General features: G+C 72.2%; 51 protein-coding genes and 1 pseudogene (1 of these 52 running past the window's edge). 31 read left to right on the top strand and 21 right to left on the bottom strand.

Annotation, left to right across the window (positions count from 1 at the left end; translation table 11 throughout):
- Positions 1–264, top strand: a pseudogene (locus FLX08_RS22595) (NDP-hexose 4-ketoreductase); the annotation flags it as partial.
- A gap of 373 nt (positions 265–637) precedes the next feature.
- On the top strand, positions 638–1573 hold the full coding sequence (locus tag FLX08_RS22600) for a sugar phosphate isomerase/epimerase family protein (protein ID WP_142621051.1): 936 nt from the start codon (positions 638–640) through the stop codon (positions 1571–1573).
- Between the two features lie 68 nt (positions 1574–1641).
- Here the strand turns inward: FLX08_RS22600 and FLX08_RS22605 are convergent, their stop codons facing one another.
- The 3 genes from FLX08_RS22605 to FLX08_RS22615 form a co-directional block, all read right to left on the bottom strand.
- Positions 1642–2304 (bottom strand): hypothetical protein, encoded by a 663-nt coding sequence (locus FLX08_RS22605; protein WP_142621053.1) that lies wholly within the window; start codon positions 2302–2304, stop codon positions 1642–1644.
- Complete coding sequence (locus FLX08_RS22610; RefSeq protein WP_142621213.1) at positions 2301–2909, bottom strand: RNA polymerase sigma factor; 609 nt, start codon at positions 2907–2909, stop codon at positions 2301–2303. Before FLX08_RS22610 ends, FLX08_RS22605 begins: the two co-directional genes overlap by 4 nt.
- Before the next feature lie 131 nt (positions 2910–3040).
- Positions 3041–3928 (bottom strand): HhH-GPD family protein, encoded by an 888-nt coding sequence (locus tag FLX08_RS22615; RefSeq protein ID WP_142621055.1) that lies wholly within the window; start codon positions 3926–3928, stop codon positions 3041–3043.
- 106 nt (positions 3929–4034) lie between these two features.
- Here FLX08_RS22615 and FLX08_RS22620 point away from each other — a divergent pair, with 106 nt between their 5' ends.
- The 3 genes from FLX08_RS22620 (at position 4035) to FLX08_RS22630 (ending at position 5788) form a co-directional block, all read left to right on the top strand.
- Positions 4035–4733 (top strand): hypothetical protein, encoded by a 699-nt coding sequence (locus FLX08_RS22620; RefSeq protein WP_142621057.1) that lies wholly within the window; start codon positions 4035–4037, stop codon positions 4731–4733.
- Positions 4734–4869: 136 nt separating this feature from the next.
- Positions 4870–5010 (top strand): hypothetical protein, encoded by a 141-nt coding sequence (locus FLX08_RS40770; RefSeq protein WP_167530534.1) that lies wholly within the window; start codon positions 4870–4872, stop codon positions 5008–5010.
- A 109-nt stretch (positions 5011–5119) separates the two neighbouring features.
- Positions 5120–5788 (top strand): Type 1 glutamine amidotransferase-like domain-containing protein, encoded by a 669-nt coding sequence (locus FLX08_RS22630; protein WP_142621059.1) that lies wholly within the window; start codon positions 5120–5122, stop codon positions 5786–5788.
- Positions 5789–5891: 103 nt separating this feature from the next.
- On the opposite strand, the gene disA is transcribed toward FLX08_RS22630, so the two are convergent.
- From disA to FLX08_RS22665, 6 genes are all read right to left on the bottom strand, one after another.
- Complete coding sequence (gene disA, locus FLX08_RS22635; RefSeq protein ID WP_244312814.1) at positions 5892–6980, bottom strand: DNA integrity scanning diadenylate cyclase DisA; 1089 nt, start codon at positions 6978–6980, stop codon at positions 5892–5894.
- A gap of 195 nt (positions 6981–7175) precedes the next feature.
- Entirely contained in the window at positions 7176–8609 is a 1434-nt protein-coding gene (radA, locus tag FLX08_RS22640) for a DNA repair protein RadA (RefSeq protein ID WP_142621060.1), read from the bottom strand.
- A 146-nt stretch (positions 8610–8755) separates the two neighbouring features.
- Complete coding sequence (locus FLX08_RS43420) at positions 8756–9913, bottom strand: metalloregulator ArsR/SmtB family transcription factor (protein ID WP_425280635.1); 1158 nt, start codon at positions 9911–9913, stop codon at positions 8756–8758.
- A gap of 71 nt (positions 9914–9984) precedes the next feature.
- On the bottom strand, positions 9985–10299 hold the full coding sequence (gene trxA / locus FLX08_RS22655; RefSeq protein WP_142621062.1) for a thioredoxin: 315 nt from the start codon (positions 10297–10299) through the stop codon (positions 9985–9987).
- A 56-nt stretch (positions 10300–10355) separates the two neighbouring features.
- Positions 10356–10724, bottom strand: a complete 369-nt coding sequence (locus FLX08_RS22660) for a MerR family transcriptional regulator (protein WP_142621064.1) — start codon at positions 10722–10724, stop codon at positions 10356–10358.
- A 67-nt stretch (positions 10725–10791) separates the two neighbouring features.
- Positions 10792–11490 (bottom strand): class I SAM-dependent methyltransferase, encoded by a 699-nt coding sequence (locus FLX08_RS22665; RefSeq protein ID WP_142621066.1) that lies wholly within the window; start codon positions 11488–11490, stop codon positions 10792–10794.
- A gap of 163 nt (positions 11491–11653) precedes the next feature.
- Between FLX08_RS22665 and FLX08_RS22670 the strand changes: the two genes are divergently transcribed.
- From FLX08_RS22670 to FLX08_RS22700, 6 genes are all read left to right on the top strand, one after another.
- A complete protein-coding gene (locus FLX08_RS22670) occupies positions 11654–12469 on the top strand; it encodes a sugar phosphate isomerase/epimerase family protein (protein WP_142621068.1) in 816 nt (271 codons plus the stop codon).
- Positions 12466–13236: a class I SAM-dependent methyltransferase gene (locus tag FLX08_RS22675; RefSeq protein WP_142621070.1), complete on the top strand. Its 771-nt coding sequence runs from the start codon at positions 12466–12468 to the stop codon at positions 13234–13236. Before FLX08_RS22670 ends, FLX08_RS22675 begins: the two co-directional genes overlap by 4 nt.
- Positions 13237–13254: 18 nt before the next feature.
- Positions 13255–13872, top strand: coding sequence for a TetR/AcrR family transcriptional regulator (locus FLX08_RS22680; protein ID WP_244312815.1), 618 nt, complete (start codon positions 13255–13257; stop codon positions 13870–13872).
- A gap of 225 nt (positions 13873–14097) precedes the next feature.
- Entirely contained in the window at positions 14098–16221 is a 2124-nt protein-coding gene (locus FLX08_RS22685) for a (Fe-S)-binding protein (protein WP_142621072.1), read from the top strand.
- Positions 16222–16380: 159 nt separating this feature from the next.
- The gene (locus FLX08_RS42225; protein WP_244312816.1) at positions 16381–17328 is read left to right on the top strand and encodes a hypothetical protein; all 948 of its coding nucleotides are present in this window, start codon (positions 16381–16383) and stop codon (positions 17326–17328) included.
- Positions 17325–18404 carry a glycosyltransferase gene (locus FLX08_RS22700; protein ID WP_142621074.1) on the top strand — a complete coding sequence of 360 codons (1080 nt, stop codon included), beginning with the start codon at positions 17325–17327 and terminating at the stop codon, positions 18402–18404. The genes FLX08_RS42225 and FLX08_RS22700 overlap by 4 nt, the downstream gene beginning before the upstream one ends.
- Positions 18405–18410: 6 nt before the next feature.
- On the opposite strand, the gene FLX08_RS22705 is transcribed toward FLX08_RS22700, so the two are convergent.
- Entirely contained in the window at positions 18411–20966 is a 2556-nt protein-coding gene (locus FLX08_RS22705) for a helix-turn-helix transcriptional regulator (RefSeq protein WP_142621076.1), read from the bottom strand.
- Between the two features lie 65 nt (positions 20967–21031).
- Between FLX08_RS22705 and FLX08_RS22710 the strand changes: the two genes are divergently transcribed.
- Positions 21032–22129 carry a phosphotransferase gene (locus FLX08_RS22710; RefSeq protein WP_142621078.1) on the top strand — a complete coding sequence of 366 codons (1098 nt, stop codon included), beginning with the start codon at positions 21032–21034 and terminating at the stop codon, positions 22127–22129.
- A gap of 45 nt (positions 22130–22174) precedes the next feature.
- On the opposite strand, the gene FLX08_RS22715 is transcribed toward FLX08_RS22710, so the two are convergent.
- Positions 22175–22558 (bottom strand): STAS domain-containing protein, encoded by a 384-nt coding sequence (locus FLX08_RS22715; RefSeq protein ID WP_142621080.1) that lies wholly within the window; start codon positions 22556–22558, stop codon positions 22175–22177.
- Between the two features lie 108 nt (positions 22559–22666).
- Positions 22667–23743, bottom strand: a complete 1077-nt coding sequence (locus tag FLX08_RS22720; protein ID WP_208761600.1) for a PP2C family protein-serine/threonine phosphatase — start codon at positions 23741–23743, stop codon at positions 22667–22669.
- Positions 23744–23824: 81 nt separating this feature from the next.
- Between FLX08_RS22720 and FLX08_RS22725 the strand changes: the two genes are divergently transcribed.
- Entirely contained in the window at positions 23825–24106 is a 282-nt protein-coding gene (locus FLX08_RS22725; RefSeq protein ID WP_142621082.1) for a metal-sensitive transcriptional regulator, read from the top strand.
- A 482-nt stretch (positions 24107–24588) separates the two neighbouring features.
- On the opposite strand, the gene FLX08_RS22730 is transcribed toward FLX08_RS22725, so the two are convergent.
- Positions 24589–26037, bottom strand: coding sequence for a hypothetical protein (locus FLX08_RS22730; RefSeq protein ID WP_208761601.1), 1449 nt, complete (start codon positions 26035–26037; stop codon positions 24589–24591).
- A 336-nt stretch (positions 26038–26373) separates the two neighbouring features.
- Between FLX08_RS22730 and FLX08_RS22735 the strand changes: the two genes are divergently transcribed.
- Together FLX08_RS22735 and FLX08_RS22740 are read left to right on the top strand one after the other, a co-directional pair.
- Complete coding sequence (locus FLX08_RS22735; RefSeq protein ID WP_142621084.1) at positions 26374–27618, top strand: mannosyltransferase family protein; 1245 nt, start codon at positions 26374–26376, stop codon at positions 27616–27618.
- 86 nt (positions 27619–27704) lie between these two features.
- Entirely contained in the window at positions 27705–28625 is a 921-nt protein-coding gene (locus tag FLX08_RS22740; RefSeq protein ID WP_167530536.1) for an endonuclease/exonuclease/phosphatase family protein, read from the top strand.
- On the opposite strand, the gene FLX08_RS22745 is transcribed toward FLX08_RS22740, so the two are convergent.
- Positions 28531–29061, bottom strand: coding sequence for a gamma carbonic anhydrase family protein (locus FLX08_RS22745; RefSeq protein ID WP_076442609.1), 531 nt, complete (start codon positions 29059–29061; stop codon positions 28531–28533). The genes FLX08_RS22740 and FLX08_RS22745 overlap by 95 nt on opposite strands.
- A 153-nt stretch (positions 29062–29214) precedes the next feature.
- On the opposite strand from FLX08_RS22745, the gene FLX08_RS22750 reads away from it, so the two are divergent.
- Entirely contained in the window at positions 29215–30414 is a 1200-nt protein-coding gene (locus FLX08_RS22750) for a hypothetical protein (RefSeq protein ID WP_208761602.1), read from the top strand.
- Between the two features lie 136 nt (positions 30415–30550).
- On the opposite strand, the gene FLX08_RS22755 is transcribed toward FLX08_RS22750, so the two are convergent.
- Together FLX08_RS22755 and FLX08_RS22760 are read right to left on the bottom strand one after the other, a co-directional pair.
- On the bottom strand, positions 30551–30763 hold the full coding sequence (locus FLX08_RS22755; RefSeq protein ID WP_142621088.1) for a hypothetical protein: 213 nt from the start codon (positions 30761–30763) through the stop codon (positions 30551–30553).
- Positions 30764–30887: 124 nt separating this feature from the next.
- A complete protein-coding gene (locus FLX08_RS22760; protein WP_142621090.1) occupies positions 30888–31643 on the bottom strand; it encodes a GntR family transcriptional regulator in 756 nt (251 codons plus the stop codon).
- Positions 31644–31905: 262 nt separating this feature from the next.
- On the opposite strand from FLX08_RS22760, the gene kynU reads away from it, so the two are divergent.
- Positions 31906–33144 carry a kynureninase gene (gene kynU / locus FLX08_RS22765; protein WP_142621092.1) on the top strand — a complete coding sequence of 413 codons (1239 nt, stop codon included), beginning with the start codon at positions 31906–31908 and terminating at the stop codon, positions 33142–33144.
- A 6-nt stretch (positions 33145–33150) separates the two neighbouring features.
- Here the strand turns inward: kynU and FLX08_RS22770 are convergent, their stop codons facing one another.
- A complete protein-coding gene (locus tag FLX08_RS22770) occupies positions 33151–33570 on the bottom strand; it encodes a ClpX C4-type zinc finger protein (protein WP_167530537.1) in 420 nt (139 codons plus the stop codon).
- A 77-nt stretch (positions 33571–33647) separates the two neighbouring features.
- On the opposite strand from FLX08_RS22770, the gene FLX08_RS22775 reads away from it, so the two are divergent.
- Positions 33648–34076 (top strand): TIGR03668 family PPOX class F420-dependent oxidoreductase, encoded by a 429-nt coding sequence (locus tag FLX08_RS22775; RefSeq protein ID WP_208761606.1) that lies wholly within the window; start codon positions 33648–33650, stop codon positions 34074–34076.
- A 14-nt stretch (positions 34077–34090) separates the two neighbouring features.
- Here FLX08_RS22775 and FLX08_RS22780 read toward each other — a convergent pair whose 3' ends face one another.
- Positions 34091–34867 carry an isocitrate lyase/PEP mutase family protein gene (locus tag FLX08_RS22780; protein WP_142621097.1) on the bottom strand — a complete coding sequence of 259 codons (777 nt, stop codon included), beginning with the start codon at positions 34865–34867 and terminating at the stop codon, positions 34091–34093.
- Positions 34868–35030: 163 nt separating this feature from the next.
- On the opposite strand from FLX08_RS22780, the gene FLX08_RS22785 reads away from it, so the two are divergent.
- Positions 35031–35678: a mycothiol-dependent nitroreductase Rv2466c family protein gene (locus tag FLX08_RS22785; protein ID WP_142621099.1), complete on the top strand. Its 648-nt coding sequence runs from the start codon at positions 35031–35033 to the stop codon at positions 35676–35678.
- A gap of 15 nt (positions 35679–35693) precedes the next feature.
- On the opposite strand, the gene FLX08_RS22790 is transcribed toward FLX08_RS22785, so the two are convergent.
- Positions 35694–36632 (bottom strand): LysR family transcriptional regulator, encoded by a 939-nt coding sequence (locus FLX08_RS22790; RefSeq protein ID WP_142621101.1) that lies wholly within the window; start codon positions 36630–36632, stop codon positions 35694–35696.
- A gap of 113 nt (positions 36633–36745) precedes the next feature.
- On the opposite strand from FLX08_RS22790, the gene FLX08_RS22795 reads away from it, so the two are divergent.
- Genes FLX08_RS22795 through FLX08_RS22805 form a run of 3 tightly spaced genes read left to right on the top strand, consistent with a single transcriptional unit; the run spans position 36746 to position 41229 of the window.
- On the top strand, positions 36746–38767 hold the full coding sequence (locus tag FLX08_RS22795; RefSeq protein ID WP_142621103.1) for an FAD/NAD(P)-binding protein: 2022 nt from the start codon (positions 36746–36748) through the stop codon (positions 38765–38767).
- Positions 38764–40143, top strand: coding sequence for a nitrosuccinate lyase (locus FLX08_RS22800; RefSeq protein ID WP_142621105.1), 1380 nt, complete (start codon positions 38764–38766; stop codon positions 40141–40143). Before FLX08_RS22795 ends, FLX08_RS22800 begins: the two co-directional genes overlap by 4 nt.
- Before the next feature lie 9 nt (positions 40144–40152).
- Positions 40153–41229: a nitronate monooxygenase gene (locus FLX08_RS22805; RefSeq protein WP_280117125.1), complete on the top strand. Its 1077-nt coding sequence runs from the start codon at positions 40153–40155 to the stop codon at positions 41227–41229.
- 9 nt (positions 41230–41238) lie between these two features.
- On the opposite strand, the gene FLX08_RS22810 is transcribed toward FLX08_RS22805, so the two are convergent.
- Entirely contained in the window at positions 41239–42162 is a 924-nt protein-coding gene (locus FLX08_RS22810) for an NADP-dependent oxidoreductase (RefSeq protein ID WP_142621107.1), read from the bottom strand.
- 81 nt (positions 42163–42243) lie between these two features.
- Here FLX08_RS22810 and FLX08_RS22815 point away from each other — a divergent pair, with 81 nt between their 5' ends.
- The 3 genes from FLX08_RS22815 to FLX08_RS22825 all read left to right on the top strand — a co-directional run bounded on the left by FLX08_RS22815 (position 42244) and on the right by FLX08_RS22825 (position 47233).
- Complete coding sequence (locus FLX08_RS22815) at positions 42244–42813, top strand: TetR/AcrR family transcriptional regulator (protein ID WP_142621109.1); 570 nt, start codon at positions 42244–42246, stop codon at positions 42811–42813.
- A gap of 225 nt (positions 42814–43038) precedes the next feature.
- Positions 43039–44223, top strand: a complete 1185-nt coding sequence (locus tag FLX08_RS22820; RefSeq protein WP_142621111.1) for an ROK family transcriptional regulator — start codon at positions 43039–43041, stop codon at positions 44221–44223.
- A gap of 373 nt (positions 44224–44596) precedes the next feature.
- Positions 44597–47233, top strand: a complete 2637-nt coding sequence (locus FLX08_RS22825; RefSeq protein ID WP_142621113.1) for a discoidin domain-containing protein — start codon at positions 44597–44599, stop codon at positions 47231–47233.
- 75 nt (positions 47234–47308) lie between these two features.
- On the opposite strand, the gene FLX08_RS22830 is transcribed toward FLX08_RS22825, so the two are convergent.
- Positions 47309–48628 (bottom strand): ATP-grasp domain-containing protein, encoded by a 1320-nt coding sequence (locus FLX08_RS22830; protein ID WP_142621115.1) that lies wholly within the window; start codon positions 48626–48628, stop codon positions 47309–47311.
- A gap of 311 nt (positions 48629–48939) precedes the next feature.
- Between FLX08_RS22830 and FLX08_RS22835 the strand changes: the two genes are divergently transcribed.
- The 6 genes from FLX08_RS22835 to FLX08_RS22865 all read left to right on the top strand — a co-directional run.
- Positions 48940–49248 (top strand): chorismate mutase family protein, encoded by a 309-nt coding sequence (locus FLX08_RS22835; protein WP_142621117.1) that lies wholly within the window; start codon positions 48940–48942, stop codon positions 49246–49248.
- Positions 49249–49303: 55 nt separating this feature from the next.
- Complete coding sequence (gene pabB, locus FLX08_RS22840; RefSeq protein WP_142621120.1) at positions 49304–51379, top strand: aminodeoxychorismate synthase component I; 2076 nt, start codon at positions 49304–49306, stop codon at positions 51377–51379.
- Positions 51380–51381: 2 nt separating this feature from the next.
- The gene (locus tag FLX08_RS22850; RefSeq protein ID WP_208761603.1) at positions 51382–52593 is read left to right on the top strand and encodes a prephenate dehydrogenase/arogenate dehydrogenase family protein; all 1212 of its coding nucleotides are present in this window, start codon (positions 51382–51384) and stop codon (positions 52591–52593) included.
- 5 nt (positions 52594–52598) lie between these two features.
- Positions 52599–54290, top strand: a complete 1692-nt coding sequence (locus tag FLX08_RS22855; protein WP_167530538.1) for a class I adenylate-forming enzyme family protein — start codon at positions 52599–52601, stop codon at positions 54288–54290.
- A gap of 226 nt (positions 54291–54516) precedes the next feature.
- Positions 54517–55599, top strand: coding sequence for a 3-deoxy-7-phosphoheptulonate synthase (aroF, locus tag FLX08_RS22860; RefSeq protein WP_142621125.1), 1083 nt, complete (start codon positions 54517–54519; stop codon positions 55597–55599).
- A 33-nt stretch (positions 55600–55632) separates the two neighbouring features.
- Positions 55633–57671 carry the 5' portion of a molybdopterin oxidoreductase family protein gene (locus FLX08_RS22865; protein ID WP_142621127.1) on the top strand. The gene runs 166 nt beyond the window's last position, so 2039 of the gene's 2205 nt are visible here — the first part of the coding sequence; the start codon lies at positions 55633–55635; its stop codon lies off the right edge, out of view.

Raw genomic sequence — 57671 nt, forward strand, 5'->3', positions numbered from 1 at the left:
CTGACCCCGGCCGCCAAGCAGCTGCTGGCCGACCGCGGGTACGACCCGGTGATGGGCGCCCGTCCGCTGCGGCGGACGATCCAGCGCGAGCTGGAGGACACGCTGTCGGAGAAGATTCTCTACGGCGAGCTGCGGCCGGGCCAGGTCGTCAAGATCGACATCGAGGGCGAAGGCGACGCCGCGAAGTTCACCTTCGTCGGCGAGACGAAGAGCCCGGCGGTCCCGGACTCGGCGGCCTCCATCGCGGAGGCGGTCCAGCGCTGACCCGCCTGCGATAATCCGTTCCACCCGAGGGGCGCTCCGTGAGGGGCGCCCCTCGGCGTTTTCCGGCCTACCTGGGTCACGGTGCGATCACCTTCCCGCCGAGAGGGTGAGAACAGGTATCGCACCACCGCACGTAGTACTACACTTTGTAGAGCCGCCTCCGGTATGTCTGGGCGCGGGCGGATGGAATGTCATCCCTGCGGCGTACCGGACAATCCGCTGCGGGGCGGACGCGGAGGACCGGGCGTACGGGGGAAGCTCGGTCAGCCCGGGAGAGATCCCGGCGGTAGGAGGACCGGAGTCCCAACGCGGTCGGGACACGCCCTGTGGGCGAATTGGCGGTCCGGAAGTGCACAAGCCTTGGAGGCACCTGATGCGCCTGCTGCACGACGACGGGACGCTGGTTCACCTGGCCTACAACGCGGGCGTCCATCCCGCGGAGGATCTGGAGAACCTGATCGCCCACCTCACGCGCTACGCCGTGCCGGTGCGCAGGAAGCTGGGAGTCGACCGGCTGGGCGTCGGCCTGTGGCTCGCTCCCGCCGTTGCGGACCACCTCGTCGCCGATCGCATCGAGCTCGTACGGCTGCGCCGGTCGCTGGAGGAGCGCGGCCTGGAGTGCGTCAGCCTGAACGGCACCGGCGGGCGCAACCAGGAGGTTCCCGGACCCGACTGGGCCAAGCCCGAGCGCTACCGCTACACCATGGCGCTGGCCAAGATCCTCGCGTTCCTGCTGCCGGACGACGTTCAGTCGGGCAGTATCTCCACGATCCCCATCGGCTGGCGCCGCGACTGGCCGGCCGACCTGCACACCATCGCCTCCCGCCGCCTCGAACGGCTCTCGCGTGAGCTGCGCGGCCTCTACAGCGTCACCGGCAAGATCATCAGGGTCGGCTTCGAGCCCTGGCCCGGCTGCGTGCTGGAGACCACCGAGCAGGCTCTTGAGCGGGTCTGCGACATCGACTCCGATCACCTCGGCGTCTGCCTGGACGCCTGCCACCTGTCGTGCGGCGCCGAGGAGCCCGACGCGGCGCTGCGCGGGCTGGCCCTCGCCGGGGCCCCCGTGGTCAAGCTCAGCCACGTGCACAACCACAGCCAGGAGATCCCCAGCACCCAGCCGGTGATCGCCGACACGCTCACCGCGATCCTGTCCGGCGCGGTGAACGGCACCGCGCACGTCGAGGTGGAGGCCCACGACGGGACCTCGCCGAAGGCGAAGGGGCCCGCGGCCCTGGTGGCCAAGCTCGCCGACGAGCTCGACTGGACGCGCCGCAACCTCACCGCGCTCGGCCTCAAGCTCGCCGCCTGACAAGCATCCGAGGCGGGAGCGCCCGGGCAGGCCGCCATCGACTGCCACCCGGGCGCCCGCTCGGACGGTCAGTCGTCCCAGCCCGCCGGGGGGCCGAGCGGGGCCTCGTCGCTGTCCACGAGTGTGCAGGGCGCGACGGGCCCGTTGGAGATGTTCGCCCAGATGCCCGCGGTTTTCCCGATCCCGTCGTCGGAGACGCTGAACTCCAGCACCGCCGTCTGCCCCGGCTTGACCGCGGCCGGGTCGATGCGGAACGCCGGCTCGTCCGTGTTGGGCGGCCAGATCAGGAACGGCCTGCCGTCGGCGGGGTGCTCCGACTCCTTCCGGGACAGGAAGCTCGTGCTGCGGGGCTGAGGCGAGCATCGCTTCCCCGAGGGGATGTAGTCGACGACCGCGTTCACTCCCATGCTGCGGAGTGTGGCCTCCAGCGGCTCGGGGTCCTTGGCCTGATTGATGGTGATCGTGAGCGTCCCGTCCGGGTTCCTCGACACGGCGTACGCCGGCGTGCCGCTGCCGAGAAGCACCGGGACGCTCACGGCCGCCGCGACCCCCAGGGCCAGCGCCGAGGCCAGGAGGGCGGGGCGCGGCGGGCGCCGCCGGGGGTGCCCGGCCGGCCTACGGATTTCCGACATGACAAACTCCTTGAGCAGGCGACGCCGGCCGTCCGGGAGTCGTGGTTCCGCCTCGAACGGCAGCAACCCGGCCAGCGCCTCGCGCTCGCCTTTGTTCATCGTTTCGCCTCCCTCACGGACCGGACCACGCTGTCGTGGTCACCCTTTACCTGTCGCCACCCGCCGGCCTGTTGCCGTTCCGCGGCGAGTTTCTCCAGCTTCCTGCGCGCCCTGGACAGGCGGGACCTGACGGTCCCGACCGCGACGCCCAGCGCCTCGGCCGCCTCGGCGTGGTCGAGCCCGGACCACACGCAGAGCGCGAACACCTCCTGCTCCTCGCGGCGCAGCGAGCCGAACGCCTGCCGGATCGCGGCCAACTTCTCGGCGGCGTCGATGCGTCCGGCGATCTCGTCGCTGAAGTCGGGGACGGGATGGCCTCTGGGCATCCTGGCCAGCGCGTCGTGATATCGCCTCGACGCCCGGCGCAGATTCCGCGCCACGTTGGTCGCGATCCCGAGCACCCAGGGCCGCAGGGACCCGCCGTCGGCGTCGATCCGGTGCCGCAGCCGCCAGGCCTCCAGAAAGGTCAGCGACAGCACGTCCTCGGCGGCCGACCAGTCCCCGGTCAATCGGAAGGCGTGGCTGAATACCGGCCGTTCCATCTCCTCGAAGAGCGCCCCGAACGCCTCGGCATCCCCGTCACGTATCCGGGCGCGCAGTGACATGTCCACACACAAGCACTGTCCGGCCGGCCGTCCTCATTCCCGCCGGCTTCTCCGGAGCGCCGGACGGGACGCCGCTGTGCCCGTCCCGGGCGGGGTCAGGAGGGCGGCCGAGGTCAGGAAGGCGGCCGGGGTCAGGAGGGCAACTGGTAGGTGCCGTCGGGGAGGACCTCGGCCAGACCGTCGTCCAGGAGGCCGTCCAGTGCGCGTTCGCGCTGCACGTGGTCGGCCCAGACGGCGTCCAGCGCCTCCTTGGGCACCGGTCCGTGCGCCTCGCGGAGCACGGCGAGCAGGCGTCCCCGGCACTGCCGGTCGGTCCCCGCGTACGTCTGGCCCTGCCGCGCCGGGCCGTCGTGGGCCGGACGTCCGGCCAGCCGCCACGCGCACTGCGCGGTGACCGGGCAGCGCTCGCAGCGGGGCGCCCTGGCCGTGCACACCAGTGCGCCCAGCTCCATCACGGCCACGGCCCAGCGGGGCGCGCCCACCGGGGGCACCAGCGACTCCGCGAGCCGCCGCTCGGCCGCCGTGGTCGCCTTCGGCGGATACTCCTCGCCGCGCACCGCTCGCGCCAGCACCCGCCGCACGTTGGTGTCGAGCACCGCGTGGCTGCCGCCGTACGCGAAGCTGGCGACGGCCGCCGCCGTGTAGTCGCCGATCCCGGGCAGGGCCCGCAGTTCGTCGTAGGTGGACGGCACGCGGCCGTCATGGCCGGCCGTGATGGCCCGCGCGCACGCGTGCAGGTTGAGTGCCCTGCGTGGGTAGCCGAGCCGCCCCCAGTGGCGTACGGCCTCGCCGGGCGACTCCTTCGCGAGCGCCTCGGGAGTCGGCCAGCGCTCCATCCACTCGGTCCAGATCGGCAGCACCCGGGCGACGGGCGTCTGCTGGAGCATGATCTCGCTCACCAGGATGCCCCACGGGGTCGCGTCGGGACGCCGCCAGGGCAGGTCGCGGTTGTGCTCGGCGTACCAGTCGAGGATGGGCTCACGCAAGGAGGCGGACACGCTCCCGACTGTACCGAGCATGTGCGGCGCCCGATTGCGCAAAGACCCGGCGAGGCTGTGATCTGGGAACGGGCAAGGATCAGCGAGGCGTTCCCGCCGGGCCCCCAGGGCTCCCCATACTGTCCGTATGGATCCGGACACTTTCCGTGGTGACGTGGGCGTCGAGGGGGCGGACGTCTACTGGCGCCGCCGGGTGTCGGTGCTCACGGGGATGCTCGTCGTGGTGGCGGTCGTGGCATGGGCGTGCAGCAGCGCCTCCGGACGGCCTGACGAGACCGCCGCCGCCGTCAAGACGACGCCCTCCGACCGGCTGGTCGTCTCGCTGCCCGCCGGGCTGGCCCCGAAGACGCCCGCCGTCACCGGCGCGGTCGCGGGACAGCCGTCGCCGTCCGCCTCCGCGGGCGTCTCGCCCTCGCCCGGCAAGCCGCGGCGCCCCGGCGACCCGTGTGACGAGAAGGACCTCGTGCTCGCGCTGCAGACCGGCCAGGACGTGTACGGCAAAGGAGTCACGCCGTCCTTCCTGCTGACGGTGGTGAGCACGAGCAAGGTCGAATGCACGGTGGACGTCGGGCCGCGCACCCTGGAGATGCGGGTGCTGTCGGGCGGCGATCGCGTGTGGTCGACGGCCGACTGCGTCGCGGGCGACGGCGTGGACAGGCAGTTGCTGGAGCGCGGCATCCCCTACGTCCGCTCGATCAAATGGGACCGCCACCGCTCGGGCAGCACGTGCGCCGGCAAGCGGCCGGCCGCCGACCCCGGCACGTACATCGCGACCGCCCACTCGGGCCGGCTGAAGAGCCCGAAGATCGTTTTTCATCTGCGCTGAGAGAGGGCGTTGGTCATCCGGCCCCTCGATCGCCGGCTGACCGGGCATCCCGGCCGGCAAATCTGGTAGCACTTCGCAACTGGTCGTGTTAGTGTCACGTCAACCGATTTCATTCTGCAACCAGTTTTTCGGAAGCGTGGTGGTCTACTCCCACACCGGCGGCACCGAGGTGAAGCACGACAACCTCCAGGCCGATCCGCACGTGCTCGTGCTTGCCGGCGACACCACCCGGGACCGCGGGCTCGCCGTCGTCGTGGAGGGATCGCCGTGCCGGTGACCGGCGCTTCTGACACAGGCGCTTCTGACATAGGCGCTTCTGACACAGGCGCTTCTGACACGGGCGCTTCTGACACAGGGCAGCGACAGAGCGCTCAGGAAAGGGCATCATGCGGCTCCTTCTCACATCTGCCGGCATCGCGAACACGAGCATCCACGACGCGCTGGTCGACCTCCTGGGCAAGCCGATCGCCGAGTCTCACGCCCTCTGCATCCCCACCGCGGCATATGGGCACCCCCAGAGCAATCCCGTCCGCGCATGGCGTTTCATCAGTGGACAGTCCGGCCTACCCATGTGCGAGCTGGGGTGGAAGTCCGTGGGAGTGCTGGAGCTCACCGCGCTGCCCAGCATCGGTGCGGAGCGCTGGGTCCCCTGGGTCCGGGAGGCGGACGTCCTGCTGGTGAACGGCGGCGATGCGCTGTACCTGTGTCACTGGATGCGGCAGTCGGGGCTGGCGGATCTGTTGCCATCGCTGAGCGAGACGGTCTGGGCGGGACTGAGCGCCGGGAGCATGGTGATGACTCCCCATATCGGGGAGACCTTCGTCCAGTGGAAGCCGCCGTCCGGTGACGACAGCGCCCTGGGTGTCGTCGACTTCTCGATCTTCCCGCACCTGGATCACGAACTCCTGCCCGAGAACACCATGGCCGAGGCGGAAAGGTGGGCGGCCGGCGTCCCGAATCAGGCGTACGCGATCGACGATGAGACCGCCATCAAGGTGATCGACGGGCATGTCGAGGTCGTCTCCGAGGGGCACTGGAAGCTGTTCACCCCCTAGATCATGAGCGTCGGCGACCTCTCCGTCCTCGTGCTCGCACCGCCGTGACCGAGCGCTCCCCAGCCGCTCCGGCAGGTCATCGAGTCGACCAGCCGCGCACCGATCAGAGGTAGCGCTCCAGGATGGACGACTCGGCGAGCCGCGACAGGCCCTCGCGGACGCTGCGTGCCCGGGTCTCGCCCACCCCGCCGACCGCCTGGAGATCGTCGGTGCTGGCCGCGAGCAGCTTCTGCAGGCCGCCGAAGTGGCTCACGAGCCGGTCGACGATCGCCCCGGGAAGGCGGGGGACCTTGGTGAGCAGCCGGAAGCCGCGTGGGCTGACCGGCGTGTCGAGCGCCTCGCCGCCGTGGTGACCCAAGATCTGCGCCACCTTCGACAGGTCGAGCAGGTCGCTCGACGACAGCTCGTCCAGCTCCCGCATGGCGTCGGCGTCCCCGTAGGGCCGCGCGCCCAGCCAACCGGGCGCGTAGTCGCGGATGATCTGCACCCGGTCGGTCTCCACGCCCGCGAACAGCTCGTCGAGCTGGAGGGACAGCAGCCGCCCGTCGGTGCCGAGCTCGACGACGTATCCCTCGATCTCGCGGGCGATGCGGCGGACCATCTCCAGGCGCTGGACGACGACGGCCACGTCGCGGACCGTGACGAGGTCCTCGATCTCCAGGGCCGACAGATTGCCGGAGACCTCGTCGAGCCGCTTCTTGTAGCGTTCGAGCGTCGCCAGGGCCTGGTTGGCCTTGGACAGGATCGCGGCCGACTCCTCCAGCACATAGCGGATGCCGTCGAGGTAGAGCGCGATGATCCGCATCGACTTGCTGATCGCGATGACCGGGAGCGAGGTCTGCCTGGCCACCCGCTGCGCCGTACGGTGCCGGGTGCCGGACTCGTCGGTGGGGATGGCCGGGTCGGGCACGAGGTGGACGGCGGCCCGCACGATCCTCTGGTGGGCCGTGTCGAGCACGATCGCGCCGTCCATCTTGGCCAGCTCCCGCAGCCGGGTGGCGGAGAACTCGACGTCGAGCGTGAACCCGCCGGTGCAGATGTCCTCGACCGTGCGGTCGTACCCGAGGACGATCAGGCCGCCGGTGTGGCCGCGCAGGATGCGCTCCAGCCCGTCACGCAGCGCCGTCCCCGGGGCGACCGCGGCGAGCACGGCCCTTCTGCGGTCGTCGATCGCCTTGTCGTTGTCCAGCACATGCACCCCAGTGGGCTCGCCCGGTCGTTATCCGTCAGATCGTCTTCCCACCGATCCCGTGTCGCGGCGAGATCCGCGAGGCGCTCCGCAGGCGCCCTGTGAAGCCCGTCGGGGGCGCGGGGGCGAGGCCACGGCCGACCGGGCAGGCAACAGAGTTTACCGGCGTGTTGCCGTGCTTACCGGTGTGACGAGGGATCACCTCGCGGATCCCATGAGGTTGAGGGCGTCCCACACGTTCTCCACCTCCGTGACCTCGAACCCCGGCGCGAACGGCGTCGTGCGGCCGGCCGGCGAGCGCAGTGCCACGAGCCGGCCGCGGCCCGCCGACGTCTCCGGGCGCGGCTCCTCCTCCAGCGAGCCGGTGGGCACCAGCGCCCTGGTGAAGCCGAGCCGGGCCGCCTCGGCCAGCCGCCGCCGGACGTCCCGCACGGGCCGCAGCTCGCCGGCCAGGCCGACCTCGCCCAGCGCGACGAGCCCGGGGGGCAGGGCCTGGTCGCCGGCCGCGCTGACCACCGACAGCATCAGCGCGAGGTCCACGGCGGGATCGGTCAGGCGGATGCCGCCCACGGTGGCCGTGAAGACGTCGCACTTGCCGATCTTGGCGCGGAGTCGCCGCTCGATGACGGCGAGCACCATCGCCACCCGGTAGGAGTCGAGCCCGGAGGACGTGCGGCGGGGCTGGGGAGCCTCGGTCGGGCCGACCAGGGCCTGCAACTCGGCCGGGATCGGCCGGGTGCCCTCGATGGTCACGGTGATGCAGGTGCCCGGCATCGGCTCGGGATGGCGGGAGACGAACAGCCCGCTGGGGTCGGCGATCCCCGTGATGCCGCGCTCGTGCAGGTCGAAGCAGCCCACCTCGTCGATCGGGCCGAACCGGTTCTTCACCGCGCGCACCAGGCGCAGCCGCGAGTTGCGGTCGCCCTCGAAGTGGAGCACGACGTCGACCAGGTGCTCCAGCACCCGGGGGCCGGCGATCGTGCCGTCCTTGGTCACGTGGCCGACGAGCACGGTGGACATGGCCCGATCCTTGGCCAGGCGGACCAGGTTGCCGGCGACCTCCCTGACCTGGGTCACGCCGCCGGGCACTCCGGTCGCGTCGGCCGAGCCGATCGTCTGGACCGAGTCGACGATGAGCAGGGTCGGCTGCACCTTCTCGACGTGCGCCACCAACGCCGACAGGTCGGTCTCCGCGGCCAGGTAGAGCCTGTCTTCGATCGCGCCGATGCGGTCGGCGCGCATGCGCACCTGGGCGGCCGACTCCTCGCCGGTCACGTAGAGGACGGTCTCGCCCCGCGCGGTGCGGGCGGCGGCCTCCAGCAGCAGCGTCGACTTGCCGATGCCCGGCTCTCCCGCCAGGAGCACGACCGCGCCGGGGACGAGACCGCCGCCGAGCACGCGGTCGAGCTCGGGGACTCCGGTCGTCCGTGCGCTGACGACCTCGGCCTTCACCTGGCCGATCGGGACGGCGGGGGCGGAGACGGCGCCCGGCTTGACCACGTGGACGCCCTGCCGGGCGCCGGCCTCCTCGACCGTGCCCCACGCCTGGCACTCCCCGCACCTGCCGACCCACTTGACCGTGGTCCAGCCGCACTCGCCGCACCGGTACGCCGGTTTCGCTGCCTTGCTCACGTGCGGGAGGTTACCGGCCGCCGCCGACAATCCCGCCGGAAACCGCGGCGGCCCTTCCGGGAGACGGCGGTCCTGCCGTGGAACGGCGCCCCTTCCGGGAAGCGGTGAGCCTTCCGGAAGCGGCGAGCCTTGCGGGGGACCGGGAACTAGCCTTGCGGCTTCTCCGGCACGTAGAAGGCGGTGGTGCCGGCCACGGCCGCGTTCACCACGTCGTCGGGCGCGCCGGAGGCCCGGTATGCCTCGCCCCACAGGCTGCTGCTGAGCCTCATGAGCTCGCGCGCCTCCTCCGACTGCTCCCACGCGGAGGGGTCGTCGAGCATCTCGCCGCGCAGGTGCAGCCCGAGCCCGAGCAGCGCCAGGTCCCAGCCGACGCCCGTGGCCCCCGGACCGAACTGGTCCCAGAACTCGGGCGGGACGACGGCGACGTGCTCCAGCTCGAACACGGTGCGCCCCTCGCCCTCCGGGCTCAGCCGCACCTCGACCTCGCTGAAGCCGGGGTTCTCGCCGAACAGCCAGCTCACCCGCAGCAGCCGCGGCGGCTCGCAGCGCAGGATCTCCCCGCCCGCGTTGCCCTGGAGCTGGTAGTGCCCGCCGAGCTTCAGCTCGCCGCTCACCGGGAGGAACCAGCGGCTGATCCGCTCGGGGTCGGTGCAGGCGTCCCACACGTCCTCGATGCCGGCGTCGTAGGTGCGCCGCAGCAGCACCGTGCGGGCGTCGCCTTCCGGCAGGTCGCGCGTGCCGACCGCGCGGTGGACTTGGTTGATCATGTCGATGAAGTCGCTCATTTGGCCGTTCTTCCTCGTCGGTCCGTCCGTCGTGGGCTGCGTGCTGGGCAGCGTGACGGCTGTGTCAGCGGCCGCGTTGATGGCCGCGTTGATGGCCGCGTTGATGGCCGCGGTGATGGCCGCGGTGATGGCCGCGTTGGTTGCCGCGTCATGGGCTGCGTCATGGGCATCGCCGCCGGCGTGCCGCCGTCCGAGCCGCAGCTCCCGTCTGCCCCGCGCCAGTTCGGTGCCGAGCGCGTCGCTCCGCTGCCCCCAGAAGCCGCGGAACCGCTCCAGCCAGGCGTCGGCCTCCCGCAGCGGCGCGGTTTCGAGGGCGTACAGCCGCCGCGTGCCCTCGGCGCGTACGGACGCGAGTCCGCACTCGCGGAGCACCCGCAGATGCTGGGAGATGGCCGGCTGTGAGATCCCGAACTCGGCACGGATGGCCGAGGTGAGCGCGCCCGACGTCTGCTCGCCATCGGAGAGCAGCTCCAGGATCCGGCGTCGCACCGGATCCCCCAGCGCGTCGAATGCGTGCACGCGCCCACTATGCCGGGAGCCGCTTATAAAAGTCAACGCTTATATAAGCGACTCCCGGCGGACGGACGTGTCTAGAAGTGGCCCGCGAGGTCGGCGAGCAGCAGGCGCTTGGGCTTGGCGCCCCTGATCTGCTGGACGATCTCGCCGTCTCGGTAGAGGTTCAGCGTGGGAAAGCCCAGGACGTTGTAGCGCTGGGCGATCTCGGGGTGCTCGTCGGCATTGATCTTGGCGACCGTGAGGCGGTCGCCGTACTCGGCGGCGATCTCCTCCAGGATCGGGGCGATCATCTTGCACGGCGGGCACCAGTCGGTCCAGAAGTCCACCAGCACGGGCTTGTCGCTGTGCAGCACCTGCTCGTCGAAATTCTCCGCGGTCAGCGTGATCATGACTCTCCTCGTCGGGTGAGAAAGGAGTGCCGGACAAATGCTGCCTGCTTGATTTGTCAGGCACGACTAAGGCAGCCGGGGCAGGCGTCGGCGAATTGGGCGGCGACCTCCGCGCGGCGGGCGAGCAGGTCGCGGATCTCCCGGTCGATCTCCGCGAGCTTGCGCCGATAGACGGCCACAGACTCCGGGCAGGAGCCTCCGGACGGGTGTCCGGACCGCAGGCAGTCCACGAACGGGCGGGCGTCCTCCAGCGTGAAGCCGACCGACATCAGCTCCCGGATCTCGGTGACGATCCGGACGTCCGACTCGTCGTACTCGCGATATCCGTTTGCCGAGCGGCGCGACCGGATGAGCCCCCGCTGCTCGTAGTAGCGCAGCGCGCGGGTGCTCACTCCCACGCGCCGGGCCAGCTCGCCGATCCGCATCGGCCCCTCCTCGGCTGTCCTGGCACGACGCTAAAGCTTGACGCCGGTGACAAGGTCAAGCCCCGATTCAGAATTCCCGCCAGCGGAGGACGTTCGGATAGCCGATCTCCAGGCCCTCGATCTCCCGCAGCGCCTCGCCGGCCACCTCGGGCGTGAACTCGATGCGCAGCACCGCCTCCAGGTCGGCCCGGGAGCGGAACGTCATCCGCAGGTCCAGCTCCTCGCGCCGCCAGCCGTGCCGGGACCAGAAGCGTTCCACGGTCTCCGGGGAGTACGACGGCAGCGAGCGGCGGAACCAGCGGCCGAACGCCCCGCGCGCGGCGTCCACGTCCACGACGAAGGCCGCGCCGCCCCGGCGCAGCACCCGCCCCAGCTCGCGCAGGCCGGGCTCGCAGCCGGGCCCGAAGAAGTACGCCCAGCGCGCGATCGCCACGTCGGCCGACGCGTCGGGAAGGGGCAGCGCCTGCGCGGTGCCCGTACGCACGGAGACGTTGGGCAGCGACGCGCAGCGGGCGTCGGCCTGCGCGGCCAGGCCGACGTGCGGCTCGACGCCCACGACGCGCCCGGCGGACGCGGCGAGCGCGGGCAGGTGGAAGCCGCTGCCACAGCCGATCTCGACCACGGTCGCGCCGTCCCAGGGCCGTACGGCCCGCATCGCCGCCTCGGTCGCGCCCGCGGGCCCGACGGCGAGGTTCTCCAGCTCGTAGATCTGGGGAGTGTTCCAGATGTTCGGACTGGGTACGGCCCCGCTCACGATCCGTGCCATGCGCCCCACATTAGTTGGCGACCTTGGGTAGTTGATTGTGGCGAAGCGGCGCAGGGCGCGGGTGCGGCTTAGGCTGGATCCGTGAACGGGCGCATGGAGCGAACGGACGGCCACGGCCACGGCACTGGAACGTGCCCGCGGGCCGCCAGGGGAGGCTGGCCTCATGAGTGACATCCGCGTGCCCAGCGGCAAGGTGGCGCTGTCGACGGCGTCGGTGTACCCGGAGCGGACGCCGGACGCCTTCGAACTGGCCGCCCGGCTCGGGTACGACGGCGTAGAGATCATGGTGGGACAGGACCCGGTCAGCCAGGACATCGAGGTCCTCGAACGGCTGCGTGACCACTATGAGATCCCCATCCTGGCAGTGCACGCGCCCTGTCTGCTGGTGACCCAGCGGGTGTGGGGCCGCGACCCGTGGCTGAAGCTGCGCAGGGCCCGCGAGGCGGCCGAGCGGCTGGGCGCGCAGACGGTCGTCGTGCATCCGCCCTTCCGGTGGCAGCGCGACTACGCCAGGGATTTCGAGAAGGGGCTGGCCCGGATGCGCGAGGAGACGGACGTCGTCTTCGCGGTGGAGAACATGTTCCCGCTGCGGGCCAGGGGCAACGAGGTCGTGCCGTACGCGCCGGACTGGAACCCCGTCGACTTCGACTTCCCCCAGGTGACGCTCGACCTGTCCCATACGGCGGTGTCCGGGTCCGACGCGATGGAGATGGCGACCAAGCTGGGCGACCGGCTGGCCCACCTGCACCTGGCCGACGGTGTGGGCACCACCAACAAGGACGAGCACCTGGTGCCCGGCCGGGGGACGCAGCCCTGCGGGCCGATCCTGGAACGCCTGGCCGGCAACGATTATCAGGGCCTTGTCGTTCTGGAGATCAACACGCGCAAGGCCACCAGCCGCAGCGAGCGGATCGAGGACCTGACCGAGGCCCTCGCCTTCGCGCGGCTCCACTTCGCCGCCTCATCGACGGCCTCATGAACGAGCGGATCGCGGACAGCCACCGGGTCTTCGACCGCGTCTCGGAGGAGTACGACGCGGCGAGGCCGCACTACCCCGAGGCCCTCTACGTCGCGCTGGAGACCCTGTCGGGGGTCCGGCTCGCGGGGGCGACCGTGATCGACGTCGGGGCCGGCACGGGCATCTCGACGCGGGGGCTGCTCGACCGCGGCGCCCGGGTCGTCGCCGTCGACCGCGGCGAGCGGATGCTGGCCCGGCTGCGCGCCCGCACGGCCTGCCCCGCCCTGCTCGCCGACGGGAACGACCTGCCCTTCCGCGCGGGCGCGGCCGACCTTGTGACGTACGCGCAGTCGTGGCACTGGCTCGACCCGGCCCTGTCGGTGGCCGAGGCCGTACGCGTGATCGCGGACGGCGGCGCGATCTCGGGCTGGTGGAACAGCGTGGATCCCGGCAAGGCCGACTGGCTGGCGGCCAACCAGGTGCGGCTCGCCGAGTCGTGCCCCGGTTACATCGGGCCCGTGCTGCCCGGGTGGAGCATGCCGCCGATCGCCGCGGCCATGTCCGACGCCGGTCTCGCCGTCGCCGACACCTGGGTCGGCTGGACCAGGTCGGTGCGGCTGGAGGACTTCCTGACCGACCTGCGCTCCCACTCGTACATGGCGAGTATGGACGGCGACGTGGTGACGGAGCTGCTCGCCAGGGAGCGTGCCGAGCTCGGCCGGGTGTTTCCCGACGGGCGGCTGACCGTTCCGATGCGCGTGTATCTTGCGGTGGGTCGCAGGGGCTGAACTGGAGCGGGGATCGATGTGACGACGGAGGTGCCGGAGGTCTCGGGCGGCAGGCGGCGGCCGGGGCGCCGGCCCGGCCGGCGTCCGGGCTCGGCGGATACCCGGGGCGAGATCCTCGCCGCGGCGCGCAAGGTCTTCGCGGAGAAGGGGTTCGACAAGGCGACGATCCGCGGCATCGCCCGGGAGGCCGGTGTCGATCCGGCCCTCGTCCACCACTATTTCGACACCAAGGAGGGCGTGTTCGTCGCGGCCATGCGGCTGCCGCTGGACCCTTCGACGGTGCTTCCCCCCATCCTGGCGGGGCCGCGTGAGCAGGTCGGCGAGCGTGTCGTCCGCTTCGTCCTGACGATGACGGCGGACCCGGCGGCCAGGGAGCCGATGCTGGGGCTGGTGCGGTCGGCGATGGTGAACGAGCAGGCCGTCGGCATGGTCAGGGAGTTCTTCGCGACGGCCGTCCTCGGGCGGGTGGCCAAGGCGCTGGACGTTCCGCCGCTGCGGATGGAGGCCGCCTTCGGGCAGTTGTTCGGCCTGGTGATGACGCGGTACATCCTCAGGTTCGAGCCGCTGGCCTCCGCCGACATCGAGGAGATCGTCGCGCTGGTCGGCCCCACCGTGCAGCGCTACCTGGCCGGATAGATTACGGCCGCCCCGCGCATACCCTCTTATAGAGCTTTGTTCTAGTATCGTGCCGTCGGCGGGAAACGCAGTGACGAGCGCCACTCGCCGAGCGTGACGCAGGATAAGTTACTCGCCGGTACCATTCGGGAAGCGCAGGCGTTATCCACAGGGCGGGGCACAACCGCCCTCGCGAGGGCGCCGCGCCCCTACGCTGGCCGCCGACGTTCGATATTGGAGGGACTCGTGCTCTGGGTAGCGATTGCAGGCCTCATCGCGACCGCCGTGGCGGTCGGGTTGGCGGGCCGTCGCGTGCTGTTCCTCTATCGGCTGGCCACCAGCGGCCAGCCGGCCCCGGAGCGGATCGAGTACGCCAAACAGCACGCCGGCGCCGAGATCAAGGCCCAGCTGGTGGAGGTCTTCGGCCAGCGCAAGCTGCTGAAGTGGACGCCGTCCGGCACCGCCCACTTCTTCGTCATGTGGGCGTTCTTCATCCTGCTGACCGTCTACATCGAGGCGTACGGCGCGATCATCCAGGGAGCGATCACCGGGCACTCGGACTTCCACATCCCGCTCATCGGGACCTGGCCGGTGCTGGGCTTCCTGCAGGACTTCATCGCGGTCGCCTGTCTGCTCGGGCTGGTCGCGTTCACGGCCATCCGGATCAAGAACTCGCCGAAGAAGCTCGGACGCGGCTCCCGGTTCTCCGGTTCGCACCTGGGCGGGGCCTGGCTGGTCCTGTTCATGATCTTCAACATCATCTGGACGCTGTTCCTCGCCCGGGGGGCGGCGGCGGCCAACGGCAACTTCCCCTATGAGTCCGGCGCCTTCGTCAGCCTGGCCATCGGGAAGGTGTTGCCGCACAGCGAGCTGCTGGAGCAGATCGCCCTGCTGCTGCACATCGGCCTCATGCTGGTGTTCCTGGTCATCGTGGTGAACAGCAAGCACCTGCACATCTTCACCGCGCCGCTGAACGTGTTGTTCTCCCGCCGTCCGGACGGGCTGGGCCCCGCCCAGCCGATGCGCAGCGGCGGCAAGGTGCTCGACTTCGAGGAGGCCGACCCCGAGGTCGACGTGTTCGGCCGCGGCAAGATCACCGACACGACCTGGAAGGGCTTCCTCGACTTCTACACCTGCACCGAGTGCGGCCGCTGCCAGTCCCAGTGCCCGGCCTGGAACACCGACAAGCCGCTGTCGCCCAAGATGCTCATCCTCGACCAGCGCGACCACGCCTTCGCGGTCGCGCCCTACCTGCTGGCCGGGGAGAAGGAGAAGGAGAGCTTCTCCGAGGACGTGCTGGCCCTGCTCGACAAGCCGCTGGTGGGCGAGGACGGGGTCATCCACCCCGACGTGTTGTGGTCGTGCACCAACTGCGGCGCCTGCGTCGAGCAGTGCCCGGTCGACATCGAGCACATCGACCACATCCTCGACATGCGCCGCTACCAGGTGATGATCGAGTCGTCGTTCCCGTCCGAGGCGGGCGTGATGCTCAAGAACCTGGAGAACAAGGGCAACCCGTGGGGCATGTCCGAGATGAAGCGGGCCGAGTGGATCGAGGAACTTGCCACCTCCGTGGACGGACAACACTTCGAGGTCCCGATCATCGACGGGAAGATGCCCGAGGACGTCGAGTATCTGTTCTGGGTCGGCTGCGCCGGCGCGCTGGAGGACCGGGCCAAGAAGACCACCAAGGCGGTGGCGGAGCTGCTGCACATCGCCGGGGTCAAGTTCGGCGTGCTCGGCCCGATGGAGGCGTGCACGGGCGACCCGGCCCGCCGCCTGGGCATGGAGTTCCTGTTCAACATGCTCGCCCAGCAGAACATCGAGACGCTCAACGAGGCCGGGGTCAAGAAGATCGTGGCCACCTGCCCTCACTGCTTCAACACCCTCGCCAACGAATACCCCCAGCTCGGTGGCACGTACGAGGTCGTGCACCACACCCAGCTGCTGGCGCATCTGGTGGAGGAGGGCAGGCTCACCCCGATCACGCCGATCGAGGAGAAGATCACCTATCACGACCCGTGCTTCCTCGGCCGGCACAACAAGGTGTACGCCCAGCCGCGCGACATCATGGCCAAGGTGCCGGGTGTCCAGACTCAGGAGATGCACCGCTGCAAGGAGCGCGGATTCTGCTGCGGCGCCGGCGGCGCGCGCATGTGGATGGAGGAGCGAATCGGAAAGCGCATCAACACCGAGCGCGTCGACGAGGCGCTGACCACCGATCCCGACACCGTCTCCACCGCCTGCCCGTTCTGCCTGGTGATGCTCGGCGACGCGATCAACGAGAAGAAGAACGCCGGTCAGGCCAAGGAGTCGCTGGAGGTCGTGGACGTCGCCCAGCTCCTCATCAAATCCATCAAGCAGGGGTAAAGCAATCCTTGCCGTGATCGTGAACTATTTGTGGAAAACATCGGTCAAGGCGATGGAATGAATCGTGTTTCACGGAACAGTGACAAAGGCTTTCTCCACATAACAGGAAAATCACGGTAACCTCAACGTTGGCTCAATCGACGGGGAGGGGGCTGGACGGTGGGCGTGGTCGTCATCGACGCGGAGGTCACCCTGGCGGACGTCCTCTCCCTGCGTCTGTCCATCGCCGAGCCGCTGGCGGACGGCACCCGCCTGGTCCTGCGGCAACGCGGCACGGGTGAGGAACGGCAGGTGCCGCTCGGCGCATCGGGCGGGCGGACGAGGGACGCCGGCGTCGCGGTCTCCCTGGCGCCCCTCGACCTCGGCCCCGGCCGCTGGGACACCTACCTCGAACAGGGCGGCGCCCGCACCCGCATCCAGAGCGCCGATCCCGGGTTCTCGCTCGACCGTCTCGACGCGTACGCGCTGGGCCGGCGGACGCTGGCCTACCGGGCCTACCGCACGCGCAACGGATTCCTGGCCCTCAAGATAGATCCGGCGGAGCCGGTCGCCGACGTCCGCGCGGTGTGGTTCCGCGAGGGACGCTTCGAGGTGACCGGGCTGCTGGCCTACACCGGCCTGGACGACGACGACCGGCACCGCCACGCCACGCTCGCGCTGCGTCACAGCAACCCGGGCCTCAACAACCCGGGCAACAGCAACTCGGGCCACAGCCACCCCGGCCACGACGACCCGGGTGTCGGCGCCGCGGTGCCCGGTGACAGCGGTGACAGCGGTGACAGCGGTGACAACGAGCCGGGGCACGGCGATCCGGGGCGCGATGATCCGGCCGCCACCGTGCGGGTCGCCGCCACCGTCCAGGGGGTCCGGTTCCACGCCGCGCTCTCACTGTGCGACGTGCTGGCCGCCACCCCGGACTCGCAGGGCTCCTGGGAGCCCTATCTGGAGGTGGACGGCGTCGACCGCGCGCTGCCGCTGGGCGCCAGGCTCGACGACGTCGAGGGCAAGCGCCGCCGCGTCCACTATCCCCACGCGCTCGTGGACGGCGTGCCGATCCGGCCCAGCTTCACGCCCGCCGACGAGCTGCTGCTGGAGGTGGGGGCGTGAGGATCGCGTTCCTGCTCCCGTCGGCGTACGGCATGCGGGGCGACGTGCGGGCGATGCTCAACCTCGCGGGCGGGCTGGCCGCGCGGCACGAGGTGGAGGTCGTGAGCGTCCGGCGCACCCGGGAGACGCCGTTCTTCCCGGTCGACCGCCGGGTGACGCTGCGCTGGCTCGTGGACGCCCGGCCCGGTGTCCACCGCCTGCTGCCCCGGGGACAGGTGCGCACGGAGGTCGCGCTCTGGCGGACGCTGCGGGGACTGCAGGCCGACGTCCTGGTCACCACCCGGCCGTCGCTGAGCGTCCAGGCCGCCCGGTATGCGCCGCGAGACGTCGTCCGCATCGCGCGGGAGTGGAGCAGACCGTCGGTGCCCGGCCCGGTGCGCCGGTTCTATCCCCGCCTCGACGCGGTGGTGGCGAGCACGGCCGGCCGGCGGGACGAATGGGTGCGGCTGCTCGACGACGACCTGTCGGTCCACGTCATCCCCGACGCCCTGCCCGCGACGCCCTGGCCGCGCTCCCGCATGGACAACCGGATCGTCAGCGCCGGGGGCAGGCTGGTGCCCGGCAAGTCGTACGACCAGCTCGTGCGGGCCTTCGCGATCGTCGCCGACAAACGGCCCGACTGGCGGCTGCGGTTGTACGGCGGGGGCCCGGAGGAGCGGCGGCTGCGCGCCCTCGTCCGCGACCTCGACCTGCACAACCACGTCTACTTCATGGGCACCACTCCCGACCTGCCCGGCGAGTTCGCCAAGGCGTCCATCGTCGCGGTGCCGGCGCGCCACGAGGTGCTGGGCATGACCGTGATCGAGGCGCTGAGCTGCGGGGTGCCGATCGTGGGCTTCGCCGGATCGCGCGGGCCCGCCGAGTTTCTCCGGCCGGGGCACGACAGTGTGCTGGTCCAGGAGGGGGAGAGCGGTGACGCCGAGCCGCTGGCCTGTGCGCTGCTCGCCCTCGTCGACGACGAACGCCGCCGCATGAAGCTGGCGGCCGGGGCGCTGGAGAGCGCGTCCGCCCACGCCGCGACGGCCGTCGCGGTCCGCTGGGAGGAGCTCATGTACGGCCTGCGCTCCCGCCCCTGACCGGCGTCAGCGGACGGATGCCCCCGTGCTGTCCCCCGGCCCGTCCAGGAGGGCGGCGAGGGCGGTGCGGTCGCTGACGCCTGTCTTGTCGTAGACGGCGTACAGCGTGTTGGCCACGGTGCGGACGGACACGACGAGCCGCTCGGCGATCTCGCGGTTCGTCAGCCCTTGGGCGGCCAGCACGGCGATCTCGCGCTGCCTCGGCGTCAGACCGGGGACGTCGAGGTCCATCAGCGCGAGCGTGCGGGCACCCTGGCAGCGCTGGGAGAGCCGCCAGGCCCGCGTTTCCGCGGTCCGCGCGCCGCGCCGCAGCCCGGACTCGCGGTGGCGGACGGCCGCCTGCGCCGCCGCCTCGGCCGCGTAGAGCAGCAGGCCGAGCCGTTCGAAGCCTTCCGAGACCGCGTCGAGCTCCCCGCCGTCGCGGGCGGCGGCGTGCCGCGCGAAGAGGGCGACCAACGGACTGTCCACGTCGAGCGTGGCGAGCCGTGCGGAAACGAGGTCGGGACGGCCCAGTCTGACGACGTCGTGCAGCGCGAACGGCACGTCGCACGGCAACGCGCTCTCGGCGGTCTCCAGGCAGATCTCGACAGCCCCGGCGACGTCGCCGCGCGCGGCCAGGGTCCATGCCGTGGCGAAGCGGAGGGGCAGGACGACGTACGGGCCGATGGGCACGCCTGTGGCCTCCGCGCGCGCCTGGGCCTCCTCGGCCGCTGCGGCGTCACCGAGCAGCGCGTACGCGTGCGCGAGCTCGCCCAGGCAGGCTCCGGCCAGCACGCTGCGGGCGGGCAGCCGCACGACGGTGTCGCGGGCACAGGCGAGGGCGTCGGCGAGCCGGCCGCGCAGCCGCAGCACGCGGGCCTTCGCCGCGCCGAACTCCAGGATCGCCCGCGTCCAGCTGCCGAACCGGCCTCCCAGGCCGTATCCCTCGTCGGCGAGCCGCTCGGCGGTGTCCAGGTCACCGAGCAGCAGCGCGGCGTTCGTGGCATTGCCGGTCAGAGCGGCGGACAGGCTGCGCATGGCGTCGGGTTCCCGCGCGAGCCGGGCGCCGGCCTCCTCCACCCGGGCCAGGCATTCCACGGCCCGGCCCCGCGCCAGCAGGACGGCCGCCTCGGCCCCGCCGATCATGCGTTCGCCGTGCGGGCTGAGCGGGCCCATGTCGCGCGTGCGCGCCAGCAGGTCCTCGGCGGCGGCGACGTCGCCGGTGAGGGCGGCCAGGACGGCGCGCATGATGAAGACGCCCTGCCGTCCGTCGACACCGCGGGCCAGCCGGGTGGTCTCCTCCAGGACGGCTCGTGCCCGCGTAACGTCCCCGAGCCCGACGGTCAGGTTGAGCGCGCGCTGCACCCCGAGGTCGATCCGGGCCGTCTCGCCCATCTCCACCGCCCAGGCGGTGGCGTACGTCTCCTCGGCCTCGGCGTGCCGGTCGGTGTAGAACAGCACGGTGCCGAGCGCGGCCAGCGCGGGGCCTCCGCCGCCGGCCGCCACGGCCGCGCGGCCAAGCCGTACGGCCAGCTCCAGGTCGCGGATGACCGTGGCGCGCTCGCACCCGGCCAGTAAGAGCCCGGGGTCACCGGTCATGCCGCCGTCCAGCCGCCAGACCGCCACCCTGAGCACGTCCTCGCGCCGTCGCAGCCCGGCCGCGGTGACCGCCTGAGCCAGCCGGCGCGTCACCGCGCGGGTGCGCAGCACCCCACAACCGTCCCTGATGACCTCGCCGTAGAGGGGGTGCGCGAGCCGCACCTGGAGCCGCCGGCCGTCCTGCTGCACGGTGACGAGCTGCCGGTCCTCCAGATGCCGGACGGCGTCGAGGGACCCGAGGACGGCCAGCAGGTCGGCGCCGAGCGGCTCGCCGTAGGCCAGGAGCTCCAGCGCCTCCCGCTCGTGCACGGTCAGTTCGCCGATGCGGCCGGCGACGGTCTCACGCAGCGTGGGCGTGATCGTCAGCGGCCCGCGCCAGCGCCACACGTCCCCGTCCTCGGTGAGGATCCCGGACAGCACGAGCTCGTGCAGGTAGAGCGCGTTGCCCTGGCTGGCGTGCCACAGCCTGGCCACGGTCGCGGCCTCCACCCGGCCGCCCACGGCGGCCTCCAGGACGGCCGCGGTCTCCTCCGGGGAGAACGGCTCCAGCTCCAGCCGCGGCACCAGGCCGTCCTTCCACAGCGCGTGCACCGCGTCGGGCGCCCGTGTCCGGCTGCGCAGCGTCGCGATCACGCGGGTGCCGCCGCTCGTCACGAGGTGGTGGACGAGCGCGGCCGAGGCCGGGTCGAGCAGGTGGGCGTCGTCCACCACCAGCACCGGCGCGCGCAGCGCGGCGGCGGCCCAGCCCAGCGGGTTGCCGGCGGGCGGTGTGGCGGGCAGCAGCGGGGCGAAGGCGCCGAGGGGGAGCTCTCCCGCGGCCGCGGTGGCCCGCACCCACGCGACCGGTTCGAGATCGTGGACGGCCTGCGCCACCAGGCGGCTCTTGCCCGTCCCCGGCGGGCCGGCGACGACCATGCCGCGCCCGGCCGACCTGATCGCCGCCAGTTGCGCCGCACGACCGACGAACGGCCAGGAGGCTGCCACGGCGCGAGCGTATTCGAGTAGCCCATGCTCATGCGAGGACGATTTCCGGGCGGCAGGCTGGGCCCATGATCCTGACACCGGCCACCGATCTGACGGACCTGGTCCGCGAGAGCCTCGGCGATCCCCTGGCCGAGATCGCGGAGCAGCAGGTCGAGCCCTTTCACTTCGGCTTCGGGGCGCTGTCGACGGCCTCGCTCCATCGCGTGCGCGGCACGACGACGACCGGTGTGACCTGGTCGTTCTTCGTCAAGTCGATCCACTCGATCAAGCACTCGGCCTGGTTCGAGAAGATGCCCGAGCAGATGCGGGCCGTCGCGCCGGCGCGGTTCCCCTGGCGGGCCGACGCGGACGTCTACCTCGCCCGCCCCCCGCTTCCCGGCGGGCTGCGGCTGCCCCGCATGTATCGGCTGGACGACCTGGGAGACGACCGGCTCGTCATGTGGCTGGAGGACGTGCCGGTCGCGCCCGCCACGTGGGACCTGGACCGCTACCGCGCCGCCGCCCGCCTGCTCGGCGCTCTGGCCGCCGCACGGCCCGTGGCGGGCCGGTCCTCGGCGCCGCGCGAGCCGCTGAACCGTGGACTCCACTGGTTCTGCACGGGTCCGGTCGCCGACCTGTTCCTGCCGGTCCTGCGGGACCCGGCGACGTGGCGCCACCCTCTCGTCGCCCGGCACGCCGACCCCCTGCTCAAGGCCGACCTGCTCGCGCTCACCGAGCGGATCGGCCCGCTGCTCGACGCGCTCGACCGCCTCCCGCACACCCTCGTGCACGGCGACGCCGGCCCGGCGAACCTGTTGATCCCCTCCGACGGCTCGGCCGAGTTCGTGGCCGTCGACTGGAGCTGGCCATATCCGGCGGCCGTGGGCTTCGATCTCGGCCAGCTCCTGGTCGGCCGGGCGCACACCGGCGAACTCGACCCCGCCGATCTGCCCGCCGTCCACGAGGCGATCGAGGCCGCGTACGCCGCCGCGGCGGCCGGGATCGCGGACCCCTGCGAGATCTCCCGCGGCTACGTCGCCGCGCTCGTGCTGCGCAGCGCGTGGACCGCGATCCCCATCGAGCTCCTCGACCGGGAGCCCACCCCCGAGCTGCACGACCTGTTCCGCAAACGGGTCGCGCTCGCCCGGTTCATCGTGGACCTGGGGCGGTCGTTCCGCCCCTGAGACGGACGGCGGGCCCAGGTCAGTCGGCGGGGTCAGTCGGCGGGGTCAGTCGGCGGGTTTGTCGAGGTGTGCGGTGGCGGCGGCGACGGAGTCGTGGATCGGCAACTCCGTGTCGAGGCCGGTGATCCGGAGCATCCGGGCGAAGCGCCCGTGGGCGCCGCTGAGCGCCAGGCGCCCGCCGGCCGCCCTGACGGCGGCCAGGCCTCCCATGAGGACGCTCAGCCCGGTCGAGTCGCAGAACTTGAGCCCTTCGGCGTCGACCACGATCCGGGGCGGTGTCCGCAGCCCGACCGCCTCGGCCAGGCAGGTACGCAGGGAAGCGGCGGAGCCCAGGTCAAGGTCGCCGAACAGCCGGATGACGACGACGTCCTGGTCCAGGACGGTGAGCATGGAGAAGATGTCGGGCTGTCCGTGCCTTTCCGGTTCCACCGTGCTCGCCCCTGCCACTGGCCCTGCCGCCGGGCCGTCGCCTCACGGCCCGCCGGAGCTGCTGTCCGTCCATGATTGCATATGGCAAATGATGCCGGGGCCGCACAGTCAGGGTCGTTCCCTGCGGACGAGCAGCATGGCGGCGTCGTCCGGAACGGGCCCGCCGACGTGCTCGACCAGGTCGCGTTCGAGCAGGTCGAGAGCGTCCTGCGGCTCGCGGTCGCGCAGCAGGCGAGGCGCCCGGTCGCCCAGGGGATAGAAGCTCCCGCCCCGATCGCGCGCCTCGCACACGCCGTCGGTGTAGAAGAGGATCTCGTCGCCCTCGCGGAACTCGCATCCGTACGGCTCGGGGGCGGCGCGGGCGAGCCCGGCCAGGCCGAGCGGCGGCGCATCCCGAGGCGGTTCGAGCCACTGGACGCGGCCGTCGCGGCCGAGCAGGAGCGGCGGCGGGTGGCCGTAGTTGAGCAGCTCGATCTCGTGCTCGCGCACCTCCGCGAGCACGGCGGTGACGAACTCCTCCCCGCCCAGCCCGCGCGCGAGGTGCTCCTCCAGATGCCGGCCGACGTCGGCCAGCGTCGGCTCGTCGTAGGCGGCCTCCCGGAAGGCGCCGACCACCGAGGCGGCCGTCTCCACCGCGTCCAGCCCCTTGCCCTGCACGTCGGCGACGATCAGCCGGATGCCGCCCGGCCCTCTGGCGATGTCGTACAGGTCCCCGCCGATGCGGGCGTCCAGCGTGGCGGAGGTGTACGAGAGGGCGATGCGCAGGTCGCCCGCACGGCGGGGCACCGGGTGGAGCAGCACGCGCTGGGCCGCCTCGGCGACGAGGCGGACGTCCGCCAGCTTGCGCTGCCCCTCGGCCCGGAGCCGGCTGGCCAGCATGGCGGCCGCGGTGACCCCGACGATCGCGACCAGCGTCACGGTGATCCGCGGATGACTGAGCAGGTGGTCGTGGTAGGCCAGCGGCGCGGACAGGACGAGCGCGACCAGCCCGGCCAGCGCGGTGTGGCGCGGGCCGCCCGTCACCGCGGCGAACGCGGGCCCGAGGGTCAGCAACGGCAGCAGGCCCAGGGACGGTCCGACGAGCAGGTCGAACACCACCACCGCCGCCATGGCGGCGAACGGCAGCGTACGGAGGACAGCCTGGGTTCCCATCCGCGACTCCAGCGTCGCCACGAGCCGGTTCATGGATGCATTCCCGCGCCCGCCCGCCCTACCCCCCGTATCGGGACGGCGACGCGCGATACCGGTTCTGGGTATCGTTGGAGGATGCACGGGTACAGCGGGGACAAGCAGGCCTACCTCACCCGCCTGCGCCGGATCGAGGGACAGATCCGGGGACTGCAGCGAATGGTCGACGAGGAGGTCTACTGCATCGACATCCTCACTCAGGTCTCGGCGGCCACCCGCGCTCTCCAGGCGGTGGCGCTCGGGCTGCTGGAGGACCACATCGCCCACTGCGTGGCCGACGCCGTCAAGACCGGAGGCCCGGAGGCGAACGAGAAGGTGAAGGAGGCCTCGGCGGCCATCGCCCGGCTCGTCAGGTCGTGATTCCGGCTCGTCGCCGTCGGTCCGCCACCGTGTGTGCGTGACCGCTTTGTCGCCAGTCGCCCGTACGGGCGAGTGGACGGATCATTTCGGTGAGCAACCGTCCCGGGCCCACCAGATGCCCGGGACGGTCCGTGCCCTCAGTGCCTTCAGCGGCTCGCCGAAGTCCGCAATCCGAGCGCGTTGTCGAGCTCTTCCAAGGTCAGTCGGTTCTCCGTGATGTTCACGGCCTCCAGCACCTCGGCGTAGAGCGCGATTTCGTCCAACGCGACACGGTCGTGGACCCGAGAGTCCAGGTCATCGTGCCCCACCGCGTCGTCCTTCCTTCCGCAGCCCACACCCATCACGAGGTTACGTCCGGGTACCCTGCCGCGACATGGCCCATCGTGACCATTCCGACCCGCACCCCTCGTCCCTCCGGGACCATTTCCCCGATACTGAGATCACAATTCGATGAAAAAGGCGGTGATGGGGGGAAGGGATTGCTAAAGCGGAGGTAACGACGAAATATCCGAATTGGAGGTTTCGAACAGCCAACTGCCCGACTCGTCCAGGTCGGGTTTGCGCCGATCCGCCGCCTCCTGCGGACGCGGGTCGTCCCGCTGGTGGATCAGGCACTTCACGACCGCGGAGCATACCGCGAAGCCCTCGGACGGCGCGGGCGTGCCGGTCAGGGCGCACCAGGCCAGGCCGGTCGCGTACGCGGAGCCGAGCAGGGCGGCGGCCGTCCCCCGATCGGGCGGGACCAGCCCCGGCGGCAGCTCGCCGCCGGCCGGCCAGCAGCCCCGCAGCGGATGGGCGGGGTCGGCGAGCGCGAGATAGAGGGCCTGCCGGAGTTCGTCGTCCATCCACGGATAGAGCGCGGTGACCACCTGCGCGGTGTACGAGCTGCCCGGCACCGCCCAGGCGGGCTCGGACACGCCGCACACGCCGGCCACGTCGGCGGCGAGCAGCGAGGCCGCCACGGCCCGCGGATCCATCCCGCGCGCGGCCGTGTAGCCCAGGGCCTCGACCAGGTCGTACAGCGTGTGGCGGAAGTGCTCGCCCGGCGCCCATTCGGGGAGCGTGGCCGGCACGAGGTGCGGCGGGCAGCGCGTCAGCCAAACCTGCCGTACGGCGCCGCCGGGCATGGCGTGCTGGTCCAGCCAGGGGCTGCCGAGCAGCGGCTCGGCCATCGCGATCAGCGCGTCGGCGCGCGGGCGGAACCGGGGGTCGGCGCGCAGCACGGTGGCGGTCTCGGCCATCAGCCCGGCCAGCCGCAGGCCCGCCTCCCGCGCGCCGGAGCGCATCCGCTCGGCGTAGAGGGCCACGAGCGCGTCGAGCGAGCCCATGGGCAGCCAGCGCACCCAGTCGTCCCCGGGCAGCGGGCGGGCCAGGAACTCGCCGAACATCGACAGCATGACCTCGTTGCCGTCGAAGGCGGGCGCGTAGGCGCACCACATGATCGTGCCCCACACGGCGGCCACGGTCGAGGCCACGTCGCGGGCGAAGACCTGCTGGTAGACACTGCCGTTGAGAGGGAAGTCCTCCCGGCGCAGCCCGCGGTGGGCGAGCAGCAGCGCGCGGAGCCGTTCGGTGATCTCGTGCGGGACGTCCGGGCCGACGAACCCCTGGGTGGACCCGCGGTCGTACGCGAAGTCGGGACCGGTGGGGATCAGCGCGGGCGGGATCGCCACGCCCGGCGGGCTCGGCCGCGCGCCGGAGCGGAGGGCGGGATGCACCGGGGGAGCGGACAGGTGCCAGCGGCCGTCGACGCGGTCGAGGCGATACCAGCGGGCGTGCGCGCCGAACAGCCATCGGGCGCCGTCGGGAGTGACCAGAGCCCGCTGGGCCAGGGTGTGCGCCCGGGTGACCGGGGGGAGCAGCGTCCACCGGGGGTCGCCGACGACGGCGCGCACGTCGCGCTCCATCGTGGTGAACCCGTCCCAGTGCACGCGGCAGTGTCCTCCGTCCTCGGAGAGGACGACCTTCGCTTATCCCGGATGAGGCGGCCGGAGCAGGCGGCGGCCAGGCCCTGACCGATGCCCTCCGGGGCACACGATGCCGGGACGAACCCGGCGGTCCCCTCGCTGGATCCGATGGTAGCCCCCCGGTCAGGGAGGCGGCGGGAGCGCGGTGGGGTGGAGGAGGGGCCGGCGGAGGCCGTTGGTGAAAGTTTCACGCGCCGGGAGGCGTTGAGCAGCACATATGCGTATTTCTCAGGGTTGGGGGTATCTCGGGGAGCGCCCGCCACTTGGCATGGGCAGCCGTGACGGGTTCCATAGGTGCTCGTGACGGAGATCCAGGAGGCCGGGGCAGCCCGAGAGCGGGACGCGGACGAGGCATCGGAGAAGATGACGCCCGTGGACACCTCTGGCGGCACGGCGACCGGCGAGCAGACGGGGCCGCACGCGCGCAGGGAACGCTGGGCGGTGTGGTGGCTCATGCGGTCGTCCGACCGCACGGCCCTGCTCATCTGGTTCTTCTGGCAGGTCGCGTCGTACATCTACCTGATCCTCGCGGCGCCGGGCCGTACGGAGGACGCGATCCTCGACCGGTTCAACCGGTACGACTCCTACAACTTCATGGACATCGCGCAGTACGGCTACGACGGCCGGCCGGAGGACCAGGACTCGCCGCGGCTCGTCGCGTTCTTCCCCGGCCTGCCGCTGCTGCTGCGCGCCCTGCACCTGGTCATCCCGGACATGAGGCTCGCCCTCGTCCTGATCTCGTTCGTCGCGAGCGCCGTCGTGGCGGTGGCGCTGTCGCGGCTGAGCGAGTCCTACCGGGAGGGCAGCGGTCACTGGACCGTGCTGGCGTTCTTCCTCAGCCCGTTCGCGGTGTTCCTGATGGCCGGCTACACGGAGGCGCCGTTCCTCGCGCTGGCGATCCCCGCGTGGCTGCTGGCCCGTCGCGGCCGGTGGGAGGCCGCCGCCGTGTGCGCCGCCTTCGCGGCGTCGATGCGCATCTCCGGGCTCTTCCTCGCCCTCGGCCTGGTCGTGATGTTCCTCGTCTCGCGCGACGGCCTGCGCGCCCCGCGGGGATGGCGGAAGGCGCCGTGGCTGGTGCTGCCGGGTGTGCCGGTGCTGGCCTACATGATCTACCTCTGGAACCGTACGGGCGACCTCATGGCCTGGAAGTCGGCGGAGGCGCAGTATTGGGGCCGTTATCCCGAGCTGCCGTGGAACGTCTTCATCGACACCTGGCACAGGTCGCTCAACGAGCCCATCCTGGCGACGTCGTATCGCGAGGAGATCCTGTCGGCGCTCGTGCTGGTTTTGCTGATCATCGCGCGGCTGGTGCGGCGCAACTGGCCCGACCTCGCCTATCTGGCGCCGCAGGCGGTGGCGCTGCTGGCGATGTCGTCGTTCTACATGTCGGTGGGCCGGGCCTCGTTGCTGTGGTGGCCGCTCTACATCTCGGTGGGCGTCGTCGGCAGCCGAAGGCCCTGGGTCATGATGGCCTACCTCGCGGTGGCCGCGCCGATCTGGGCAATCAATGTCGGAAATTTCACCACAGGCGCCTGGGTGGGTTGATCCACCTCTGACTAGCTTCTCCGTGTATGGGGGTATTTATCGCAGGAGTGGCGGTTGTTGCGGTTGTGGTGGCCGGTCTTCCATCGGTGGCGGTCACCTACCGGGTGAACGTCCTCACCTACAACGTCTGCGCGGCGGGCAACAGCGCCGGCACCTGCGTACGCGACCTCACCCCCGAGCGCCGGAAGACCTGGGCGGGTCAGGTCTCCACGTTGATCCGGTCGCGAGACGTGGACGTCGCCTCGTTCACCGAGATGTGCTACGCCCAGGTGGGCCTGCTCCGGAATGCTCTGCCCGGCTATCGGCTGGTCTGGTACGGCTACGCGAAGGGCGGCGGGCCGGGCCGCGAAGACCGGTGCCGCACGCTGTGGAGCGACCTCACCCCGGACACGGTCCCGCCGGACGGCAAGACCTTCGGCATGGCACTGGCGCTGAAGAACGGCGTCGAGGGCCCGCCGCCGCTGCGGCGGCTGCTGCGCGCCGACCACGCCCCGTCGGCACCGGGTGAGACGATCCACCCGCGCGGCCTGCTGTGCGCCACCGGCCGGGTCGGCCCGCGCCGCTCGGTCTGCTGCGTGACCCACATCTCCGACACCGAGACCCCGCGCCAGGTCGTCGATCTGGTGTCGGCGTACGCCGGGGACGCCCCGGTGATCCTCACCGGCGACTTCAACCGGGAGCCCGGCCACAACCAGCTCACCGACGTGTACGGCATGGGCCTGGGCCAGGGCGGCTACACCGAGGTCGACGCCGAGCCGTGCGGGGTCGCGCGCCGGGGCGGCGAGCACACCACACGCGGCGGCCGGAAGATCGACTACATCTTCGCGAGCGAGGCCGACTACCGTCCGGGCGGCGCCGAGGTCGTCAGAACCGACCCGGAGCTGTCGGACCACCTGGCGCTGGCCGGCACGCTCATCGGGACCGAACCGAGGCCGCGGCGTGACGGCGCGCCTTGGCGAGGTAGTTATCCGGCGTACGCGCGAAGGAGGCGCGGTCGTCGTCGGTGAGCTCGCGGACGACCTTCCCCGGCACGCCCGCGACCAGCACGCCGGCCGGGATGCGGCGGCCGGGCGGCACGACGGCCCCGGCCGCGATCAGGGACCCGGCCCCGACTACCGCCCCGCCGAGCACGACCGCCCCGATGCCCACCAGCGCGCCGGTCTCGACGTGCGCGCCGTGCACCATCGCCCGGTGACCGAGGCTCACCCGGTCTTCCAGGATCGCGGGCTCCCCGGGATCGGCGTGCAGGCAGCACAGGTCCTGGATGTTGACCTCGTCGCCGACCTCGATGCGTTCGTCGTCGCCGCGCAGCACCGAGCCGTACCAGACGTTCGCGCCGCGACCGAGCCGCACCCTGCCGACGACCACCGCCCCCGGGGCCACCCACGCCTCGGGGTGGATGATCGGCGTGGCGTCGTCGTCCAGGTCGGCGATGTACGGCATGCGCCCATGATCCCACGAGGCTCCGCACCGGGTTCGGCGTGGCGCCCGGTTTCGCCGGCCGCTCGGGGCGGTCAGGTTGCGATGTGCGACGGATAGCAGGAAAGTCGTGTCCTGGCTGCGTTACCGTCGTTATCTCCAACCCCAGGGTTTCTCATGACGAATCAGACCGACAACTTCCCCGACCTGATGAGTGACGACTCCTTCGAAGTCGTGATGCGCGGCTACAGCCGCAGGCAGGTCCACGACTACATGGTCCGGACCCGCAACCAGATCCGGGACCTGGAGGAACGGCTCGCCCGCACGATCGACCAGGCGGAGCAGACCCGCCTGGAGCTGGCCGAGGCGCGGCGGAGGATGGCGGAGTCGCCGCAGAACCCCGACGAGCTGGGGGAGCGCCTGAGCCAGATACTCAAGCTGGCGCAGGAGGAGGCGGCGGCCAACAAGGAGGCGTCCGAGGCGGAGGCCAGGCGGGTGCGCGAGACCTCGATGGCCGAGGCCGAGCGGCTGGTGACGTCGGCGCGTGAGCAGGCCGACGCGATCAGGGCCGCCGCGCAGGAGGAGGCCGAGCGCCGCGTCGCCGACGCAAGCGCCACGTCCGAGCGGCTGCTGGCGCAGGCGGGCGCGGAGGCGGAGCAGACGCTGGGCACGGCCCGCGCGGAGGCGGAGGAGACCCTGCGCACCGCCCGCGCGGAGGGGGAGCGGCAGCTCACCGCCGCCCGGATGGAGGCGGAGCGGCTGCTCGTCGAGGCGCGCGGGCAGGCCGAGGCCATGCTGGCGGCGGCGCAGCAGCGGGTGAACGCGCTGGACGAGCACACCGGCCGCCGGGTGGCCTACCTCACCGACACCCACGCGGAGGTCGTGCGCCGGCTCAACGAGATCGGCTCGGTGCTCGGCGACCTGATGCACCGTGAGAGCGCGGCGGGCCCGCTTATCGACGAGGCCGCCGTGCTGCCGCCCCCGCAGCAGGTGCACGCCATCGCCGCGGGCGCGCCCGACCAGCGGCACGACCAGCGGCCCGACCAGCACCGGCCCGACCAGTCGCACGAGCAGCAGCCGCACGACCACGCGCACGGGCAGCAGCCGCACGGGCCGGTCGAGGACCCGCAGCAGGCCCTGGAGGCCGCGCCGTCCGGGCCCGAGGCGCATGACGCCGCCGCAGGTCAGGGGCACATGGACGGCGACGAGGACGACGCGGTCCTGATCGTGGACGACGGACGCCACGCCAACGGTCACAACGGACATCACGAGAACGAGAACGGTCACGGTGTGCCGTCGTCGCCCGAGGACACCGACGTCAACCTCGGCCGGGTGCGGCGCGCCTTGCCGAACGGAGAGCCGGTCACCGGCCAGTGAGCCGGATGTGAGCCGGCAAGTGAGCCGGACCTGAGCCCACCAGTGAGCCCGGCCCGGCCGTGGCGACGCAGGTGAGGACTCGTAGCGAACTGGTAGCGGAAGCCCCCGCCCCCGATCGGGTCGGGGGCTTCCGCGCTCATGGATCGGCGGCGTGCGCCTCCTGCCGGCGCAGCAGCTCACGCAGCCCGTCGGGCTCGTCGGCGTCGATGGTCATCGCGCATCCCGCCGCGCGCTGCGCCGAGGTGAGCGGGTGGTGCCGGGTCGCCCACCACCGGCCCGCGTCGCTCCGCCAGATCGTCCACTCCGGAAACTCCCGGGCTATCTCGGCGAGGCGTCGGTCCAAGGACATCCGTACACCTTCCCTCGCCTCATGCCCGGGTGCTCTTAGTGCTCTTGACCTCTCCACCTCAAGGTGCGGGACATCTCTAGAGAAATCAATGATCGGGACAGTCAGGTCAACGTTGCCTCTTGACCTAGGCGTCGAAGTCGTATTGGAGTACATACGACGCCGCGTCCAGGATCATCTCGTTGACCTCGACAGGCACGCCTCCCTCCGCGAAGGCGACCCGGGTGACGGAGATCACCGGCGTCCCGGCCGGGAGGTTCAGCGACTCGGCCTCCCCGGGCAGGGGCATCCGGGCCCGCACCTCCTCACTGAAGTGGACGGGAGGCCGGCCGAGCTCGCCAAGCCGGGCGTACACGCCGCCCGGACCCGTGTCGGGCAGGACGACCGCCGTGCCCTCCACGAGGTCGGCGGGAAAATGGGAGGCCGCGAGCTGCACCGGACGGCCGTCCACCGAGTAGCGGCGGCGGCGCACCCACACCTCGCCGGTGCCGAGCACGCGGGCGACCTGCTCGTTCGCCGGCTCGCGCAGGATGGTCACCTCGTCCACGACGTACGAGCGGCCCCGGGTGTCGGAGTCCCAGATGGCCAGGCCCTGGGCCCACTGCTCGCGGGAGAGCCGGCGCGACCCGTGGCGGCGGATGGGGCGGAACAGCCGCACGTAGACGCCCGATCCCCGCTTCGGCACGGCGAGCCCTTCGTTGATGAGCACGGCGAGCGCCTGCCGTGCCGTGGCCCGTGCGACCCCGTGCTCCTTCATGAGCGCGTTCTCGCCCGGTAGCCGGTCGCCGTCACCGAGTGCTCCGGACAGGATCTTATCGCGCAGCCTGTCGGCGATGCGGCGATAGATCGGGGACTCGTGATGCACCGACGGGGATTCCGTCACGTTTGATCACCCTCTGTCACCAACGGGGGTTTGGCGTCTCCAGAGAACTTGCCCCGTCTTGTCCACGATCGCACAGAGTCTTGGGTGCGTCTTGTGCTTACTTTTGGCTGATCGTGCCGGTGTGGCGATCTCTGGGGGTTATAGCCGTCCGCATCGGTGGAACGGTCCCTTCCGGTATTGCCGGTGCCGGGAACGCTCCGTCATCATGACTACGACAAGATCGGATATTTCGGTACATAATGCGGTGACGAAGGAGTTGCCGATGGTACTCAGCCGGGCCGAATGCCAGGACCTCGACGCCAAGGACCCGCTCCGGGAGTTCCGGGACGAGTTCTCGCTGCCTCCCGGGGTCGTCTACCTGCTGGGCAACTCGCTCGGCGCGCTGCCGCGACGTACGCCGGAGCGGGTGGCGCACACGGTCGAGACCGAGTGGGGGGTGCATCTCGGGGCGAGCTGGAACACGGCCGGCTGGTGGGACATGCCGCAGAGCACCGGCGACCGCATCGCGCCCCTCATCGGCGCGCGTCCCGGCGACGTGCTGGCGGGCGACTCCACCTCGGTGAACATCTTCAAGGTGGTCACGGCCGCCCTCCCGCTGCGGCCCGGCCGCCGCGTGATCGTCTCCGACCTCGACAACTTCCCCACGGACCGGTACGTCGTGGAGGGCGCCGCCCGGGCGCTCGGCGCGTACGAGATCCGGGACATCGGCGAGACCGGCCCTTCGCTGGAGGACGCCCTCGGCGACGACGTGGCGCTCGTGCTGCTGTCGCACGTGGACTACCGGACCGGCGCGGCCAGGGACATGGCGGCGGTGACGGAGCTGGTGCGGGCGGCCGGCGCGCTCATGGTCTGGGACCTGTGCCACAGCGCCGGGGCGCTGCCCGTGCGGGTGGGCGAGGCCGACTTCGCCGTCGGCTGCACCTACAAGTACCTCAACGGCGGTCCGGGCGCCCCCGCCTACCTGTACGTCGCGCCACGTCACCAGGACGGCGTCCAGAACGTGCTGTCGGGCTGGCACGGGCACGCCGCGCCGTTCGACTTCGAACCGCACTATCGCCCCGCGCCCGGTGTGCGGCGTTTCGCCACCGGCAGCCCGCCGATCCTGTCGTACGCCGCGCTGAACGCGTCACTCGACATCTGGGAGCGGGTGGACCTCGACGAGGTCAGAGCCAAGAGCGTGGCCCTGACCTCGCTGTTCGTCGACCTGCTCGACGATCTCGTCGACCCGGGGCTCGGGCTCGCCCTGGCCTCCCCACGCGACCCGGAGCGGCGGGGAAGCCAGGTCAGCTACCGTCACCCGCAGGGCTACCCGGTGGTGCGCGCGCTCGCGGACCGGGGGGTGGTGGGCGACTACCGCGAGCCGGACTTCGTCCGGTTCGGCTTCGCCCCGCTCTACCTGCGCTATGCCGACGTGCACGACGCGGCGACGACGCTGGCGGAGGTGCTCCGCGAGGAGCTGTGGCGGGACGAGCGCTACGCGCGGCGGCTCACCGTCACCTGAGGTGTGTCAGCGGCCGCGGCGGGCCAGCCCGGCGACGATGTCGCCGGCCAGGGCCACGCAGCGGTCGCAGATGCGCCCGCCCTCGCCGTGGACCATGTGGACGCGCGGACCCGGCGGCCTGCGGCAGAAGGAGCAGGCGGCGTCGCGCTTGATGCGGCGGTTGACCAGGTGCCGGTGGGCGAAGGCGGGCGTGAAGCGCCTGCGCGAGCTTCGCCTGATGAACCCGAACCGCTCACCGATGGCGGTCCAGGACGCGCCGGCCTCGCGGGCCCGGCACACCGCGAGATCGAGCAGGGCGTCCACCTCGCCGCCCGATTCGCCGGCGAGGTCCCGGCATAGGGCGATCGCGGCGGACAGGATTTCCAGAGGGTCTTCGGGGTCGGATGCGCGCGAGCGGGCCCGCTCGAGTAACTCAGATGCCTCCATGGCCGACACCATAGGCCGCAGTATTTAAACGATCAAGCGATGCGGGCGTTCACCCTGCGTAGGCTGGCCAGGTGAGAATGCCCGAGGAGCGGGCGAGGGAGCTGTTCGCGCAGGCGCGCGTGGCCCGCCTCGCGACGGTCGGGGCCGGGGGTGCGCCGCGGCTCGTCCCGGTCACGTTCGCCGTGCTGCCGCACGGCGAGAAGGGCACCGTGGTGACGGCGGTGGACCACAAGCCGAAGGCCACCACCGACCTGCGACGGCTGCGCGACATCCGCGACAATCCCCGCGTCTGCCTGCTGGCCGACCACTACGAGGAGGACTGGGAACGGCTGTGGTGGGTGCGCGCCGACGGGCACGCCCGCGTCGTGGAGGGCGGCGACGAGCGCGAGCGGGCCGTGGCGTGGCTGGTGCGCAAGTATGCCCAGTATCGCGAACGGCCCCCGGCCGGGCCCGCGATCCTCGTCGGGGTCGAGCGCTGGTCGGGCTGGTCGTACGGCGAGCTGTAGGCGGGCCGGCGTGGTCAGGCGGACGGGAAGGGGTCGTCTCCCCGGGCGATGGCGTCCAGCATGCGGGTGGTGAACGCCTGGGCCGCGCGGTGGATGCCGGGGCCGAAGCTGACCCTGGCGACGCCGAGGGCCGCGAGGTCGCGGATGGGCGGCACGCCGGGCCGCATCAGCACGTTGATCGGGCCGCCGATCTCCCGGGCGAGCGCGCCGATCACCTCGGGATCGCCCGCGAGGATGGGGTAGACGCAGTCGGCGCCGGCCGTGAGGTAGCGACGGCCCCGCTCGACCGCCTCCGCGAGCCTCTCGTCGGGGGTTCCGGAGCCGTGGATGAAGGTGTCCACGCGGGCGTTGACCACAAGACCGCTGCCGGCCTCGGTCGCCGCCGCCCGCACGGCGGCCAGGAAGTCCGCCTGCTCGGCGGCGTCGACCAACGCCCCGGTCGCCGGGTCGGAGTCCTCCAGGTTGCAGCCCACGGCGCCCGCGGCGGCGAGCCGCTCGACGAGCTCGGCGGGCTTCAGCCCGTAGCCGCGCTCCACGTCGGCGGTGACGGGGACGGTCACGACCCGGCTGATGCGGGCCACGGCCGCGAACATCTCGTCCGCGGGCGTGTCGTGCCCGTCCTCGTAGCCCAGGACGTCGGCGACGGCGGCGCTTCCGGTGGCGACGGCGGGGAACCCGGCCGCCTCGACGGCGCGGGCGGACGCGGCGTCCCAGGCGTTGGGCAGCACGACGGGGTCGCCGGGCACGTGCAGCGCCCGCAGGGCGGCCGCCTTCTTCTGCAACTCGGTCACGAGGCCACCCTAGAGAGCCGGGTGGGCGGGAACGCCACCGGCTGCCCGGAAATGAGGGGAAGCCGGTCGTGGCTTAAGGGGTCGAGACCGGTGTCGTGGCCTTCCCATCATTGGATACGCTCGCGAAACCGGCCCCCCCACCCCGTGCGTCAGGAGAGTTTTCATGAGCGACATCGACAGCGCCGCCGACCAGGCCGGAGCGGGCAGCCGTCCCCGAGTGGACTTCTACTTCGACCCCGTCTGCCCGTTCGCGTGGGTCACGTCGCGGTGGATTCTGGAGGTCGAGAAGCAGCGCGACATCGACCTGCGGTTCCGGGTGATGAGTCTTTCGGTGCTGAACGAGGGCAAGGAGGACCTGTCCGACTTCTACCGCGAGGCGGTGCCCCGGTGGCGCGGCCCGGTCCGCGTGTGCGTCGCCGCCGCGCAGCAGCACGGTGAGGGCGTGCTGCGCGACCTGTACACCGCGATGGGCACCCGCATCCACAACCAGGACAACAAGGACTACGGAGTCGTCGCCAAGGAGGCGCTCGCCGAGGCCGGCCTGCCGGTCGAACTGGCCGACGCCGCCGGCACCGACGAGTACGACGAGGCCCTGCGCCGCATGCACCACGAGGGCATGGACCCGGTCGGCGACGAGGTGGGCACGCCCACGATCCACATCGACGGTGTCGCGTTCTTCGGCCCGGTCATGACCCGCATCCCGCGGGGTGAGGAGGCCGTCCGCATCTTCGACGGCGCCCTGGCCATGGCGAAGTTCCCGTACTTCTACGAGATGAAGCGCAGCCGCACCACCGACCCCGAGTTCGACTGACCCGCGTCTCTTCCCTCACCTCGGCGGCTCCTCGTGGGGCCGCCGGGGCGGGGCCTTGCCGGTGTTCCTGAACAGCGATCGCATGGTCGCCAGCGCCGGAGACCTGTCGTCGGACCGCCAGGCCAGGCTGATCGTCCGGTGCAGGCCCGGCGGGGCGAGCCGCCGTACGCTGAGGGGGTTTTCGGCCAGGTCGGCCACGGTCCTCGGCACGAGGGCGAGGCCCATGCCCCCGCTGGCGAGGGCGCAGGACATGCCGTAGTTGCCCGTCTCGTACGCCACGATCGGCGGCGCCAGCCCCTCGCGGCGAAACAGCGCCTCGAGCGCCTCCCGGTTGGCCAGCCCGCGTGAACCGCTGATCAGCGGTCGTCCCGCGAGCTCGGGCCACGGCAGCGGCTCGGCCGGATCGGTGAGCGCGTGCCCGGGGGCGGCCACCAGCACCAGCTCCTCCACCAGCAGCGCCTCGACGGTGACCCCGGAGGGCAGCGTGGGCGCGGGCTGATGCTCGTAGGTGTGGGTGAGCACGAGATCCGCCTCGCCCGTGGCCAGCGCGGGCAGCCCCGACGGGGGTTCGTACTCCCGCACATTCACCTCCACGGCGGGGTGAGCCCGCCGGAACGCCGCGAGGACCGGCGGTAACAGGTGGATTCCGGCGGTTGTGAAGGTGCCGATCGTGATGTGGCCGCCGGACAGGCCGGCGAGCGCGGACAGGCCGTGCCGGGCCCGTTCGAGCTCGTCGAGCACCCGCCGGGCGTGCTCCACCAGCAGCTCGCCCGCCGCCGTGAGCGTGGCGCCGCGGCGGTGCCGGATCACGAGGGTGGCTCCCGCCTCCCGCTCCAGCTTGGCGATCTGCTGCGACAGCGCGGGCGGCGTGTAGCCGAGGCGGGCCGCCGCCCGGGTGATCGAACCGGCTTCGGCGACCGCCACCAGCGCCGCGAGCCGTGTCACGTCGTGCATGAAGCAATGCTTAACACCGCCTCGCCAAATGTGACATACCTCACGAATGCTTCGCTCCCGCATCCTCGTCTCACGACCTGATCGGAACTGCCCGAGGGGAACCGGAGGAGCGGATGAACACGACGACACGATCGACCCGGACGTTCGAGGTGTGCGTGATCGGAGCGGGACCGCGCGGCATGTCGGTGATCGAGCGGCTGTGCGCCAACGCGCGGCGGCTGCCGCCGCGGGCACGCGTCCTGCTGCACGTCGTGGATCCGTACCCGCCGGGGGCGGGCCAGGTGTGGCGCACCGACCAGCCGGGCCAGCTCCTGATGAACACCGTCGCCTCCCAGGTCACGCTCTTCACCGACCCCAGCGTCGACATCCGGGGGCCGCTGGAGACCGGCCCGAGCCTGTACGAGTGGGCGCGCCACCTGGTGCTCTTCCCGGACGGCGTCGAGGAGCACGTGCTCGCCGAGGCGCGGCGGCTCGGGCCCGACATCTATCCCACCCGCGCCTTCTACGGCCGCTATCTGCGCTGGGTGTTCGAGCGGGTGGTCGCGCGGGCGCCCCGGCAGGTGGAGGTGCGGGTGCACGCCACCCGGGCGACCGCGCTCGACGACGTGCCCGGCACCGGCGCGCAGCGGGTGGTGCTTGAGGACGGCACCGTGCTCGGCTCGCTCGACGCGGTGGTCCTGGCGCAGGGACACCTGCCGGTCGAGCCCACGGACGCCGAGCGGGAGGCCGCCGCGTACGCCGCCGCCCACAACCTGGTCCATGTGCCGCCCGCCAACCCGGCCGACGTCGACCTGAGCGACGTGCGTCCCGGGGAGGCGGTGCTGCTGCGCGGCCTCGGGCTCAACTTCTTCGACCACATGGCGCTGCTGACGATCGGGCGCGGCGGCCGGTTCGAGCGGGGTGAGGCGGGCCGCCTCGTCTACCGGCCCTCCGGCCACGAGCCCCGCCTGTACGCCGGATCACGCCGGGGCATCCCCTACCAGTCGCGGGGCGAGAACGAGAAGGGTGTCGAGGGCAGGCACGAGCCGCTGCTGCTCACGCCGGGCAGGATCGCGTCGCTGGCCGCGCGCTCGGCCGCCCGCGGCGGGCTCGACTTCCGCGCCGACCTGTGGCCGCTGATCGCCAAGGAGGTGGAGACCGTCTACTACGCCACCCTGCTGGCCCGGCGGGAGTGCGAGTGCATCGCCGGCCGCTTCCGCGCCGCGTACCTCGCCTGCTCCTGGGGCGACCCGGGGGAGGCCACGGTGCTCGACGCCTTCGGCATCGGCGAGGCGGTCCGGTGGGACTGGGAGAGCGTGGCCGAGCCCTACCGGGGCATCGGCTTCACCGGGCCGGACGACTGGCGCGAGTGGCTGACCGCCTATCTGCGCACCGACCTGACCCAGGCCCGCGCGGGCAACGTGAGCGGGCCGCTGAAGGCCGCCCTCGACGTGCTGCGCGACCTGCGCAACGAGGTCAGGCAGGTGGTCGACCACGGCGGGCTCACCGGGCGCTCCCACCGCGACGACCTCGACCGGTGGTACACGCCGCTCAACGCGTTCCTGTCCATCGGGCCGCCGGCCGAGCGGGTGGAGCAGATGATCGCGCTCATCGAGGCCGGTGTGCTCACCGTCATCGGTCCCGGCATGCGGGTGCACGCCCGCGACGGCGTCTTCGAGGCCGAGTCGGCCGCCGTGCCGGGCTCGGCCGTACGGGCCAGGGTGCTCGTCGAGGCGCGGCTGCCCGAGATCGACCTGCGGCGCACGGCCGACCCCCTGCTGCGTCACCTGCTGCGGACCGGCCAGTGCCGGGCGTACGTGATCGGCGGGCGGCGTGGCGACACCGGCTACGAGACGGGCGGTCTCGCGGTGACCCGCCGGCCCTACCGGCTGCTCGACGCGGACGGGCGGGCCCACCCGCGGCGGTTCGCGTACGGCGTGCCCACCGAGTCGGTCCACTGGGTGACGGCCGCGGGCGTGCGGCCGGGGGTGAACTCCGTGATCCTGGGCGACTCCGACGCCATCGCCCGCAGCGTGCTCACGCTGACGCCTGCCCGGGCCCTCCCGGCCCGCCGCCGCGTCGCGCACGTGGCCGCCGGACCCCGTACGGCTCTCGCCGCCTCCGCGTGCGGCGCGACCCGGGCGGGTGTGCGATGAACGAGCTGGATATGGGGTTGCTCTCCCCGGTCAGGGTGGGTTCGGCGGCGGAGCGGGCGACCGGCGACGGCGCGTGGCTGCGCGCGATGCTCGACGCGGAGGCCGCCCTGGTCCGCGCGCAGGCCCGGCTGGGCGTCGTCCCGGCGGAGGCCGCGGAGACGATCGGCAATGTGGCGGAGGCGGGCGCCCTCGACCTGGCGGCCCTGGCCCTGCGCGCCCGCGAGGCGGCCAACCCGGTCGTGGCGCTGGTCGAGGACCTGACGGCGGCCGTGGCGGTGGTGGACCCGGCCGCGGCCGAATATGTGCACCGCGGCTCGACGAGCCAGGACATCATGGACACGGCCGCCATGCTGGTGGCCGCGCGGACCCTGGGTCTGATCACCGCCGACCTCGATCGGGCCGCGACCGCGCTCGCGGGGCTCGCGGCACGGCACCGCGACACGCTGATGCCGGGCCGCACGCTGACCCAGCAGGCGGTGCCCACGACGTTCGGCCTGAAGGCGGCCGGGTGGCTGCACGCCGTACGCGAGGCCGCGATCCGGCTGCGCCGGGTGCGCGCGGAGCTGCCCGCCGAGCTCGGCGGCGCGGCCGGCACGCTGGCGGGCTACGTGGAGTACGCACGGATGGCGGCAGTGCCCGACCCGGAGTCGTATCCGGAGCGGCTGATCGCGGCGTTCGCCGCCGAGGTGGGGCTGGCCGAGCCGATGGTCCCCTGGCACGTCCTGCGCGTTCCGGTCGCCGACCTCGCCGGGGCGCTGGCCCTCACCTCGGGGGTGCTCGGGAAGATCGCGGTGGACGTGCAGTCGCTGTCGCGCACCGAGGTGGCCGAGGTCGTGGAGCCGGCCGCCCCCGGCCGGGGCGTGTCGTCCGCGATGCCCCACAAGCGCAACCCGGTCCTCGCCACCCTCGTGCGGTCCGCGGCGATCCAGGTGCCCGCGCTCGCCGCGAGTCTCCACCAGTGCCTGCTCGCCGAGGACGAACGGCCCGCGGGCGCCTGGCACGCCGAGTGGCAGCCGCTGCGCGAGTGCCTGCGGCTGGTTGGCGGGGCCGCCGCCGTGACGGCCGAACTGGCCGAGGGACTGGTCGCCTTCCCCGAGCGCATGCGGGCCAACCTCACGCTCACCGGCAGCTTGACCGTCACCGAACGGGCGGCGGCCGTACTCGCGCCGTTGTTGGGGAAGGTCGCCGCCAAGCGGCTGCTCGGGGAGGCGTCCGCGGAGGCCGCCGCGTCCGGGCGTCCCGTGGCCGAGGTGCTGGAGGAGCTCCTGCCCGTGCCCGAAGGGCTCGACCTGGCCCGGTTGTTCGACCCGGCCGATTACACGGGGGCCGCCGGAGCGCTCGTCGACCGCGTTCTACGCTGCTGTCCAGACGAGTGAGGAGGTCCCGTGACCGGTCGCGCCCTTCCCTTCGGGCCGTCGAGCCCGATCATCCAGGCGCCCATGGCGGGCGGCGCCTCTACCCCGGCCCTGGCGGCGGCGGTGTCCGGGGCGGGCGGCCTCGGGTTCCTCGCGGCGGGTTACCGTACGGCGGAGGACGTGCGCCGGGACATCGCGGCGGTGCGCGAGCGGACGGACCGGCCGTTCGGGGTGAACGTCTTCGTCCCCGATTTCGCGGCGCGGCGGGAGCCGGGTGACGACGCGGCGGTGGCCCGCTATCGCGAGGAGCTCGCCCCCGAGGCCGAGCGGTACGGCGTGACGCTGCCGGAGGCCCCCGCCTGGGACGACGACGGGTGGGACGCCAAGATCGACGTGCTGGTGGACGAACGGGTGCCGGTGGCCTCCTTCACCTTCGGCTGCCCGCCGCCCGAGGTGACGGCCCGTCTCCACGACACGGGAGCCGTGATCATGGTCATGGTGAACACCCCGTGGGAGGCGGTCGCGGCGGCCGAGGCCGGCGCCGACGCGGTGGTGGTGCAGGGCCCCGGAGCGGGCGGGCACCAGGCGGCCTTCCTGGCCCCGCCACCGTCCTGGCCGAGCTCCTGGACGGCCCCGGACGACCTGCCGGAACTCGTGCGGCGCGTGCGCGAGGCGACCGGCGTGCCGATCGTCGCGGCCGGGGGGATCATGGACGGCGCGGACATCGCCGCCGTCCTCGCCGCGGGCGCGGTCGCCGCGCAACTGGGCACGGCGTTCCTGCGCACCCCGGAGAGCGGGGCGCACCCCGTGCACAAGGCCGCCCTCGCCGACCCCCGCTTCATCCGCACCGCGTTCACCCGGGCCTTCTCCGGACGTACGGCGCGCGGCCTGGCCAACCGGTTCATGGCGGAGCACGAGGCGTCGGCGCCCGCGTACTACCCGCAGGTGCACCACCTGACGAAGGGCCTCCGCCGGGCGGCGGCCGAGCACGGCGACCCCGAGGCGATGGCGCTGTGGTGCGGCCACGGTTACCGCCGCTGCCGCGACCTCCCCGCCGCGGCCCTCGTCGGCACCCTCATGAAGGAACTCGCGACCGCCCGCGCCTGACGGCCGGAGTCACAGCGTGACCACGATCTTGCCGTGGACGTGGCGTCCGGCCTGCAGCGTCACGGCGTCGCGGATCCGCTCGATCGGGAAGGTCGCGGCGATGGGCACGGTGATCGCGCCGGCGAGGACCGCGTCGGTGATCCGCTCCAGGTCGGCCGGGGTGGCCTGCTCGCCACCGGTCGCGCGTACGCCGCCGGGAGGGTTCGGGCCCGCGGCGATCGTGGAGATCCGCTCGGGCGGCACGCCGAGCGCGAGCGCCGCCTCGGCCGTCTCGGTGCCGAACAGGTCCGTCGCGGCGGTCACACCGCCGGGAGCCAGCGCCCGCACCCGATCGGCGAGCCCCGGGCCGTAGGTCACCGGCTCCGCGCCCAGTTGCCGCAGGAAATCGAACGTGCCCTCCGAGGCGGTCCCGATCACCCTGGCGCCCGCGAGCCGCGCGAGCTGTACGGCGAACACGCCGACGCCGCCGGCCGCGCCGCCGACCAGGAGGGTGTCGCCGGATCGCAGGCCGATCGCGTCCAGAGCGGCGGCGGCGGTCAGACCGGCCACCGGGAGCGTGGCCGCCACCTCGTCGCCGATGCCGTCCGGCGTGTGGAACAACGCGCCGGGCGTCGGAGCCTTCATCACCAGGAAGTCGGCGGCGGCCTTCGCCATCGCGCCTCCGTAGACGCGGTCGCCCACGGCGAAACCGTCGGCCCCTTCGCCGGCCTCGTCGACGACGCCGGCGAAGTCGTAGCCGAAGCCGGACGGCAGGGTGAGGCCGAACACCGTCGCCGCCTCGGGGGTCGAGGTGATGATCCAGTCCATCGGGTTCAGGCCGGCGGCCGTCACACGGACGCGTACCTCGCCCGGACCGGCGTGCGGCTCCGGAACATCGCGCAGCTCCAGCACCTCGGGACCTCCGAACGTCTCGTAAACGACGGCTCGGCTCATGGGGAACCTCCGACAGATCTGATGGGACTTGGTCCCATCACCATACATGAGTGATGGGACCAACTCCCGTACACTTGCCTCATGGCCCGCTGGCAGCCCAACGCATCGGAACGACTGATCCTCGCCGCCCTCGAACTCTTCGAGGAGCGGGGCTACGAGAACACGACCGTGATCGAGATCGCGGAGCGTGCCGGGCTGACGAAGAGCACCTTCTTCCGGCACTTCCCGGACAAGCGGGAAGTGCTCTTCGGCGGGGACACGATGGCCGGGCTGCTCGCCAAGGGCATCGCCGAGGCTCCCGCGACCGCCACGCCGTTGGACGCGGTGGCGCACGCTCTCGACGTGGTCGGGAAGGAGGTCTTCACCCCCGACCGCCGCGAATTCGCCGCCCGCAGGCTGGCGGTGATCGCCGCCCACCCTGAGCTGCAGGAACGCGAGGCGCTGAAGGGCCTCGGCCTCACCGCCTCGATGGCCGACGCGCTCACGCGGCGCGGAGTGCCCGGCCTGACCGCGTCCGTGGCCGCGCAACTGGGCGCGCTGGCCATGAAAATCGCCTACGAGCGCTGGAGCGCCACGACCGGCGGCGACGACTTCGGCGAGCTCGCCCGCCAGACGATCACCGACCTCCGCGCCGCCGGCACCCTGTGCTGACGGGGTCTTCCTGCTGACGCCGCCCGGTAGCCGCCGTCAGGCTCAGAGGAGCCGCGGAGAGGCGCATGCTGTGTCAGTTCACGGTCTGGAAGAAGGGTGGGGACGACACCGCCTCGTAATGGACGGGTAACCGGGAGATGGCACGGTGAAGAGGCCGGAGAGGGGCGGAGGTGCTTGTTTTCGCCTCTGAACTAAGATGACCGTGTCGCGACGGGGAGGGTGGTCATGGCGAGGCCTCAGCGCAGGACGGTTCGGGATATCCGCAGAGGCAACCGGGCCGTGTTGCTGCGCGCGCTCTACTTCTCCGGCCCGACCAGCAGAAACGACCTCACCGCGCGCACCGGGCTGAGCGCCGCCACGGTCAGCACGATGACCGCCGACCTGCTGGGCGAGAACATCGTCGTCGAGGCGGGCCAGGTGGAGTCGGACGGCGGCCGGCCTCGCGTGCTGCTGCGGGTCAACCCCGAGTATGGCTTCGCGGTCGGCGTCGACGTGGCGGAGACGCACGTCCGGGTCGGGCTGTTCGACCTGGAGATGACCGAGCGGGCCAAGGTGGACTACATGCTGCGGCCGGCCCGCCACGATCCCGAGCTGATCGCCCGGCACATCCTCGCCGGGGTCGACGTCGTGCTGTCGGACGCCGGGGTGTCCCCGGAGCAGGTGCTCGGCATCGGCGTGGGGGTTCCCGGCATAGTCGAGCCGGGCGCCGACGGCGTCATCCACGCCAAGACCTTCGGCTGGGACGGTGTGCCGCTTGGAGCGCTCCTGCGTCGCGGGACCTCGCTCCCGCTGTACGTGGACAACGGCGCCAAGACGATGGGCCAGGCCGAGCTGTGGTTCGGCTCGGGCCGGGGCGCCTCGGAAGCGGTCATCGTGCTGCTCGGCGTGGGGGTGGGCGCGACCATCGTGGCCGACGGCACCACGTTCCGCGGGGTCAGCAGCAGCGCCGGGGAGTGGGGCCACACCAAGATCGTGGCGAACGGGCGGCCCTGCCGCTGCGGCGGCCGCGGCTGTCTGGAGGCGTACGTCGGGATCGAGGCCATCCTCGACCGGGCGGGCGTCGCCTCGCGGGGCGACTGGGAGGAGGACCTCGCGGGTGTGCTGGCCTCGAAGTCCCCGGTGGTCGAGGAGACCGTCACCTACCTGGGCGTGGGCCTGGCCAACCTGGTCAACCTGATCAACCCCGAGAAGATCGTGATCGGTGGCTGGGTGGGGGTGCAGCTCGGCGAGAGCCTGCTGCCCGACATCCGCCGCGCCACCGCCGCCAACTCGCTGGCCGAGCCGTACGCCGCGACGTCGATCGTGCTGGGCCGCCTCGGCCCCGACGCGGTCGCGCTGGGGGCCGCCACGCTCGTGCTGGAGGAGTTCCTGAACGCGCCGCAGGTCGCGAGGATCACCGCCGCCGGCTGACGACACGGCCGGGTTTCGCGGGAAGGCCCCGCGCGTGGCGAGGGGGATGAGGCACGCCTTACGGGACCTCCTTGTGCATACCGGGACCGACTCGCGCGCCGAAGCGTCCCGAGGCAGGCGCCGCGAGAGGGGCAGGGCGCGGCGGCCAGGGGTGATCCGGCAGGTGTTCCGGCGGGCGGGGAATCGGTCGGATCAGTGACGTTGGAGAGCGCTCTCCCGGAGACTAACATCCGCCGGGGCGCCGGAGTCAATGGATAATTCTGATCGTGAACTAAGTCTTGACATAAGCGATCAGGGGGCGCACGCTCATGCCGCTGGACCTCTCTCATCCCCCACACCCTCGCCCGAGGGGCTCCGCACCGAGGAGACGTACATGCCTCCATCCTCCCCGCCTCACCCCGCCCACGGACGGCCGCGCAGGCGGCGCGGGCGCTCCGGCCTGGTCGCGGCCGGGCTCGTGGCGCTGTCGACCTTCGCGGCCGTGACCGGCGTCGTCCCCGCCACCTACACCGCCGCGGCGGCGGCCTGCGGCACCGCCAACGTCGCGCAGGGCAAGACCGCGTCGGCCTCCTCCACCGAGAACGCCGCGTCCCCGGCGTCGGCGGCGTTCGACGGTGACGCCGGCACTCGATGGTCGAGCGCGTTCAGCGACCCGCAGTGGATCCAGGTGGATCTCGGCAGCTCGCAGCAGATCTGCCGGGTCGTGCTCAGCTGGGAGACCGCCCGCGCCCAGACGTTCAAGATCCAGGTCTCGGCCAACGGCTCCACGTGGTCGGACGCGACCGCGACCGTCAACGGCGTCGCAGGGACGCAGTCGCTCGACGTATCGGCGACGGGCCGCTATGTCCGGATGTACGGCCTGACCAGGGCCACGGCGTACGGCTACTCGCTCTGGGAGTTCGCCGTCAACACGGAGACGGGTGGCGGCGGGACCACCTGCGGCACCGCCAACGTCGCGCAGGGCAAGACCGCGTCGGCCTCCTCCACCGAGAACGCCGCGTCCCCGGCGTCGGCGGCGTTCGACGGTGACGCCGGCACTCGATGGTCGAGCGCGTTCAGCGACCCGCAGTGGATCCAGGTGGATCTCGGCAGCTCACAGCAGATCTGCAAGGTGATCCTGAACTGGGAGACCGCTCGCGCCCAGACGTTCAAGATCCAGGTCTCGGCCAACGGCTCCACGTGGTCGGACGCGACCGCGACCGTCAACGGCGTCGCAGGGACGCAGTCGCTCGACGTATCGGCGACGGGCCGCTATGTCCGGATGTACGGCCTGACCAGGGCCACGGCGTACGGCTACTCGCTCTGGGAGTTCGCCGTCAACACGACCGGCGGCGGTGACGACGGCGGCCCGGGTCTGCCGGGCGGCGGCGACCTCGGGCCGAACGTGAAGATCTTCGACCCGTCGATGTCGAGCGCGAGCATCCAGAACACGCTCGACACGATCTTCGACCAGCAGGAGTCGAACCAGTTCGGCAGCCAGCGCTACGCGCTGCTGTTCAAGCCGGGCACCTACAGCGGGCTCAACGCCCAGATCGGCTTCTACACGTCGATCTCCGGCCTTGGCCAGTCGCCCGACGACGTGACGATCAACGGTGACATCACCGTCGACGCCGGATGGTTCAACGGCAACGCCACCCAGAACTTCTGGCGGTCGGCGGAGAACCTGGCCGTCGTGCCGGTCAACGGCACCGACCGGTGGGCCGTGGCCCAGGCCGCGCCGTTCCGGCGGATCCACGTGCGCGGCGGGCTGAACCTCGCCCCCAACGGGTACGGCTGGGCCAGCGGCGGCTACATCGCCGACAGCAAGATCGACGGCACGGTCGGCCCGTACTCCCAGCAGCAGTGGTTCACCCGCGACAGCACCATCGGCGGCTGGACCAACGCGGTGTGGAACATGGTGTTCTCCGGCGTCGTCGGCGCTCCGGCGCAGAGCTTCCCCAACCCGCCCTACACGACGCTCGCGACCAGCCCCGTCACCCGCGAGAAGCCGTACCTGTACGTGGACTCGGGCGGCGCCTACCGCGTGTTCGTCCCGTCGCCGCGGACGAACTCCAGCGGCGTGAGCTGGGCGAACGGCCCGACCCCCGGCACCTCGATCCCGCTGACGCAGTTCTACGTCGCCAAGCCGTCCGACAGCGCCGCGACGCTCAACCAGGCGCTGAGCCAGGGCCTCAACCTGCTGTTCACGCCCGGCATCTATCACCTCAGCCAGACGCTCAACGTGACCAGGGCGAACACGGTGGTGCTCGGGCTCGGCTACGCCACGCTGATCCCGGACAACGGGGTCGTCGCGATGAACGTCGCGGACGTCGACGGCGTGAAGATCGCCGGTCTGCTCTTCGACGCCGGCACGGTCAACTCGCCGGTGCTGCTGCGGGTCGGCCCCGACGGCGCCTCGGGGAGCCACGCCGCCAACCCGATCTCGGTGCAGGACGTGTTCTTCCGGATCGGCGGCGCGGGACCCGGCTCGGCCACGACGAGCCTGGTGGTGAACAGCGACAACACGATCATCGACCACATCTGGGCGTGGCGGGCCGACCACGGCGCGGGCGTGGGCTGGAACACCAACCCGGCCGACACCGGTGTGATCGTCAACGGCGACAACGTCATCGCGTACGGCCTGTTCGTCGAGCACTACAAGAAGTACGAGGTGATCTGGAACGGCGAGGGCGGCAGGACGATCTTCTTCCAGAACGAGCTGCCCTACGACCCGCCGAACCAGGCGTCCTGGATGAACGGCTCGACGCGGGGCTACGCCGCCTACAAGGTGGCCGACAACGTGAACACGCACGAGGCCTGGGGCATGGGCAGCTACTGCAACTTCAGCACCGACCCCTCCATCGTCGCCGAGCGCGGCTTCGAGGCCCCCAACAAGACGGGCGTGAAGTTCCACGACCTGCTCACGGTGTCGCTGGGCGGCGTCGGAACGATCGCCCACGTCATCAACGACACGGGCGGCGCGGCCCAGGGCACGGCCACCGTCCCGGTCTACGTGGTCAGCTACCCCTGATGTAGACGACCCCGGAAAGCCGGGCGCGGCGGGAGGCGCATCGCCTCCCGCCGCGCTCCGCGCGTCCACAGGGAACTACATCCGCACGCCGGCGGTCTCCAGCAGGTGGATCCGTACGGCGTCCCGCACGCGCATCTCCAGCTCGTCCAGCTCGGCCGGGGTGGCCGCGTCGATGAGGAACGTCACCGCGCGGTCGTCGGAGCTGTGCAGCGGCCCGAGCTCGGCGCCGCGGTCCTTGAGCACGAGCACGGCGCGCAGCGTGGGCGGGTCGTCAGGGGCGCTCGGCTCGACCTCGGGCCACAGGCCGCCCTCGCCCACCCAGGCCGGTGAGACGCCCGGCCAGTCCACCGTGACGTCGCCGAGCCGTCCGGGCTCGTGCTCCAGGTAGACCTGGCGGGCGTACCGGCGCGGCGCGGGATAGGCCGCGGGCTCCCCGAGGGCGATGCGGATGATCTCCGGCTCCATCGGGGCGCCGGTCGCGAGCGAGTAGAGGATCGACAGGCCGTCGCCGGGAGTGCGCGCGGCCACCTCCATGAGACAGGGACGGCCCTCGCCGTCCACCCGCCACTCGGCGTGCGCGATGCCGTCGGCGAAGGCCAGCCGTTCGAGCATGCGCCGGTTGGCGTCGAGGATGATCCGGTTCACGCCCTCCAGCTCGTTCGGCACCGAGTGGGACAGCTCGACGAAGGTGCGGGCGCCCGACTCGGTCGTCTCCTTGCGGGTCACCGAGGCGAACAGGACCCGGCCGTCCTGCACCAGGCTCTCCACGGAGAATTCCTGGCCGGTCACCTTCTCCTCCACCAGCACCGTCTCGTGCGGCAGGTACGCGTCGAGCTGGGCGCGCAGCTCGGCGGCGTCGTGCACGGTCTCCACACCCGAGCTGGAGTGCCGGCTCGCGGGCTTGACCACGGCGGGGAACGACACGCCGTCGGCGGTGAACGCGGCGCGCCCGGCCGCGGGGACGACCACAGAGGCCGGGCTGAACTCCGGCAGATACCACCGCTGCAGATACTTGCTGCGGCAGGCGCGGGTGGCCCGCAGGCCGGGGGAGGGCAGCCCGAGAGCGTCGGCGACCAGGCCGGTCGGCTCGACCAGGGTCTCGCCGACCGCGTAGACGCCGGTGATGTCGTAGCGGTCCCGCCACGCCCGTACGCCGGAGATCACGCCGGCGGTGAACGAGTTGTCGGTGTTGACGTCGCCGTCGGTGAAGGCGATCTCCTCGATGACCGAGGCCGGGTGCGCCGGGTCGCGCATCTGGGCCAGGGCCTGCTCCCGCCAGGAGGCCGGCGTGACCACGAGGATCTTGAGCCCCCGGCGGGACAGTTCGCGCAGATAAAGAGGGGCCCGGCAGATCACCAGGAATGATCCGGTAAGTACGAATGCTCGAGGTTTCACTTTCGCCACCGCCGTTTCTCGCACGTGCTCACAGGCACTTCGCGAACGGAGATTAGTTCCGCCATTTTCGGACGGTCAACGAAATTTCCCGATCATTCGGGATGACCGGTTTCCCGATAGGGGTGGACCGGGGTCGCCGGCCACCCGCTGCCTGCCCTGCCTCGGGGTTCCGAGAAGTCCGAGGTCGTCCTGGATTGTCCGGCCGCGCTGTGGGGCCGTTAGGGGTTGTGAGAAATGTGCGCCCGACCGAATCCTGAATTCGTCCCGACAGGGCCGGAACATCCGTGAACCCCCGATTGGAGGGCTGTTCAATGGCTGGCAACGGCGCCGGAGAAGACGGTCTGGAGACGCTGCGGGCCTCGCTCGACCGTATCGACGAGTCGCTGCTCGACACACTGCGCAGGCGTATCGAGTGCTGTGTGGAAATCGCGCATTTCAAGCGCGAGCACAACGTCCCGATGATGCAGCCCCACCGCATCGGCATCGTGCAGCGGCGGGCCGCCCGATACGCGCAGGACCACGGAATCGACCCCGACTTCCTGCGCCGGCTCTACGACCTCGTCATCGCGGAGACCTGCAGGGTCGAGGACCTGGTGATCGGCGATGTCGCCGCTCGGTGAGCGCGGCGCCGGCGACTCACCCGGCTATTTCGACACGGCTTGGAGGAACCCCGGCATGAGAACGATCCTGATCGACAATTACGACTCGTTCACCTACAACCTCTACCAGCTGCTGGGTGAGGTGAACGGACAGCCGCCGGTCGTGGTGCGCAACGACGCCGACTGGTCCCAGGTGCCGATCCACGAGTTCGACAGCGTCGTGATCTCCCCGGGTCCCGGCCGGCCCGAGCGGGCCCGCGACTTCGGCGTGAGCGCGCGGGCCATCCGCGAGAGCGGGCTGCCCGTGCTCGGCGTCTGCCTGGGCCACCAGGGCATCTGCCACCTGTTCGGCGGCACCGTCACCCACGCGCCGCAGCCGATGCACGGCCGCGTCTCGCAGGTGCGCCACACCGGAGCCGACATCTTCGCCGGCCTGCCCTCGCCGTTCTCGGTCGTGCGCTACCACTCGCTGGCCGCCACCGACCTGCCGGACGAGCTGGAGGCCGTGGCCTGGACCGACGACGGCGTGGTCATGGGGGTGCGGCACCGCACCGAGCCCATCTGGGGTGTCCAGTTCCACCCCGAGTCGATCAGCAGCGAGCACGGCCGCGAGCTGCTGGCCAACTTCCGCGACCTCGCGCTGGCCCACCGCCGGGCGAGGGAGGATCGCGCCGCCGCCGCCCGCTCGCCCTACCGGGTGCACGTGCGCAGGCTGCCGCTGCTGCCGGACGCGGAGACCGCCTACCGGGAGCTGTTCGCGGGCAAGGAGCACGGCTTCTGGCTCGACAGCAGCTCGGTGATCGACGGGCTGTCGCGGTTCTCGTTCATGGGCGACGGCTCCGGGCCGCTCGCCGAGTACGTCACCTATCGGGTGTCGGAGCGAACGGTCACCGTCAGCCGGGCCGACGGGTCGCGGCAGCGCATCGAGCAGCCGTTCTTCGACTACCTGGACGAGCAGCTGCGCGAGCGTTCCGTGCCGGCGCCCGAGGGCCTGCCGTTCGACTTCAACCTCGGCTACGTCGGCTACCTGGGCTACGAGCTCAAGGCCGAGGCGGGCGGCCAGGCCGCGCACCAGGCCGAGGAGCCCGACGCGGCGCTGCTGTTCGCCGACCGGATGCTCGTGCTCGACGCCGTGGAGAACGTCTGCTACCTGCTCGCGCTGACGACGAGCGAGGAGGGGGACACCGACGGCGGCGCGCTGGCCTGGCTGGACGAGACCGCGGCGCGGCTGTTCTCCCTGCCGAGGCACGAGCCGGCCGAGCCGGTCGCGTTCGCGGGGGTCGGCATGACCGACCCGGCGATCGCCGGCGCGGTGGAGATGCGGCACGACAAGCAGGGCTACCTGAGCCGGATCGGCGAGTGCCTGGAGGAGATCTACCACGGCGAGTCCTACGAGATCTGCCTGACCAACGCGGTCACCGTTCGCGCCGAGATCGACCCGCTGCGGACCTACAGCCACCTGCGGAAGATCAGCCCGGTGCCGTACGGCGCGCTGCTCGACTTCCCCGACGTCGCGGTGCTCAGCGCCTCGCCCGAGCGGTTCATGACGATCGGCCCCGACCGGGTCGCCGAGTCCAAGCCGATCAAGGGCACCCGGCCGCGCGGCGCGACGCCCGAGGAGGACGAGGCGCTCCGCCACGACCTGCTCAGCCGGGAGAAGGACCGCGCCGAGAACCTTATGATCGTCGACTTGATCCGCAACGACCTGAACACGGTCTGCGAGGTCGGGTCGGTGCACGTGCCCCGGCTCTTCCACGTCGAGACGTACGCGCCGGTGCACCAGCTCGTCTCCACGATCCGCGGCACGCTGCGGCCGGAGGAGTCGGTGGTGACCTGCGTGCGGGCCGCCTTCCCCGGCGGGTCGATGACCGGCGCCCCGAAGATCCGCACGATGGAGATCATCGACCGTCTGGAGGAGGGCCCGCGCGGCGCCTACTCCGGCGCGCTGGGCTGGTTCTCCCTCGGCGGGGCCACCGACCTCAGCATCATCATCCGCACCCTCGTCGCCACCCGCGACCGGGTCAGCTTCGGGGTCGGCGGCGCGATCGTGGCCCTGTCGGACCCCGAGGAGGAGTTCGAGGAGACGGTCGTCAAGTCGCGCGCCATGATCACCGCGGTGCTGGACACCGCGGCCCAGACCGTGGGGGCCTGACGATGACCCGCGGGGACCACACGACGGCCGGGGACCGCCCGACGGCGGACCACGCGGACCACGCGGACCACGCGGACCGTGGGGACCACGGGGACACGGGCCTGCTGCGGCGCTGCGTCGTCGTCGGCGGCGCGGGCGCCGTGGGCGGCCTGTTCGCCGGGCACCTGCTGCGGTCCGGCGCCGAGGTGCTCGTCGTCGACCCCGCGCCCGGCCCAGCCACCGCCACCGCCACCGGCACCGGCACCGGCACCGGCACCGAGGCAGGGACCACCCCCACCCGGTCCGTGCCGGCCGTGAACGTCGCCTCGCAGGAATCCACGGCCGGGAGCCCCGCCGGGGCTCCTCCGGCCGGTGAGGCGAGGGTCCTGCGGGGCGACATCACGGACATCGGGCCCGAGCTCGCCGAAGAGCTCGGGCGGGCCGACCTGGTCCTGCTCGCGGTGCCCGAGCAGGTGGCGCTGACGGCGGTGAAGCAGGTGGCCGCGGCGATGCGGCCGGGCGCGCTGCTCGCCGACACGCTCTCGGTCAAGGGCCCGATCGCCGACGAGATCCTGGCCCACGCCGGGGACGTCGAGGCGGCCGGCCTCAACCCGATGTTCGCCCCGTCGCTCGGCTTCGCGGGGCGGCCGGTCGCCGCGGTCGTGGTCCACGACGGTCCCCGCACCCAGGCGCTGCTGCGGCTGGTCGAGAGCTGGGGCGGCCGTACCGTACGGCTCGGCGCGCACGAGCACGACCGGCTGGCCGCGGCGACGCAGGCGCTCACCCACGCGGCGGTGCTGTCGTTCGGGCTGGCGCTGGCCGGCCTCGGCGTCGGCGTCGCCGAACTGGCCGCCGTCGCCCCGCCGCCCCACGCCACGATGCTCGCGCTGCTGGCCCGGATCGCCTCGGGCACCCCGGAGGTCTACTGGGACGTCCAGTCGGCCAACCCGCAGGCCGCCGCCGCCCGCGCGGCGCTGGCCGACGGCGTGCGCACGCTCGCCGGCCTCCTCGACGGCCGGGCGGACGGGGAGGCGAACGGGGAGGCAGAGTTCGCGGCGGCCCTGGGCGGGCTGCGCGACCTCCTCGGCCCCGATCTCGGCTTCTACCGCGACACCTGCGCCGTGATGTTCGGCGCGCTGCCCTCCTACGAGCCCCGATCCTCCTACGAGCCCCGATCCCCCCACCAGCCCGGCCCCACCACGAGCACCTCATCTCCCGCCACTACCGAAAGGTGAGATCGATGACCATCTCCATCTCCCACGAGACCGTCCTCACGACGGAGCAGCGCGCCAGGTTCGCCGCGGACCCCGACCTCGGCGGCGGCAACCTGCTGACGAAGGCCATCGAGGCCAACCCCCACCCGGAGCTGCCGTTCATCCACCTGGGCAGGCCGCTGACCAACACCAAGGGCGAGCAGCAGACCGAGTGGAGCCTGCTGGAGCTGGACGAGCTGGCCCAGAGCTGGTCGGTGTGGTATCTGCGCCAGGGCGTGCGGCCCCGCGACCGCGTGGCCATCTACCTGGAGGACTCCTTCGCCTACTCCCTGCACTTCTACGCGCTGGCCCAGATCGGCGCGGTCGCGGTGCTGGTCAACAGCAAGGCCTCGCGCTACATCGCCACCGAGCTGTGCCGCCAGACCAACCCGGTCGGCATGTACACCGACCTCGCCCACCTGGAGATCCTCGGCGAGGAGTTCCACCTGCTGCCCGGCCTGCGGTGGACGCAGGTGGCCGAGGAGCTGCCCGCGCCCCCGGCGGCGAAGCTGCCGCAGGAGGCCCGCTTCCGCCACGTCGGCGAGGACCCGGTCTCGATCCTGCACTCGTCCGGCACCACCGGGCGGCCCAAGCCGGTCATCCAGACCCACCGCTCGTGCGTGGCCGGTCCCCGGTTCCGTCTCGTGGACCACCACGAGCAGCCGGGCGCCGTGATGATGACCGCGCTGCCGCAGTCGCACCTCGGCTGCATCGCCTACACGACGTACGCCGTGCTCGGCGGCACGCCGATCGTGCCCTGGTTCGACACGAGCGGTCCCGAGCTGGCCAAGGCCGTCGAGAAGTACCGCCCGACGACCGTCATGGCCTTCGGCCACGCGTACGCCGAGCTGGCCGCCGCGGACCTGCCGGCCGGGGCGATCGACTCGGTCAACGTCTGGATCTCCATCGGCGACGCGGTCCACGAGAAGCACATCAAGGGCATCCTGGCCAAGCGCGACTCCTCGCTGCCGCCGGCCGCGTTCTTCGACCGTCTCGGCACCACCGAGCTGGGCTGGGGCGTGCTGCTGAAGGTCCGTACGCTCGCCGACGAGCGCAACGACCGCTGCGTGGGCAAGCCGGTCGGCGTCGCCGAGGTCGCCGTGCTGCGCAGGGACGGCACGATCGCCGAGGTCAACGAGGTCGGGCTGCTCGGCGCGAAGGGCCCGGCGATCACCGCCGGATACTGGAGCGACTCCGACACGACCTACCGCAGCAAGCTGTCGGGCTACTGGCTGACCGGCGACATGGCCTACCGCGACGAGGCGGGCAACTACTTCCAGGTCGACCGGGCGGTGGACGCGATCGAGACCCCGACCGGCACCGGCTACTCGGTCTTCATGGAGGAGCTGCTGCTCAACGAGCTGCCCGAGGTCCTCGACTGCGCCGTGGTGGCGGGCATCCACCGCGGCCGCACGGTCCCGGTGGCGGTCGTGACGTCCAGCGCCGAGAGGCCGGACGCGCAGAGGCTGCTCAACGAGGCGAACGAGAAGCTGAAGGCCGCCGGTCACCCCGAGCTGACCATGCTGGAGGTCGCGCGGAACGAGGAGGACTTCCCGGTCGGCGTCACCGGCAAGGTCCTCAAGCGCCGGCTGCGGGAGAAGTACAGCTCGCTGTCCACCTATATCCGTGAGAACGGCGGCAAGACGCTCGGCACGATCCTCAACGACGTCTTCGTCTGATCCCGCCCGCCGCCCCCGATTCCCGCCGTCCCCACGCGGATCAACGGCGATCCGCACCCGATCCGCGCCGCCGGGCCGGACATCCCCCCCAGGACCGGCCCGGCGGCGCACAGGGCGGACACCACCCCGTCGCGATCCCCCGCACAGACCCGACACCCGCACAGACCCGACACCCGCACAGATCCGATACCACGAAGACCCGACCACATGGATGTGGAGGACTCCCATGACCGACGCCGAGCTGTTGCTGGTGTTCGACTCGACGATCGATCCGTCCGGCATCGCCGGATGGGCCCAGCACTTCGACTCCACCGGCACCACGGCCACGACGTACCGGCTGGGCGGGGCGCACGTGATGGTCGCCCAGGGGCCCGGCGCCCTGCTGCCCCTCCCGGCCGACCTGCCCGGGCCCCGGCAGACGGCGCGGGCGAGCGGCGGCTTCCGGCTCGGCCGGCGTGAGCTGTTCCCCTCGGGCACGGCCGTGACCATCGGCTCCGCGGTGATCGGGGACGGGGACATCGCCGTCTTCGCCGGACCCTGCGCCGTCGAGAACCCCGGGCAGATGATGTCCACGGCCGGGGCCGTCGCCCGGCACGGCGCGGTCGGCCTGCGCGGCGGCGCGTTCAAGCCGCGCACCACGCCCTACTCCTTCCAGGGCCTCAAGTGGGCGGGCCTCGACCTGCTGGTGCGGGCCAGGGAGGAGACCGGCCTGCCGATCCTCACCGAGGTGGTCGACCCCCGGCACGTCGATCGGATGGCCGAGGTGGTCGACGGCTTCCAGATCGGCACCCGCAACATGCAGAACTTCGAGCTGCTGACCGAGGTGGGCCGCAGCGGCATGCCGGCCGTGCTCAAGCGCGGCTTCGGCTGCACGGTCGACGAGCTGCTCACCGCCGCCGAGTATCTCCTGGCGGAGGGCAACAACCAGGTCGTGCTGTGCGAGCGGGGGATCAGGACGTTCGAGGGGGCCACCCGCTTCACGCTCGACCTGTCGGCGGTGGCGCTGCTCAAGCGGCGCACCCACCTGCCGGTGATGGTCGACCCCAGCCACTCCCTCGGCATCCCCGAGCTCATCGAGCCGCTCACGCTGGCCGCCGTCGCGGCGGGCGCGGACGCCCTGCTGATCGACGTGCACGTCCAGCCCGACCAGGCGCTGTGCGACGGCAAGCAGGCGCTGCTCCCCGAGGACTTCGCCCGGCTGATGAGCCGCCTGGAGATGCTCGCGCTCGGCGTCGGCCGCCGGCTGGCCCCGGCCCCGGCCGCCGACTACTCCGAGATCCACGACGCCCTCACCTCCGACGTCGTCTAGCCGCGTACGAGTGCCGGTCGAGGAGGTGGAGCGATGCGCGCGGCGACGAGCACGCCCCCGGCGGACGCCGGTGTCGGCGCCGGTGGCACCGCAGTCGACACACACTGCCCCTATTGTGCGTTGCAGTGCGGGATGACCCTCAGCCCGGCGGGCCGCGCCTCGGTGCGGGTGCGGCCCCGCGACCCGTCCGCGGGCGGACTCTGCCAGAAGGGCTGGACCTCCGCGGCCCTGCTCGGCTCGCCGGCCCGGCTCACCACGCCGCTCGTCCGGGACGGCGGGACCCTGCGCCCGGCGAGCTGGGACGAGGCGCTCGGCCTCGTCGCGAGCAGGATCAAGAAGATCTTCGCGGAGCGCGGGCCCGACGCCGTCGCGGTCTTCGGCGGCGGCGGACTCACCAACGAGAAGGCGTATCTGCTCGGCAAGTTCGCCCGGGTGGCGCTCGGCACCTCGCAGGTCGACTACAACGGCAGGTTCTGCATGTCGTCGGCGGCGGCCGCGGCGCACCGCGCCTTCGGCCTCGACCGGGGGCTGCCGTTCCCCCTGGCCGACCTGGAGGGCGCGGACGCCGTGCTGCTCGCCGGGGCCAACCCGGCCGAGACGATGCCGCCGTTCCTGTCCCGCCTGCGCCGCGCCACGGACGCCGGGGGGCTGATCGTGGTCGATCCCCGGCGCACCCCGACGGCCGAGCGTGCGGCACTGCACCTCGCGCCGGCCCCGGGCACCGACCTCGCGCTGGCCCTCGGCATCCTGCACGCCGTCGTGGCCGGCGGCCGCCTCGACCACGCGTACGTCGCCGGCCGGACGACGGGCTTCGAGGAGACCTGGCGGGTGGCCGCCGCCTGGTGGCCCGAGCGGGCCGAGCGGGTGACCGGCGTCGCCGCCGCCGACCAGCGCAGGGCCGCCGCGATCCTGTCCGAGGCCGCGAGCGCCTACGTGCTGACCGCCCGGGGGGTGGAACAGCACGCCACGGGCGTGGACACGGCCGGGGCCTGGATCAACCTGGCGCTCGCGCTGGGCCTGCCCGGCCGCCGCGGCTCGGGCTGGGGCTGCCTGACCGGCCAGGGCAACGGCCAGGGCGGGCGCGAGCACGGGCAGAAGGCCGACCAGCTTCCCGGCTACCGGAAGATCGACGACCCGGCGGCCCGTGCGCACGTGGCGCGGGTGTGGGGGATCGAGCCGTCCGCGCTGCCCGGCCCGGGGCGCTCGGCGTTCGAGCTCCTCGACGCGCTCGGCACCGACGACGGCCCGTCCGCGCTGCTGGTGTTCGGCAGCAACCCGGTCGTGTCGGCGCCGCACTCGGCCCGGGTGGCCGACCGGCTGGCCGCGCTCGACCTGCTCGTGGTCTCCGACATCGTGCTGTCGGAGACGGCCCGGACGGCCGACGTGGTCCTGCCCATCACCCAATGGGCCGAGGAGGACGGCACGCTGACCAACCTCGAAGGACGCGTGCTGCTGCGCCGCCGCGCGCTGGCCCCGCCGCCCGGGGTGCGCACCGACCTGGAGGTCCTGCACGACCTGGCCGTACGGCTCGGGCAGCCGCCCGAGCGCTTCCCCGCCGACCCCGAGACGGTCTTCACCGAGCTGCGGGCGGCGTCGGAGGGCGGACCCGCCGACTATTCGGGCGTGACCTGGGACCGGCTGCGCGCCGGAGAGCGGCTTCACTGGCCCGTCCCCCGGCAGCCCGAGCACGATAAGCCGGAGCACGGGAAGCCGGAGCACGGGAAGCCGGAGCACGGGAAGCCGGAGCACGACAAGCCGGAGCATCCGGGGACGCCGCGGCTGTTCCTGGACCGGTTCGCCCACCCCGACGGGCGGGCCAGGTTCGCAGCGGTGGACCACAAGGGGCCGGCCGAGCCGCCGGACGAGGAGTTCCCGCTGTACGCGATCACCGGCCGGGTGCTCCAGCACTACCAGTCGGGCGCGCAGACCCGGCGCGTGGAGGAACTGCGCACGGCCGTGCCCGAGGCGTACGCCGAGGTGCACCCGGACACCGCGCGGCGGGCCGGGCTGAGCGACGGCGCGGCGGCGGCGGTCGTCGGCAGGCGCGGGCAAGTCGTCGTCCCGGTGCGCTG

It is taken from the genome of Microbispora hainanensis (assembly GCF_006874475.1).
Classification (GTDB): domain Bacteria; phylum Actinomycetota; class Actinomycetes; order Streptosporangiales; family Streptosporangiaceae; genus Microbispora; species Microbispora hainanensis.

Bases quoted from the DNA above. Each gene is read 5' to 3' on its own strand.
- FLX08_RS22770 (WP_167530537.1), bottom strand. From the start codon at position 33,570: ATGGAGGCATCTGAGTTACTCGAGCGGGCCCGCTCGCGCGCATCCGAC.
- FLX08_RS22825 (WP_142621113.1), top strand. From the start codon at position 44,597: ATGCCTCCATCCTCCCCGCCTCACCCCGCCCACGGACGGCCGCGCAGG.
- FLX08_RS22820 (WP_142621111.1), top strand. From the start codon at position 43,039: ATGGCGAGGCCTCAGCGCAGGACGGTTCGGGATATCCGCAGAGGCAAC.
- FLX08_RS22795 (WP_142621103.1), top strand. From the start codon at position 36,746: ATGAACACGACGACACGATCGACCCGGACGTTCGAGGTGTGCGTGATC.
- FLX08_RS22605 (WP_142621053.1), bottom strand. From the start codon at position 2,304: ATGAACAAAGGCGAGCGCGAGGCGCTGGCCGGGTTGCTGCCGTTCGAG.
- FLX08_RS22810 (WP_142621107.1), bottom strand. From the start codon at position 42,162: ATGAGCCGAGCCGTCGTTTACGAGACGTTCGGAGGTCCCGAGGTGCTG.
- FLX08_RS22610 (WP_142621213.1), bottom strand. From the start codon at position 2,909: ATGTCACTGCGCGCCCGGATACGTGACGGGGATGCCGAGGCGTTCGGG.
- FLX08_RS22725 (WP_142621082.1), top strand. From the start codon at position 23,825: ATGCACGGGTACAGCGGGGACAAGCAGGCCTACCTCACCCGCCTGCGC.
- FLX08_RS22720 (WP_208761600.1), bottom strand. From the start codon at position 23,743: ATGAACCGGCTCGTGGCGACGCTGGAGTCGCGGATGGGAACCCAGGCT.
- pabB (WP_142621120.1), top strand. From the start codon at position 49,304: ATGAGAACGATCCTGATCGACAATTACGACTCGTTCACCTACAACCTC.
- FLX08_RS22790 (WP_142621101.1), bottom strand. From the start codon at position 36,632: ATGCACGACGTGACACGGCTCGCGGCGCTGGTGGCGGTCGCCGAAGCC.
- FLX08_RS22750 (WP_208761602.1), top strand. From the start codon at position 29,215: ATGACGAATCAGACCGACAACTTCCCCGACCTGATGAGTGACGACTCC.
- FLX08_RS22855 (WP_167530538.1), top strand. From the start codon at position 52,599: ATGACCATCTCCATCTCCCACGAGACCGTCCTCACGACGGAGCAGCGC.
- FLX08_RS22800 (WP_142621105.1), top strand. From the start codon at position 38,764: ATGAACGAGCTGGATATGGGGTTGCTCTCCCCGGTCAGGGTGGGTTCG.
- FLX08_RS22710 (WP_142621078.1), top strand. From the start codon at position 21,032: ATGATCCTGACACCGGCCACCGATCTGACGGACCTGGTCCGCGAGAGC.
- FLX08_RS22850 (WP_208761603.1), top strand. From the start codon at position 51,382: ATGACCCGCGGGGACCACACGACGGCCGGGGACCGCCCGACGGCGGAC.
- FLX08_RS22630 (WP_142621059.1), top strand. From the start codon at position 5,120: ATGCGGCTCCTTCTCACATCTGCCGGCATCGCGAACACGAGCATCCAC.
- FLX08_RS22660 (WP_142621064.1), bottom strand. From the start codon at position 10,724: ATGCGGATCGGCGAGCTGGCCCGGCGCGTGGGAGTGAGCACCCGCGCG.
- FLX08_RS22620 (WP_142621057.1), top strand. From the start codon at position 4,035: ATGGATCCGGACACTTTCCGTGGTGACGTGGGCGTCGAGGGGGCGGAC.
- FLX08_RS22775 (WP_208761606.1), top strand. From the start codon at position 33,648: ATGCCCGAGGAGCGGGCGAGGGAGCTGTTCGCGCAGGCGCGCGTGGCC.
- FLX08_RS22785 (WP_142621099.1), top strand. From the start codon at position 35,031: ATGAGCGACATCGACAGCGCCGCCGACCAGGCCGGAGCGGGCAGCCGT.
- FLX08_RS22665 (WP_142621066.1), bottom strand. From the start codon at position 11,490: ATGGCACGGATCGTGAGCGGGGCCGTACCCAGTCCGAACATCTGGAAC.
- FLX08_RS22600 (WP_142621051.1), top strand. From the start codon at position 638: ATGCGCCTGCTGCACGACGACGGGACGCTGGTTCACCTGGCCTACAAC.
- trxA (WP_142621062.1), bottom strand. From the start codon at position 10,299: ATGATCACGCTGACCGCGGAGAATTTCGACGAGCAGGTGCTGCACAGC.
- aroF (WP_142621125.1), top strand. From the start codon at position 54,517: ATGACCGACGCCGAGCTGTTGCTGGTGTTCGACTCGACGATCGATCCG.
- FLX08_RS22615 (WP_142621055.1), bottom strand. From the start codon at position 3,928: ATGCTCGGTACAGTCGGGAGCGTGTCCGCCTCCTTGCGTGAGCCCATC.
- FLX08_RS22755 (WP_142621088.1), bottom strand. From the start codon at position 30,763: ATGTCCTTGGACCGACGCCTCGCCGAGATAGCCCGGGAGTTTCCGGAG.
- kynU (WP_142621092.1), top strand. From the start codon at position 31,906: ATGGTACTCAGCCGGGCCGAATGCCAGGACCTCGACGCCAAGGACCCG.
- FLX08_RS22670 (WP_142621068.1), top strand. From the start codon at position 11,654: ATGAGTGACATCCGCGTGCCCAGCGGCAAGGTGGCGCTGTCGACGGCG.
- FLX08_RS22675 (WP_142621070.1), top strand. From the start codon at position 12,466: ATGAACGAGCGGATCGCGGACAGCCACCGGGTCTTCGACCGCGTCTCG.
- FLX08_RS22835 (WP_142621117.1), top strand. From the start codon at position 48,940: ATGGCTGGCAACGGCGCCGGAGAAGACGGTCTGGAGACGCTGCGGGCC.
- FLX08_RS22815 (WP_142621109.1), top strand. From the start codon at position 42,244: ATGGCCCGCTGGCAGCCCAACGCATCGGAACGACTGATCCTCGCCGCC.
- FLX08_RS22745 (WP_076442609.1), bottom strand. From the start codon at position 29,061: ATGCCGTACATCGCCGACCTGGACGACGACGCCACGCCGATCATCCAC.